The sequence below is a fragment of the Paraburkholderia sp. Ac-20340 genome (assembly GCF_017104965.1).
Lineage (GTDB): Bacteria > Pseudomonadota > Gammaproteobacteria > Burkholderiales > Burkholderiaceae > Paraburkholderia.
In genome coordinates this window covers 56,656-114,326 of the sequence record NZ_JAAGPR010000002.1, presented here as the reverse complement: position 1 = coordinate 114,326, position 57,671 = coordinate 56,656, and the positions used below count along the sequence as shown (strand labels likewise).

46 protein-coding genes (2 of these 46 only partly in view) are annotated in these 57,671 nt (G+C 65.6%); 20 read left to right on the top strand and 26 right to left on the bottom strand.

Features of this window, described 5'->3' with window-relative positions:
- Positions 1–229: the start of an adenosylcobinamide-phosphate synthase CbiB gene (gene cbiB / locus G3N59_RS03530; protein ID WP_205981167.1), read on the bottom strand. Its footprint begins 707 nt before the window's first position; 229 of the gene's 936 nt are visible here — the first part of the coding sequence; it begins with the start codon at positions 227–229; its stop codon lies off the left edge, out of view.
- Positions 223–798: a bifunctional adenosylcobinamide kinase/adenosylcobinamide-phosphate guanylyltransferase gene (gene cobU / locus G3N59_RS03525; protein ID WP_205981479.1), complete on the bottom strand. Its 576-nt coding sequence runs from the start codon at positions 796–798 to the stop codon at positions 223–225. The genes cbiB and cobU overlap by 7 nt, the downstream gene beginning before the upstream one ends.
- Before the next feature lie 139 nt (positions 799–937).
- Between cobU and G3N59_RS03520 the strand changes: the two genes are divergently transcribed.
- Positions 938–2,446 carry a cobyric acid synthase gene (locus tag G3N59_RS03520; RefSeq protein ID WP_205981166.1) on the top strand — a complete coding sequence of 503 codons (1,509 nt, stop codon included), beginning with the start codon at positions 938–940 and terminating at the stop codon, positions 2,444–2,446.
- 18 nt (positions 2,447–2,464) lie between these two features.
- On the opposite strand, the gene G3N59_RS03515 is transcribed toward G3N59_RS03520, so the two are convergent.
- Positions 2,465–2,884 (bottom strand): PaaI family thioesterase, encoded by a 420-nt coding sequence (locus tag G3N59_RS03515; protein WP_205981165.1) that lies wholly within the window; start codon positions 2,882–2,884, stop codon positions 2,465–2,467.
- A 319-nt stretch (positions 2,885–3,203) separates the two neighbouring features.
- Between G3N59_RS03515 and G3N59_RS03510 the strand changes: the two genes are divergently transcribed.
- Positions 3,204–3,830, top strand: coding sequence for a ParA family protein (locus tag G3N59_RS03510; RefSeq protein WP_205981164.1), 627 nt, complete (start codon positions 3,204–3,206; stop codon positions 3,828–3,830).
- A 61-nt stretch (positions 3,831–3,891) separates the two neighbouring features.
- On the opposite strand, the gene panD is transcribed toward G3N59_RS03510, so the two are convergent.
- From panD to G3N59_RS03490, 4 genes are all read right to left on the bottom strand, one after another.
- Positions 3,892–4,278 carry an aspartate 1-decarboxylase gene (gene panD, locus G3N59_RS03505; RefSeq protein WP_103701684.1) on the bottom strand — a complete coding sequence of 129 codons (387 nt, stop codon included), beginning with the start codon at positions 4,276–4,278 and terminating at the stop codon, positions 3,892–3,894.
- Between the two features lie 91 nt (positions 4,279–4,369).
- On the bottom strand, positions 4,370–5,212 hold the full coding sequence (gene panC / locus G3N59_RS03500; protein ID WP_205981163.1) for a pantoate--beta-alanine ligase: 843 nt from the start codon (positions 5,210–5,212) through the stop codon (positions 4,370–4,372).
- A 323-nt stretch (positions 5,213–5,535) separates the two neighbouring features.
- Positions 5,536–6,471 (bottom strand): ScpA family protein, encoded by a 936-nt coding sequence (locus tag G3N59_RS03495; RefSeq protein WP_241023167.1) that lies wholly within the window; start codon positions 6,469–6,471, stop codon positions 5,536–5,538.
- Positions 6,471–6,656 (bottom strand): DUF3460 family protein, encoded by a 186-nt coding sequence (locus G3N59_RS03490; RefSeq protein WP_167062554.1) that lies wholly within the window; start codon positions 6,654–6,656, stop codon positions 6,471–6,473. Before G3N59_RS03490 ends, G3N59_RS03495 begins: the two co-directional genes overlap by 1 nt.
- 574 nt (positions 6,657–7,230) lie before the next feature.
- Between G3N59_RS03490 and G3N59_RS03485 the strand changes: the two genes are divergently transcribed.
- Together G3N59_RS03485 and G3N59_RS03480 are read left to right on the top strand one after the other, a co-directional pair.
- Entirely contained in the window at positions 7,231–8,931 is a 1,701-nt protein-coding gene (locus G3N59_RS03485) for an autotransporter assembly complex family protein (RefSeq protein WP_241023186.1), read from the top strand.
- Positions 8,932–9,043: 112 nt separating this feature from the next.
- The gene (locus tag G3N59_RS03480; protein WP_205981476.1) at positions 9,044–13,507 is read left to right on the top strand and encodes a translocation/assembly module TamB domain-containing protein; all 4,464 of its coding nucleotides are present in this window, start codon (positions 9,044–9,046) and stop codon (positions 13,505–13,507) included.
- A 91-nt stretch (positions 13,508–13,598) separates the two neighbouring features.
- On the opposite strand, the gene metG is transcribed toward G3N59_RS03480, so the two are convergent.
- A complete protein-coding gene (gene metG, locus G3N59_RS03475; RefSeq protein WP_205981162.1) occupies positions 13,599–15,743 on the bottom strand; it encodes a methionine--tRNA ligase in 2,145 nt (714 codons plus the stop codon).
- Positions 15,744–16,263: 520 nt separating this feature from the next.
- Positions 16,264–16,914 (bottom strand): OmpA family protein, encoded by a 651-nt coding sequence (locus G3N59_RS03470; RefSeq protein WP_205981161.1) that lies wholly within the window; start codon positions 16,912–16,914, stop codon positions 16,264–16,266.
- Positions 16,915–17,240: 326 nt separating this feature from the next.
- On the opposite strand from G3N59_RS03470, the gene apbC reads away from it, so the two are divergent.
- The 5 genes from apbC (at position 17,241) to G3N59_RS03445 (ending at position 23,044) form a co-directional block, all read left to right on the top strand.
- Positions 17,241–18,329, top strand: coding sequence for an iron-sulfur cluster carrier protein ApbC (gene apbC / locus G3N59_RS03465; RefSeq protein WP_205981160.1), 1,089 nt, complete (start codon positions 17,241–17,243; stop codon positions 18,327–18,329).
- 228 nt (positions 18,330–18,557) lie between these two features.
- The gene (locus tag G3N59_RS03460) at positions 18,558–19,094 is read left to right on the top strand and encodes a superoxide dismutase family protein (RefSeq protein ID WP_205981159.1); all 537 of its coding nucleotides are present in this window, start codon (positions 18,558–18,560) and stop codon (positions 19,092–19,094) included.
- Between the two features lie 271 nt (positions 19,095–19,365).
- Positions 19,366–19,935 (top strand): dCTP deaminase, encoded by a 570-nt coding sequence (gene dcd, locus G3N59_RS03455; RefSeq protein ID WP_103701669.1) that lies wholly within the window; start codon positions 19,366–19,368, stop codon positions 19,933–19,935.
- 88 nt (positions 19,936–20,023) lie between these two features.
- Positions 20,024–22,303 carry an arginine/lysine/ornithine decarboxylase gene (locus G3N59_RS03450; RefSeq protein WP_205981158.1) on the top strand — a complete coding sequence of 760 codons (2,280 nt, stop codon included), beginning with the start codon at positions 20,024–20,026 and terminating at the stop codon, positions 22,301–22,303.
- A gap of 15 nt (positions 22,304–22,318) precedes the next feature.
- Complete coding sequence (locus G3N59_RS03445) at positions 22,319–23,044, top strand: lysozyme inhibitor LprI family protein (RefSeq protein ID WP_205981157.1); 726 nt, start codon at positions 22,319–22,321, stop codon at positions 23,042–23,044.
- A 91-nt stretch (positions 23,045–23,135) separates the two neighbouring features.
- On the opposite strand, the gene G3N59_RS03440 is transcribed toward G3N59_RS03445, so the two are convergent.
- The 3 genes from G3N59_RS03440 to G3N59_RS03430 form a co-directional block, all read right to left on the bottom strand.
- Positions 23,136–24,056 (bottom strand): bestrophin family ion channel, encoded by a 921-nt coding sequence (locus tag G3N59_RS03440; RefSeq protein WP_205981156.1) that lies wholly within the window; start codon positions 24,054–24,056, stop codon positions 23,136–23,138.
- A 218-nt stretch (positions 24,057–24,274) separates the two neighbouring features.
- Complete coding sequence (argH, locus tag G3N59_RS03435) at positions 24,275–25,681, bottom strand: argininosuccinate lyase (protein ID WP_205981155.1); 1,407 nt, start codon at positions 25,679–25,681, stop codon at positions 24,275–24,277.
- A 182-nt stretch (positions 25,682–25,863) separates the two neighbouring features.
- Entirely contained in the window at positions 25,864–26,694 is an 831-nt protein-coding gene (locus G3N59_RS03430) for a helix-turn-helix transcriptional regulator (protein WP_205981154.1), read from the bottom strand.
- Between the two features lie 116 nt (positions 26,695–26,810).
- Between G3N59_RS03430 and G3N59_RS03425 the strand changes: the two genes are divergently transcribed.
- The gene (locus G3N59_RS03425; protein WP_205981153.1) at positions 26,811–27,575 is read left to right on the top strand and encodes a class I SAM-dependent methyltransferase; all 765 of its coding nucleotides are present in this window, start codon (positions 26,811–26,813) and stop codon (positions 27,573–27,575) included.
- A 133-nt stretch (positions 27,576–27,708) separates the two neighbouring features.
- Here G3N59_RS03425 and ppc read toward each other — a convergent pair whose 3' ends face one another.
- Positions 27,709–30,870: a phosphoenolpyruvate carboxylase gene (gene ppc / locus G3N59_RS03420; RefSeq protein ID WP_205981152.1), complete on the bottom strand. Its 3,162-nt coding sequence runs from the start codon at positions 30,868–30,870 to the stop codon at positions 27,709–27,711.
- A gap of 462 nt (positions 30,871–31,332) precedes the next feature.
- On the opposite strand from ppc, the gene hemC reads away from it, so the two are divergent.
- Genes hemC through G3N59_RS03405 form a run of 3 tightly spaced genes read left to right on the top strand, consistent with a single transcriptional unit; the run spans position 31,333 to position 35,816 of the window.
- Complete coding sequence (gene hemC / locus G3N59_RS03415; protein ID WP_205981151.1) at positions 31,333–32,376, top strand: hydroxymethylbilane synthase; 1,044 nt, start codon at positions 31,333–31,335, stop codon at positions 32,374–32,376.
- On the top strand, positions 32,373–34,613 hold the full coding sequence (hemDX, locus tag G3N59_RS03410; RefSeq protein WP_205981150.1) for a fused uroporphyrinogen-III synthase HemD/membrane protein HemX: 2,241 nt from the start codon (positions 32,373–32,375) through the stop codon (positions 34,611–34,613). The genes hemC and hemDX overlap by 4 nt, the downstream gene beginning before the upstream one ends.
- Positions 34,614–34,616: 3 nt before the next feature.
- Positions 34,617–35,816: a heme biosynthesis protein HemY gene (locus tag G3N59_RS03405; protein ID WP_205981149.1), complete on the top strand. Its 1,200-nt coding sequence runs from the start codon at positions 34,617–34,619 to the stop codon at positions 35,814–35,816.
- 92 nt (positions 35,817–35,908) lie between these two features.
- Here G3N59_RS03405 and G3N59_RS03400 read toward each other — a convergent pair whose 3' ends face one another.
- The 3 genes from G3N59_RS03400 to G3N59_RS03390 all read right to left on the bottom strand — a co-directional run bounded on the left by G3N59_RS03400 (position 35,909) and on the right by G3N59_RS03390 (position 39,648).
- Complete coding sequence (locus G3N59_RS03400) at positions 35,909–37,228, bottom strand: MFS transporter (RefSeq protein WP_205981148.1); 1,320 nt, start codon at positions 37,226–37,228, stop codon at positions 35,909–35,911.
- 169 nt (positions 37,229–37,397) lie between these two features.
- Positions 37,398–38,156, bottom strand: a complete 759-nt coding sequence (locus G3N59_RS03395) for an SDR family oxidoreductase (protein WP_205981147.1) — start codon at positions 38,154–38,156, stop codon at positions 37,398–37,400.
- 37 nt (positions 38,157–38,193) lie between these two features.
- Positions 38,194–39,648, bottom strand: coding sequence for an aldehyde dehydrogenase family protein (locus tag G3N59_RS03390; protein ID WP_205981146.1), 1,455 nt, complete (start codon positions 39,646–39,648; stop codon positions 38,194–38,196).
- 296 nt (positions 39,649–39,944) lie between these two features.
- Between G3N59_RS03390 and ppa the strand changes: the two genes are divergently transcribed.
- A complete protein-coding gene (ppa, locus tag G3N59_RS03385; protein ID WP_205981145.1) occupies positions 39,945–40,475 on the top strand; it encodes an inorganic diphosphatase in 531 nt (176 codons plus the stop codon).
- A gap of 72 nt (positions 40,476–40,547) precedes the next feature.
- On the opposite strand, the gene G3N59_RS03380 is transcribed toward ppa, so the two are convergent.
- Together G3N59_RS03380 and G3N59_RS03375 are read right to left on the bottom strand one after the other, a co-directional pair.
- Complete coding sequence (locus tag G3N59_RS03380) at positions 40,548–40,892, bottom strand: GIY-YIG nuclease family protein (protein ID WP_205981144.1); 345 nt, start codon at positions 40,890–40,892, stop codon at positions 40,548–40,550.
- Between the two features lie 69 nt (positions 40,893–40,961).
- Entirely contained in the window at positions 40,962–42,134 is a 1,173-nt protein-coding gene (locus G3N59_RS03375) for a GNAT family N-acetyltransferase (protein ID WP_205981143.1), read from the bottom strand.
- Between the two features lie 227 nt (positions 42,135–42,361).
- Between G3N59_RS03375 and G3N59_RS03370 the strand changes: the two genes are divergently transcribed.
- Together G3N59_RS03370 and glnK are read left to right on the top strand one after the other, a co-directional pair.
- Positions 42,362–44,443 (top strand): NAD(+) synthase, encoded by a 2,082-nt coding sequence (locus G3N59_RS03370; RefSeq protein WP_205981475.1) that lies wholly within the window; start codon positions 42,362–42,364, stop codon positions 44,441–44,443.
- Positions 44,444–44,547: 104 nt separating this feature from the next.
- The gene (glnK, locus tag G3N59_RS03365) at positions 44,548–44,886 is read left to right on the top strand and encodes a P-II family nitrogen regulator (RefSeq protein WP_205981142.1); all 339 of its coding nucleotides are present in this window, start codon (positions 44,548–44,550) and stop codon (positions 44,884–44,886) included.
- Positions 44,887–45,100: 214 nt separating this feature from the next.
- Here glnK and G3N59_RS03360 read toward each other — a convergent pair whose 3' ends face one another.
- The 5 genes from G3N59_RS03360 to G3N59_RS03340 all read right to left on the bottom strand — a co-directional run bounded on the left by G3N59_RS03360 (position 45,101) and on the right by G3N59_RS03340 (position 50,165).
- A complete protein-coding gene (locus G3N59_RS03360; RefSeq protein ID WP_205981141.1) occupies positions 45,101–46,255 on the bottom strand; it encodes a porin in 1,155 nt (384 codons plus the stop codon).
- Between the two features lie 613 nt (positions 46,256–46,868).
- Positions 46,869–47,651, bottom strand: coding sequence for an ATP-binding cassette domain-containing protein (locus G3N59_RS03355; protein ID WP_205981140.1), 783 nt, complete (start codon positions 47,649–47,651; stop codon positions 46,869–46,871).
- Between the two features lie 16 nt (positions 47,652–47,667).
- Positions 47,668–48,381, bottom strand: coding sequence for an ABC transporter permease (locus tag G3N59_RS03350; protein WP_205981474.1), 714 nt, complete (start codon positions 48,379–48,381; stop codon positions 47,668–47,670).
- Between the two features lie 41 nt (positions 48,382–48,422).
- Positions 48,423–49,112 carry a histidine ABC transporter permease HisQ gene (gene hisQ, locus G3N59_RS03345; protein WP_205981139.1) on the bottom strand — a complete coding sequence of 230 codons (690 nt, stop codon included), beginning with the start codon at positions 49,110–49,112 and terminating at the stop codon, positions 48,423–48,425.
- A 276-nt stretch (positions 49,113–49,388) separates the two neighbouring features.
- Positions 49,389–50,165: an ABC transporter substrate-binding protein gene (locus tag G3N59_RS03340; RefSeq protein ID WP_205981138.1), complete on the bottom strand. Its 777-nt coding sequence runs from the start codon at positions 50,163–50,165 to the stop codon at positions 49,389–49,391.
- A gap of 527 nt (positions 50,166–50,692) precedes the next feature.
- On the opposite strand from G3N59_RS03340, the gene G3N59_RS03335 reads away from it, so the two are divergent.
- Positions 50,693–51,391: a pirin family protein gene (locus G3N59_RS03335; RefSeq protein WP_205981137.1), complete on the top strand. Its 699-nt coding sequence runs from the start codon at positions 50,693–50,695 to the stop codon at positions 51,389–51,391.
- A gap of 116 nt (positions 51,392–51,507) precedes the next feature.
- On the opposite strand, the gene G3N59_RS03330 is transcribed toward G3N59_RS03335, so the two are convergent.
- Positions 51,508–52,062, bottom strand: coding sequence for a periplasmic heavy metal sensor (locus tag G3N59_RS03330; RefSeq protein WP_205981136.1), 555 nt, complete (start codon positions 52,060–52,062; stop codon positions 51,508–51,510).
- Positions 52,063–52,298: 236 nt separating this feature from the next.
- Between G3N59_RS03330 and G3N59_RS03325 the strand changes: the two genes are divergently transcribed.
- Together G3N59_RS03325 and G3N59_RS03320 are read left to right on the top strand one after the other, a co-directional pair.
- Complete coding sequence (locus tag G3N59_RS03325) at positions 52,299–53,030, top strand: response regulator (RefSeq protein WP_027816580.1); 732 nt, start codon at positions 52,299–52,301, stop codon at positions 53,028–53,030.
- The gene (locus G3N59_RS03320) at positions 53,014–54,327 is read left to right on the top strand and encodes an ATP-binding protein (protein WP_205981135.1); all 1,314 of its coding nucleotides are present in this window, start codon (positions 53,014–53,016) and stop codon (positions 54,325–54,327) included. Before G3N59_RS03325 ends, G3N59_RS03320 begins: the two co-directional genes overlap by 17 nt.
- Before the next feature lie 150 nt (positions 54,328–54,477).
- Here G3N59_RS03320 and G3N59_RS03315 read toward each other — a convergent pair whose 3' ends face one another.
- Positions 54,478–54,744 carry a hypothetical protein gene (locus G3N59_RS03315; protein ID WP_027816578.1) on the bottom strand — a complete coding sequence of 89 codons (267 nt, stop codon included), beginning with the start codon at positions 54,742–54,744 and terminating at the stop codon, positions 54,478–54,480.
- A 209-nt stretch (positions 54,745–54,953) separates the two neighbouring features.
- Entirely contained in the window at positions 54,954–56,633 is a 1,680-nt protein-coding gene (locus G3N59_RS03310) for a sensor domain-containing diguanylate cyclase (protein WP_205981134.1), read from the bottom strand.
- A gap of 527 nt (positions 56,634–57,160) precedes the next feature.
- Here G3N59_RS03310 and G3N59_RS03305 point away from each other — a divergent pair.
- A protein-coding gene (locus G3N59_RS03305) for an ABC transporter permease subunit (RefSeq protein WP_205981133.1) crosses the window boundary here: on the top strand, positions 57,161–57,671 show its start. 1,274 nt of this gene lie beyond the right edge of the window; only the first 511 of its 1,785 coding nucleotides appear in the window; the start codon lies at positions 57,161–57,163; its stop codon lies off the right edge, out of view.

Sequence of the window (57,671 nt, the reverse complement as noted above, 5' to 3'; positions counted from 1 at the left end):
GCAGCGCGGCGCAGAACATGGCGGCGATGGCGACCGGCGGCGCGACCGCCAGCAGCCACGCCAGCAGGCCGAGCGGACGGCCGCGCCGTCCCGTGTTCAGACGTTTTTCGATGCGCGAGGCCAGCGTGCCGAAGGCGATCAGCGGATGGGCGCGGCGCGGCTCGCCGAGCCAGCGGTCGACGGCGACGCCCGCCACGGCGAGCGCGGCGGTAACGGGCAGGCTCAGCATGAGGCGCTCGCCGGGTTTGGCGCTTTCAGCACGAGCGGCAGGCCGGCGGCGACGAGCGTCGCACGATCGGCAATCGCGGCGATGCGCTGGTTCAAACGACCGAGTTCATCGACATAAAGACGCGTCGCCGCGCCCATCGGCACGACGCCCATGCCGATTTCGTTGCTCACCACCAGCACCGTGCCGCGTGCGCGCTCGCAGGCGGCGGCAAAGGCATCGATGCGCTCGCGCCAGTCCGGGCGCGGGCTTTCGGAGTCGGGCGGGCAGAGCAGGCTGGCGAGCCAGAGCGTCAGGCAGTCGATCAGCACGCAGCGGCCAGGCGCGGCAGTGGCGTCCAGCGCGCCAGCCAGATCGAGCGACTCTTCGACGAGCCCCCAGTGCGCGGGCCGCCGCGCCCGATGATGGCCGATGCGGCCGGCGAATTCGGCATCGGCATGCGCGCCCGCGGGCACGGCCGCGGTGGCGAGATAGGTGACGGGCAGGCCGCTGTCGGCGGCGAGGCGTTCGGCGTAGGCGCTCTTACCCGAGCGCGCGCCGCCGACGATAAAGGTGAGATCGCGCGAAATCATCGCGTGATTGTAGCGGCTGGACTGCACGAGTTCGTGGCCGCCACGTCAGAAGAAGCCCCGCGCGCTGCAGGGCGCAGCCGTAGTGCGCGTACGGGCGATGGGATAATGCGCGTTCGCCTGAACGACGCACTACGCCAACATGTCTGCTTCCGATTCCTCCGTGCCGCGCGGCACGCTCATGATCCAGGGCACCACGTCCGATGCCGGCAAAAGCACGCTGGTGGCCGGTCTGTGCCGCCTCGCGCGGCGCGCGGGCGTGCGCGTGGCGCCGTTCAAGCCGCAGAACATGGCGCTGAACAGCGCGGTGACGGCCGATGGCGGCGAGATCGGCCGCGCCCAGGCGCTGCAGGCCATCGCCGCGGGCATCGAGGCGCATACCGACCTCAACCCCGTGCTGCTCAAGCCCAATAGCGATCTGGGTTCGCAGGTCATCATCCACGGCAAGGCGCGCATGAATCTGAACGCGCGCGCCTACCAGAGCTACAAGCCGCTCGCGCGCGAAGCGGTGCTCGAATCGTACGGGCGGCTGCGCGCGGGCTACGACACCGTGTTCGTGGAAGGCGCGGGCAGTCCCGCCGAGATCAATCTGCGCGCCAACGACATCGCCAATATGGGCTTTGCCGAGACCGTCGATTGCCCGGTCGTGCTGGTCGCCGATATCGACCGCGGCGGCGTGTTCGCGCATCTGATCGGCACGCTCGCGTGTCTGTCGGAAAGCGAGCGCGCGCGCGTGAAGGGCTTCATCATCAACCGCTTTCGCGGTGATCCGACGCTGCTCAAGCCCGGCCTCGACTGGCTGGAGGCGCAGACCGGCAAGCCGGTGCTGGGCGTGGTGCCGTATCTGCACGGTCTGACGCTCGACGCCGAGGACATGCTGCCGGGCGCCGCGCACACCCACGCCCAGGCGGGCGGCGAAGCGCTGCGCGTGGTCGTGCCGGCGCTGCCGCACATCAGCAATCACACGGATTTCGACGCGCTGCGCGTGCATCCGCAGGTCGAATTCAGCTATGTGCGCGCGGGCAACGCGCCGCCGCCCGCCGATCTGGTGATCCTGCCGGGCTCGAAAAACGTGCGCGACGATCTCGCGTGGCTGCGCGCGCAGGGCTGGGACAAGGCGCTGGAGCGGCATCTGCGCTATGGCGGCCGCGTGATCGGTATTTGCGGCGGCATGCAGATGCTGGGCCGCGCGATCGCCGATCCGCATGGCGTGGAAGGCGAGCCGGGCGCGGTGGAAGGCTTCGGCTGGCTCGACTACGAAACGGAACTCACGCGCGAGAAGACGCTCAAGAACGTGTCGGCGACGCTTGCGCTGGACGGCGCGGCCCCGGTGCGCGGCTACGAAATCCATATGGGCGTGACGCGCGGCCCGGCGCTGGATGTGCCCGCGCTGCGCGCGATGGCGCGGGACGGCGAAGCGGACGCAATGCTCGCGGACGGCGCGCAATCGGCCGATGGACAGATTCTCGCGACCTACGTGCACGGGCTGTTCGACACGCCCGAGGCATGCGCCGCGCTGCTGCGCTGGGCGGGGCTCGCGACGGCGCAGCAGGTGGACTATCCGGCGCTGCGCGAAGCGTCGCTCGAACGGCTGGCCGATACGCTCGCGGCCAGCCTCGACTTGCCGCGCCTGTATGCGGCGATGGGCTGAGGCGTCGTTAAGGTCGCTTCAGTAGAGCACCATCTGCGTGCAGCGGAACAGGGCGGTGGTTTTGCCGTCCGGGCCGGTCACGGTGGCGTCCCAGATCTGCGTGCTGCGGCCCAGATGCACGCCCGTCGCGACGACGCTCAGACGCCCTTCGCGCGCGGTGCCGAGGAAGTTGCTCTTGAGCTCGATGGTCGTGAAATTCTTCGCCGTGGCTGGCAGATGGGCGAAGCAGCCGTAACCGCAGGCCGTATCGGCGAGACAGATCACCGTGGCCGCGTGCAGAAAGCCGTTGGGCGCGAGCAGTTCGCTGCGGATATCGAGTTCCGCGCGCAGGATGCCCTGTTCGATCGAAACGGCGCGAAAGCCGATCAGTTCGGGCAGGCGGCCGCGCTGGCGTTCGTGCAGGGAGTCGAGGGTGACGTCGGTGCGCAGCGTGCTCATGAGGCGAAAGTCTCCGTTGGATGGGGCTGAATAGGGTTTTTCGCGCTGCCTTGGCGCCTGGGGTGGCGCCGGGTTAGCCTTTTGGGGGCTTCGACCCCGCAGCATTTGCCGATATTATCGGACGGTTGCGTGATCGGCATCGGCCGGTTTCGCAGGCGGCATGGGTCGCTGGGGCGCGTCTTCAGGCTGCGTCCCCGGGCACACCACAATACGCAACAACAGCGCGCGGCCGCAGCGGCCACAGCGCGCGAGATGCATACGGAAAGACAGAATCGGCAAACCGGCTGGCCTCGCGCCAGCCATCCTGACGGGAGCATTCATGACGGTGATCGTGGTGGCGAACCCCAAGGGCGGCGTCGGCAAGAGCACGCTGTCCACCAATCTGGCCGGCTATTTCGCGGCGCAAGGCGAGTGGGTCGCGCTCGCCGACCTCGACCGGCAACAGTCGGCGCACGCCTGGCTCGACCTGCGCCCGGCCTCGCTGCCGGCCATCGAAAGCTGGCAGATCGACCTGGACCATCCGGCCAAGCCGCCCAAGGGGCTGGAGCATGCCGTGATCGACACGCCGGCGGGCCTGCACGGCAACCGCCTGAACACGATCGTCGAACTGGCGGACAAGGTGATCGTGCCGCTGCAGCCGTCGATGTTCGACATCCTCGCCACCAAGGACTTCCTCGACCGGCTGGCGAAGGAAAAAGCGGTGCGCAAGGGCGCGATCCAGGTGGGCGTGGTCGGCATGCGGGTGGACGCGCGCACGCGTTCGGCCGAGCAGTTGCAGCGTTTCGTGGAAGGGCTGGATCTGCCCGTGCTCGGTTATCTGCGCGATACGCAGAATTACGTGCAGATGGCGGCGCACGGGCTCACGATCTGGGATGTCGCGAAAAGCCGCGTGGAGAAGGACATCGACCAGTGGCAGTCGATTCTCACGTGGGTGAATGCGAAATAAGCCGCCACGCGAGCAATGAAAAACGGGAGCCATCGGGCTCCCGTTTTGACGACTGGAACGCTCAGGTCCAGTTCTGGGTCGGCACGTGGTCGCGGCTGCCCTTGATGCGGTTGTTTTCGTCGACGAACACGAGGTCGGGCTTCCAGCCGGCCTTGAGTTCGGCTTCATCGACGTTCGCGAAGGCGGCGATGATCACCAGATCGCCCAGTTGCGCGCGGCGCGCCGCCGAACCGTTCAGCGAAATCATGCCGCTGCCGCGCTCGCCCTTGATTGCGTAGGTCGAGAAACGCTCGCCGTTATTGATGTTCCAGATGTCGATGCGCTCGTTTTCGACGATATTCGCCGCTTCGAGCAGGTTTTCGTCGATCGCGCACGAGCCTTCGTAGTGCAGCTCGCAGTGCGTGACGGCCACGCGATGGATCTTCGACTTGAGCATGTTGCGTTGCATGGAATGTCTCCTCGGGCGGACGGGCGCGCGGCCCGTCGCAACAGATTCGGTAAAGGCGTGAGCTTGAGCGGGAGCGGTCCGGAAACCGCGCTCAGATCTCGAGATTGTCGATCAGGCGCGTGGCGCCGAGCTTGGCGGCGGCCACCACCACGAGCGGCGCTTCTGCATCGGCTGCGACGCCGGGCGTCGGCGGCAGCAGGTTCGAGCGCTTGCGGATGGCGATGTAATCGGGCTTCCAGCCGCGCGCGGCGAGCGCCGCCATGGCTTCGAGTTCGAGTTGCGGGAAGTCGCGGCGGCCGGCCAGCACCGCGGCGCGGATCGCCTGCAGCGCGACTGCCAGTTGCGGCGCTTCGGCGCGTTCGGCATCCGACAGATAACGGTTGCGCGAGCTCAGCGCGAGGCCGTCCTGGTCGCGCACGGTTTCGGCGGCGATCACTTCGGTCGGCAGCGCGAACTGCTGGCACATCGCGCGCACGATCATCAGCTGCTGGTAATCCTTTTTGCCGAACACGGCCACGCGCGGCTGCACGCACGACATCAGCTTCATGACGACCGTGCAGACGCCTTCGAAGAAGCCCGGACGGAACTCGCCTTCGAGGATATCGCCCAGATCGTGCGGCGGGCGCACGCGGTATTCCTGCGGCTGCGGGTAGAGGTCACGCTCGGTCGGCGCGAACAGCACGTAGACGTTTTCCTTCTGCAGCTTCTCGATATCGGCTTCGAGCGTGCGCGGATACTTGTCGAAATCCTCGTTCGGGCCGAACTGCAGACGGTTGACGAAGATGCTCGCGACGACCGGGTCGCCGTGCTGGCGCGCGAGGCGCATCAGCGAGAGGTGACCTTCGTGCAGATTGCCCATGGTCGGAACGAACGCGGTGCGGTTTTGGCCGCGCAACTGGTCGCGCAGTTCCTGAATCGAGCTGATGACTTTCATGATCGGATGCGTTATGCCTCGCGCGGGGCAAGACGGGGTTGCAGCACACGGCGGGCCCGCAGGGCGGCCGGCCGGATGGCGTGCCCGGGCCCGGTCAGGGGCAGGCGCGGGCGATTGTAGAGGATTTGAGCGTGCTGCGCAGCCGCTTCGGATACGGGATTATCCTGGCTCGGCGTGATGGGGCGGGATGCCGCGCGCGGCTTTCACATGACTTTCGCGTGACGTTCAGTGTGACGGCGGCGTGACGGCGGGATGACGGCAGGATGGCGCTCGGGCGCCGGAAATGGTGCTGGGGCGCCTGTCTTAAGCCGCCGCGCCAGGCGTCAGACCGGCAGGTAGGCGAGGCGCACGTAGATCGGCGCGAACGGCTCGGCCTGGGTGATTTCGAGCAGCGATTCGCGCGCGAGTTCGAGCATGGCGATGAAGTTGACCACGACCACGGGCACGCCGCGCGTCGTATCGAACAGCTCGGAAAACTCCATGAAGCGCGCGCCCTGCAGCTTGCGCAGGATCACGCTCATATGCTCGCGCACCGACAGTTCCTCGCGCGAAATCTTGTGGTGCTGCACCAGCTTCGCGCGCTTGATGACGTCGGCCCACGCGGCGCGCAGGTCGTTGCTGTCCACATCGGGAAAGCGCGGCGTGATGCTCTGCTCGATATAGACCTCGGCGCGCAGGAAGTCGCGGCCCAGTTGCGGCAGCTTGTCCAGACGCTGCGCGGCCAGCTTCATCTGCTCGTATTCGAGCAGGCGGCGTACGAGTTCGGCGCGCGGGTCTTCGGCCTCTTCGCCGGTGTCGGCCTTCTTGACCGGCAGCAGCATGCGCGACTTGATCTCGATCAGCATGGCCGCCATCAGCAGATATTCGGCGGCGAGTTCGAGATTGGTCTTGCGCAGTTGTTCGACGTAGCCGAGGTACTGCGTGGTCACATCCGCCATCGGAATGTCGAGCACGTTGAAGTTCTGCTTGCGGATCAGGTACAGCAACAGATCGAGCGGACCTTCGAACGTTTCGAGAAACACCTCGAGCGCGTCGGGCGGAATGTAGAGATCTTGCGGAAGCTTGAAGAGCGGCTCGCCGTACAGGCGCGCGAACGCAACGCCGTCGACCGTGTCGGGCGTCGAATCCGTGGCGGGGGCGGCCAGCGCTTCGCTGGCGCTGGCATCCGCATGCACGGGCGCGGGAGGCGAGGCTCCCGTGGACCCGTCTACGGGCAGGCTGGCCATGTCAGGCCGTTCGGCGCCGTCGGCTTCGGCCATCAGAAGTTCTGGTAGTAGACGTAGGACGTCTGCTTGACGCGCGAAGCCTGCTGGCGCTCGCGCTCGTCGAGGTCGATCGGCTGCTTGTCCCACAGGAGCGAGCGGCCCTTGCGCTGCTGCTCTTCGAGTTGCGGCTTTTGCTCTTTGAGCTGGTTCAGAAACTGGGTGATGTCCGACTGATACATGGCTGACGTCCGTCGAGTGAGGCGGCCTTCCTGTCAGTGTCTGGCGGCCGCCGATGATTCCGGTGTTCCGGATTGGCCGCAATTTTACAGCAAGCGATGCGAGCGGAACATCCGCCCGGGCGATGCGTCGAACCGGCGCGACGGCCTTGCGCGGGGCCACATCCGCGACTTGCCGCGCATAGGGCGGTTGTGCGCTGTTGCAATGAGTTGCACACGTTTGCGCCGCATCCTGGGGTTTTCACGCGCTGTTGTGGTGAAATAACGCGTTTGCGCCCGTGCGGCCCGCAAGCGGAGCGCGGCCAGGGCGGCGCGCGCATCGGAAAACAACAGCCGGAGGTCCTGTTTGGCGGGAAGGGTGATTGAAGCATCACGCGCACGGCCGTGCCCCGAGCGTTGCCGGCGCGATGTCCTCGCGACGCCGCCGGGCCACGCCGCGCGCCTGCTCGCCGGTATTTCCGCCTTCGTTTCGGTGCACGCCGGCGCCAGGCTGGCGGCCAGGCTGTCTGTGTGGCTTGTCGCCGGACTGGGCGCGAGCCTGATCGGCGCGACGCCTGCCTGCGCCGCGCTCACCGACCTGCTGCCCTGGTCGCACGCCAAAACCTACTACGACGTCGATATTCAGGCCACGCCGCGCGATCTGCGCAAACTGCTCGAGGCGCATCTGGATATCGCGCGCTTCGCCAAACGCGAAGACGTCAGCGACGACCAGTTCGAATTCCTCGTCACGGCCACGCCGCAGCAGGTGCGCGATCTGGCCTCGACCGACGGCTATTTCACGCCGGTCGTGCGCACCGACGTCCATACCGACGAAAACGGCCGCCGCATCGTGCGCGTGATGGTCGATCCGGGCCCGCGCACGAAGATTTCCTCGGTCAGTCTGAACTTCACCGGCCCCGTGCTCACCGAAGATCACGCGCAGGAAAACGCCACGCGCTTCGCGTTCTCGCTGCACGAGGGCGACGCCTTCACGCAATCCGACTGGGACGGCGCCAAGAACGCCGCGCTGCGTGCGCTGCAATCGCGCCGCTATCTGGCCGCGAAGATCTCGCATTCGGAGGCGCGCGTCGATCCGCAGCGGCACGACGCGAAACTCTCCGTGACCTTCGACAGCGGCCCGACTTTCACGATGGGGCAGGTCGACATTTCCGGGCCGCGACGCTACCCGGAAAATATCGTCTCCAATGTGAACCCGCTTTCGCCGGACGAGATCTACGACGTCAACCGCGTCACCGAACTGCAGCGCCAGGTCCAGAACACGCCGTACTACGCGAGCGTGGCGATCGACGTCGACGATAACCCGCAGAAGCCGCTGCAAACGCCGGTGCACGTGAAGGTCAGCGAGTATCCGTACAACAACTTCCGCGGCGGCGTGGGCTATTCGACCGATACCGGCGCGCACGTGCAGGGCTCGTACACGTATCTCGATACCTTCGGCGCGGCGTGGCCGTTCCAGGTCTCCGGGCGTCTCGATCAGATCCAGCAGTACGGGCAGATCCAGCTTTCGATGCCGCCGGGGCCGCGCGCATGGACCAATAGCGCGCTCGTGTCCTACACGACCACGGACGTCTCCGACACCAACATCTACAGCCTGCGCATGGGCGTGCAGCGCACGCGCACCTCGCAGAACATCGACTACGCGTACTCGCTGCTCTACTACCAGGACCGGCTCACGCAGAACGCCGCCGGGCCGACCACGAGCCGCGCGCTGGTGCCGTCGTGGTCGTGGACGCGCCGTAACGTGGACGATCAACTGTTCCCGCGCTCGGGCAACCTGATTCGCGTGGAAGCGGGCTTCGCCGTGAAGGGCGCGGCGTCCGACGCCACCTTCGTGCGCGGCTATATGCGCGGCCAGCAATATCTGCCGATCGGCCATAGCGACATCGTGCTGTTCCGCGCGGAACTGGGCGGCGTGTTCACGTCGAGCAGTTCGTCCGACGTGCCCGCTTCGCTGCTGTTCCGCGCAGGCGGTTCGAACTCGGTGCGCGGCTACGGTTTCCAGAGCATCGGTAACGATGTCGATGGCTCGATCCTGCCGGCCAAGTACCTGGTGACGGGATCGGCGGAATATCAGCACTGGTTCAGCCACGATTGGGGCGGCGCGGCCTTCTTCGATGTGGGCACCGCCACCGATACCTGGGGCGAAAAAGTCTTCTATCCGGGCGCGGGCCTGGGCGCGCGCTGGCGCAGCCCTGTCGGCCCGGTCAACCTCGATCTGGCCTATGGCTTTCGCGAACGCAGAGTGCGGCCCTATCTGACGCTGGGAATCGCTTTCTGATGACGACCTACGCCACTTTCCCACGCTGCATGCGGGCGCTCACTGTCAGGGAGGCGGCATGAGCGCGCGTGAAGGGCTGCGCCGGTGCGTGTGGGCGGCGACGCTGTTCGCAATGCCGCCGGGCGAAGGCGCGGCGTCCGACGCGCCTGCCGAAAACGGCGCCGCGCCCGACGCGCAACCGCCCGCGCCGAAGCGGCGCGGCCGCAAGCTGCTGAAGGGTTTCGCGTGGCTGTTCGTGGTGCTGCTGCTGATCGTCGCGCTGCTGGCGGGCGCGCTTTACGGCGCGCTCACGACCGAGCGCGGCACCGCATGGGCCTGGCGCGCAGCGGTCAAGGTGCTGGGCGGGCAACTGGCGGGCACGCTCGACGGCGGCACGCTCGCCACGGGCGTGCGGCTGCGCAACGTCAGTTGGCATGGCGCCGACGGCACGACCGCCACCGTCGATCGCGCCAGCGGCGAATGGAAGCTGGAGATCAACAAGAATCGCCCGTGGCGCTTCGTGCTGAGCTATCTGCACATCGGCGATATCGATCTGCGTATCGTGCCGTCGGGCGAAACGTCGACTACGCCGATGTCGCTGCCCAAGGATTTGCGCCTGCCGATGGCGCTCGATATCCGCGATGTGCAGGTGGCGAAGCTCACGCTGCATCAGGGCGCGAGCGCCACCGAGTTCTCGCATTTCGCCTTCCATGGCAGCAGCGATGGCCGCCATCACGAAGCCGCCGTCGAGCAGCTCGATACGCCGTTTGGCGCGGTCAGCGCCGAAGCGAAGCTCGACGGCGTGCAGCCGTTCGCGCTCGCCGGCACGCTCGGTTACGCGGGCAAGGTCAATAACGAGGACGTGCAGGTGAACGCGAACCTCGGCGGTTCGCTCGAAGCGCTGGGCGCGGATGTGACGGCGAGCGGCATGAAGCTCACCGGCCGCGCACATCTGGAGGCCGCGCCGTTCGCGGCCGTGCCGCTCAAGCGCGCGACGCTGGCGTTCGATCACGTCAATCCGCAGGCGTTTTCGCCGGGCGCGCCATTCGCCGATCTCGCGGTGCGGGCGGATCTGCAGCCTGCGCAACAAGGCGTCAAGCCGTTCGTGGCGGAGCCGCGTGTTTCGGCGGCGTCGGCGGCATCGGTGGTTTCGGCAGCATCGGCGGCGAAGGCGCGTGGCGCTTCCGCCGGCGCTCGCGCGGATCAACTCGCGCCGGGTGCATCCGCCGCGCGCGCGGCCAGCGCACCGTCGTCATCAACGGCGCACGACAATCCCAATGCCGCAGGCTTCACGGTCGCGGGCAGCGTGTCGATCGTCAACGCGAAGCCCGGCGCGATCGACGCGCAACTGCTGCCGCTGATCGACGCGCGCACCGATGTCGTGCTCGACGCCCACACGCAACGGCTCTCGAACCTCAACGTGCGGCTCGTGAAGAACGCGACGGTAACGGGCGGCGGCGCGATCAGCGGGCGCAATGGCCGCTTCGATCTCAAGGTGGCGAATCTCGATCTCAACGCGATCCAGGCGAGCGTGCGCCCCACGCAACTGGCTGGCCCGATCACCGTGCGTCTGGCCGACGATGTGCAGAGCCTCACGCTCGATCTCGCCGATCCGAAGGCCGCGCTGCGCGCGCAGGGCAAGGTGACGCTGGACCCGGCGCGCATCTCGTTCAACGACGTGCGCGTGAGTTCGGGCACGGGTCGCATCGACCTGTCGGGCGCGCTCAAGCACGACGCGCATTCCAGCTACACGCTCAAGGCTTCGCTGACCGATTTCGATCCGCTCTCGCTGCTGTCGCAGGCGCCGGGCAAAGGCCCGGAACATACGCCGCCGAGCCCCGCGCAGCAGCCTGGCGCGCGCACCGAAGCGCAGCGCAACGCCGAAAAGAACGCGCTCGATCCCAAGCGCAGCCTGGCGCTGAATCCTGCCGCGAATCCCGCGCTGAATCCGGCGCAATCGAGCGAGCAGGCCGCCGCGCAGAACGTCGCGCGCAACACGGTGCAGACGCAGCCGTCCGCATCGCAACCTGCAACACAGGCGGCAGCAAAGCCCGCGCGCAAACCCGCCGCAAAAGCACCCGCAAAGACGCCCGCAACAACGCCCGCGCGCCGTATCGAAGCGCGCATCACCGGCACGCTCACCGCCAGCGGCACGCTCGCGCCCGAACTCACCACCAAGGCCGAATTCAAGCTCGGCCCGAGCGTCTACGACAATCTGCCGCTCACCGGGCAAGGGCTGATCCAGCTGGCCGGCACGCGCATCCTGCCCAGCCGCGCGAATCTATCGGTGGCCGGCAATACCGTCGACCTGCAAGGCAGTTTCGGTGCGCGCGGCGATCGTCTGCGCTTCAAGATCGATGCGCCGCAACTCGACCATCTGGGTTTCGGCGTGGCGGGGCAGGTGGCGGCGAACGGCGATCTGACCGGCACCTTCGCGCATCCCGACGTGTCGCTCGACTACAAGGCCGATCACGTCGCGTTCGGCGATAACCGCCTCGGTCACGCCGAAGGCCACGCCGATCTGCACGACGGCGCGAACGGCGCACTCGCCTTCAGCGCGGACGCGAGCGGCATCGCCGCCGGCGGCGCGGAAATCTCGACGCTCACCGCGCGTCTCACCGGCACGCGCGCGAAACACCAACTGACTGCGAGCGCGAAGGGCAAGGTGCAAGGCCAGCCGATCGACGTGCAGGTCGCGGCCAACGGCAAGCTCTCCGATACGCGCGAAGGCACGCGCTGGGACGGCACCGTCACGCAGTTGCAGAACCGCGGCGCGCCCGATATCGATCTGAAGGCGCCGCTCACGATCAGCGCCGGGCCGGGCAAGGTGACGCTCGGCGCCACACGTCTGACCGCCTTGGGCGCGACGCTCGACCTCAAGGCCTTCGATCTCGATCACGGCCGCATCCGCTCGGCGGGTTCGCTCACGACCGTGTCGCTCGCGCGCATCATGCAGTTCCAGCAGCAGCTCACGGGCCAGCCATCGAGCCTGAAAACCGATCTCGTGTTCGACGGCGACTGGGACTTTTCGGTCGGCCCGAGCGCAAGCGGTTATATCCAGATCAAGCGCCGCTCGGGCGATATCACCGCCGAAATCGGCCGGGGGCTCGCCTCGGTCGGTATCGGCGACTTGAGTGCGCGCGCGGCGTTCAGCGGCGGCAATCATCTGAATCTCACGGCGCACGCGCAGGCGAGCCGCGTGGGCGTGCTCGACATCGACGCGAATACGGCGCTCACGCCGCGCGACGGCATGCTCGCGCTCGGCGACGAAGCGCCGCTCGGCGGCACGATCAAGGCCAATATTCCTTCGCTCAAGACCACGGGCGGGCTGCTCGGGCCGAGTTATCTGCTCGACGGTCATATCGCGTTGCAGCTTGCGCTGGGTGGCACAGTGGCGAAGCCGAACGTGTCGGGTTCGCTGATCGGCGACGGGCTTTCGGCCACGCTCGTCGATCAGGGCATCCAGTTGAAGGACGGCGTGGTGCGCGTGATGCTGTCGAAGAATCTGGTCGATTTCCAGCAGGTCGAGTTCCACGGCGGCGACGGCACGCTGCGCGCGACCGGGCGCGTGCGTCTCGATAACGCCGAACCCGATCTCACCGCGAGCATCGTCGCCGACAAGCTCGAACTGTTCGCCGCGCCCGATCGCCATTTGTCGCTCTCGGGCAGCGCGAGCATCGCGAATGGCGGGCATCTGGGCGGCATGCAGATCGACGGCAAGTTCACCGTCGATCGCGCGCTGTTCGACATGCCCGAGTCGGCCGCGCCGGAACTGGGCGACGACGTCGTGATCGTGCGCCCGGACGGCACCACGCGCGGCGGCACGCCGCCGCCCGCCGTGCAGGCGCAGGAAGCGTCGGACAAGCCCGCGCCGCGTTTCGCGCCGCGCGCCAATATCGACATCAATCTGGGCCGCAGTTTCCGCTTCCACGGCATGGGCGCCGATCTCGGTCTGGCCGGCACCATCACGGCGATGAGCGCGCCCGATGTGCCGCTGCGCGCGGTGGGCAATGTGCGCGTAACCGAGGGCTCAACGTACACGGCGTTCGGCCGCAAGCTCAACATCGAAAACGGCTTCTTCACCTTCAACGGGCCGGTGGCGAACCCGGGCATCAATATCCTCGCGATGCGCCGCAACCAGCAGGTGGAAGCGGGCGTGCAGGTGACCGGCACGGTGCAGGCGCCGGTGGCCAAGCTGATCTCCGAACCGAACGTGCCCGATAACGAAAAGCTCTCGTGGCTGCTGTTCGGTCACGGCACGGATCAGGGCAATAACGTCGGCCAGCAGAGCGCGATGACGACGGCGCTGGCGCTGCTCGGCAGTGCGAGCGGCAAGCGCATTGCGCAGGAGGTGGGGCTCGACGAATTCTCGATCGGCCGCAGCGAAGTGGGCCTGACCGATCCGCAGGTGGTGATGCTCGCCAAGGCGATCAACGAATGGCTCGTGCTCGGCTACGAGCAGGGGCTGCAATCGGCGTCGAACGCGATCAAGGCCACGTTGAACCTGACGCGCTACTGGTCGGTGACTGCTTACGGCGGCACCTTCTACGGCGCGGACATTCAATATACGCGGCGCTTCGACCGGATTCGCTGGTAGCGCGGCGCGCGGCGGAACGCAGGCAAAACGCAGGCGAAAAAAAAGCACACCCGAGGGTGTGCTTTTTTACGTCAGGCCAGCGAGCGGGCGCTTAACGCACGCGCATGCCCGGCTTGGCGCCGCTATGCGGCTCGAGGATGTAGAGGCCCGGTTCGGCCTTCTCGTCGGCGGCGGAAGCGGCGAGCACCATGCCTTCGGACATGCCGAACTTCATCTTGCGCGGCGCGAGGTTCGCGACCATCACCGTGAGCTTGCCCTTGAGGTCTTCCGGCTTGTAGGCCGAACGGATGCCCGAGAACACGTTGCGCGTCTTCTCTTCGCCCACGTCGAGCGTGAGTTGCAGCAGTTTGTCCGAACCCTCGACGATATTGCAGTCGACGATCAGCGCCACGCGCAGATCGATCTTCGCGAAATCGTCGATGGAGATGACTTCCGGCGTTTCATCGGCAGCGGGCTTTTTCGCTTCCTTCGATGCCTTCGACTTCTTGTTCGCGTCGGCGGCAGCGGCGGGTGCGTCGGTCGCCTGCAGCGAATCGCGGTTGGCGGCCAGCAGCGCTTCCAGTTGCTTCGGATCGACGCGCGTCATCAGATGCTTGTACGCGTTGATCGGCTGCTGCGACGACAGCGCGCGGCCGGCATCGGCCCACGTGAGCGGCTCGATCGCGAGGAACTGCTCGACGCCTTGCGCGAGTTGCGGCAGCACCGGCTTGAGCGCGAGCGACAGCAGGCGGAACGCTTCGAGGCTCACGCTGCACGACTCGTGCAGCGCCACGGCGTTGGCCGGGTCCTTCGCCTGTTCCCACGGCTTGGCCGTATCGACGTAACCGTTGACTGCGTCGGCCAGTTCCATCGTCTGACGCAGCGCGCGGCTGTACTCGCGTGCTTCGTAGTGCGCAGCAATCTGCGGGATCGCGGCGCGCAACTGTTCGAGCAGCGGATGCTTCATCGCGCTGTCCTGCACGCGGCCTTCGAAGCGCTTGATCAGGAAGCCCGCGGCGCGGCTGGCGATATTGATGTACTTGCCCACCAGATCGCTGTTCACGCGCGCCTGGAAGTCTTCGAGGTTCAGGTCGAGGTCTTCCATCGTGCTGTTGAGCTTCGCGGCGAAGTAGTAGCGCAGCCACTCGGGGTTCAGGCCCGTGGTGATGTAGCTTTCGGCCGTGATGAAGGTGCCGCGCGACTTCGACATCTTCGCGCCGTCCACCGTCAGGAAGCCGTGCGCGAACACGTTGGTGGGCGTGCGGTGACCCGAGAATTCGAGCATCGCCGGCCAGAACAGCGTGTGGAAATACAGGATGTCCTTGCCGATGAAGTGGTACTGCTCGGTCTTCGTGCCCGGCTTGACCCAGTCCTGGAAGTTCAGGCCGCGCTGCTCGCACAGATTCTTGAAGCTCGCGTAGTAGCCGACCGGCGCGTCCAGCCACACGTAGAAGTACTTGCCCGGCGCGCCCGGAATTTCAAAGCCGAAGTAGGGCGCATCGCGCGAGATGTCCCAGTCGGCGAGCTTCGATTCGCCTGCGTCGCCCAGCCACTCGCGCATCTTGTTGGTCGCTTCCGGCTGCGCCAGACCAGCCACCCAGCCGCGCAGGAACTGCTCGCAGCGCGGGTCGGAAAGACGGAAGAAGTAGTGGGTCGAGGTCCTGCGGATGGGCGTGGCGCCCGAGACCACCGAGTACGGATTCTTCAGATCGGTCGGTGCGTAGGTCGAGCCGCACACTTCGCAGCTATCGCCGTATTGATCCTTCGCGCCGCACTTCGGGCACTCGCCCTTGATGAAGCGGTCCGGCAGGAACATGTTCTTGACCGGATCGTAGGCCTGCTCGATATCACGCGTCTCGATCAGACCCGCTTCCTTGAGCGCCAGATACACCGATTCCGACAGGACGCGGTTTTCGTCCGAATCGGTCGAGTAGTAGTTGTCGAAGGAAATGCCGAAGCTGTCGAAGTCGCGCTTGTGCTCCTGCCAGACGCGCGCGATCAGCTGCTGCGGCGTGAGGCCTTCTTTTTCGGCGCGCAGCATGACGGGCGTGCCGTGGGTGTCGTCGGCACCGACGTAATAGACCTCGTGGCCATGCATTCGCAGCGCACGGACCCAGATGTCCGTCTGGATGTACTCGACCAGATGGCCGATGTGGATCTGGCCGTTCGCATACGGCAGAGCAGACGTGACGAGAATCTGGCGGCCGCTCTGGACGCTGGATGCGCCGGCGGCGAGGTCGGTGGCGGATGCTGACATAAGTGGTTGGACGTCCGATGTTGCGGGGGAAACCGCGATTTTAGCAGGGCGGGCGCACGGCGCGTTCGGGCTCCGGCGGGGCGCTCGCGGGCGCCGCGCGTTGTGCTGTGTGCGGTGCAGTGTGTTCTGCAGCGATGCTGGCTGGATCGGCGAGGGCGGCCTGCGCGCAGGTAGGGCGCAGACAGGGCGCGCGACGCATCGAAAATGCGGGCAAAAAAAACCGGGGCAGATTGGCCCCGGAGCAACAACGACAAGAGGAGAATGGTGACGCGGCGGCATGACCGCACACGTACCGTAAAGACAGACCGCGCTATTTCGCGAGAGTTCGAAATTTTTTTCGATTGTCTGAAATTGTCTGCGAAGGCCGTGCGGCGAGCCTTTGCGGCAGCAGCGCCTGCGCGCCACATGGGCATCGCCAATGAAAACGGGACGGCTGTGCGGCCGTCCCGTTTGTCCTGTCGCTGTTTTACCGGCGTCGCCCGATCGAGCGTTGCGGCGCCGGCATCACGACATCAAGCCATTACTGCTGATGCTGCGCCGTCGCACGCAGATAGATTTCCACGCGACGATTGGCCGTGCGGCCGGCTTCCGTGCTGTTGTCGGCGATCGGCTGGGTGTCGCCGCGGCCTTCGGCTGCCATGCGCTGCATCGGGATGCCGCGACCTGCCAGGTAGTTGACCACGCTCTGCGCGCGGTTGACCGACAGCGTCTGGTTGTACGCCGGCTGGCCGGTGTTATCCGTATGGCCCACCACCTGCGCGACGACTTCCGGGTTCTGCTGCAGCGTCTGCGCGACCTGGTCGAGCACCGGCGCGAACGACGGCTTGATCGCGTAGCTGTTGGTGTCGAAGGTCACGTTGCTCGGAATGTTGAGCTTGAGCGAGCCGTCCGGCTGCTCGGTGATCTGCGTGCCGGTGCCCTTGGTGGCGCCCGACAGCTTGTTGTGGATGGCCTGCCAGTTGTAGCCGGTGATGCCGCCGACCAGCGCGCCTGCACCCGCGCCGATCGCCGCGCCCTTGCCGCCGCCGAAGATCGCGCCGATCGCGGCGCCCGTACCCGCGCCGACGCCCGTGCCGACGGCCGTGTTGGTGCCCTGCTGGGTTGCGCAGCCGGCGACGAGCGCGCCGACGACAGCGAAGACGGACAGACGGGTCAAGGTTTTTGTGTTCATTTTTCAATCCTCTCTTGAGTGAACGGAAAGGCTGCAATGTGACAACGACCGTCCCCGACAGGCTTCAGGGTCATCGGACGGCGTGCGGCAGCAGCTACTACAATGGCGGCTTGAGCGCTGTGGCGAGACGTCGCGCATCTAGTTGATAGTTGCTCGACGACCGCTTGACAAGCACTGGCCTGGCGCGAAAACGCTGCTGCCGCGAAGCGTGCCTTGCCGCGGGTATTTGCGCAATCCAGCTTAACAATTTCTTTCGATTTACGGCGTCAGAGCGGCACCCCACGGGGCGTGCGGCGCGCCGGATCGTTTATCCCCACGGAGTTTCAATGAGCATTGATCGGGCATTGGTCGACGCGGCCCTGGCGGCCCTCACGGACCCGGACACGGGCCGTCCTTACACGGTGGCCAAGGGCGTGCGCAACGTCGCGATCGACGGCGAAACGGTTGACGTCGAGATCGTGCTCGGCTATCCGGCGAAGAGCCGCTACGAAGCGATCCGCACGCAGGTGGCGAGCGCGCTCGCGGCGGTGCCGGGCGTGAAGGCGAGCCGCGTGACGGTGGGCTTCGAGGTGACCGCGCATACGGTGCAGCGCGGCGTGAAGCTGCTGCCCAATGTGAAGAATATTGTCGCCGTGGCGTCGGGCAAGGGCGGGGTCGGCAAGAGCACGACCGCCGTGAATCTGGCGCTGGCGCTGGCGGCCGAAGGCGCATCGGTGGGCGTGCTCGATGCGGACATCTACGGCCCGTCGCTGCCGATGATGCTGGGTATCAGCGGCCGCCCCGAATCGCCGGACGGCCAGTCGATGAACCCGCTCGAAGGCCACGGCGTGCAGGCCAATTCGATCGGCTTTCTCGTCGATCAGGACAACCCGATGGTCTGGCGCGGCCCGATGGCCACCTCGGCGCTCGAACAGCTGCTGCGGCAGACGAACTGGCGCGAACTCGACTATCTCGTGGTCGACATGCCGCCGGGCACGGGTGACATCCAGTTGACGCTGTCGCAGCGCGTGCCGGTCACGGGCGCCGTGATCGTGACGACGCCGCAGGACATCGCGCTGCTGGACGCCAAGAAGGGCCTCAAGATGTTCGAGAAGGTGGGCATTCCGATTCTCGGCATCGTCGAAAACATGGCCGTGCACGTGTGCACGAACTGCGGTCACGCCGAGCATATCTTCGGCGCGGGCGGCGGCGAGCGCATGGGCAAGGAGTATGGCGTCGAGGTGCTGGGCAGCCTGCCGCTCGATATTTCGATCCGCGAACAGGCCGATTCGGGCGCGCCCACCGTTGCGGCCGCGCCGGACAGCGCCGTCGCCGCGACGTACAAGGCGATTGCGCGCCGCGTGGCGATCCAGATCGCCGAGCGTTCGCGCGACATGAGCTCGAAATTCCCGACCATCGTCGTGCAGAACACCTGATCGCTTGCGCCGTTTTTACGGCGCTTTTGCGACACTTTTGCGTCACTTTTGAAGGCACGCCGCGTGCGCCTTGCATCACCGGGCCCGCGGCGTGTGTTTTTGCGCGCATTTAGGGGCGTTCGACGGGCACACAGGGCTCGCGGCGGGGCGCCTGCGCGGTATCATGTGGGATTCATGGGTCCGGATCGACGGCCGCAAGGGGCGGCCGTGCGCCGGCAAGAGGATCGCATGGGTAAAGGAAACGACAGGCAGGCGGGGAACGCAGTCGTGCTGGCCGTGGTTGCATGTGCGCTGCTAGGCGGCTGCACGAGCTTCATGGGCCAGCAGGACAAGCGTGCGGGCGCGCAGCTTCAGCCCACCGTCGGCAATCAGGTGCGCGGCACCGTGTCGTTCGTCGAGCATTCGGACGGCGTGCAGGTGAGCTACAACCTGGCCGGCCTGCCGCCCGATTCCGACCATGCGCTGCAGGTGCACGAGCGCGGCGACTGCAATGCCGCCGATGCCACCAGCGCGGGCGCGGTGTTCGCCCCAGCCGCCGAACGCCTGAAGTCCGGCGCGCGCGTGGCGGGCGACCTCGGCAATATTCACGCGGATTCCAACGGCGTCGCGAGCGGCTTTATCGTCGCGACGGACGTGTCGCTCGACGGCGTGCGCTCGGTGCTGCAACGCGCCGTGATCGTGCATCACGAAGCCATCGACCCGTACGCCTACCCGCAGCGCGGCACCGGCGCGGCCATGGCCTGTGGCGTGATCAAGGCGCAATAAGCGGCGAATACGTCGCGAGCAGGCGGCCGTCATCGGCCGCCGCGGCGCGCGCCGGGGCGGCCGCGAGCCGTCCTGTGGAAACCGCTGGTGCGCCACTGAAGCGCACTTCCAGGCACACCGACTCACATCGCGTAAAATAGGCGCCTTTCGCAAGTTCGCAAGGCACCGCCACGGCCCGACGGCCCTGAGCGGGCGCAGGCCGGCCCTGCACGCGTTTTTCTTGCATTTACCTTTTCGTTCCCCGTTTTTTTACTGGACCGCAGCGAGCAACATGGCAATCAAATCCGACAAGTGGATCCGGCGCATGGCCGAAGAGCAGAACATGATCGAGCCGTTCGCGCGCGACCAGATCCGTACGTCGGAAGACGGCCGCAAGATCGTCAGCTACGGCACCTCCAGCTACGGCTACGACATTCGCTGCGCCGACGAATTCAAGATCTTCACGAACATCAACTCGACCATCGTCGATCCGAAGAACTTCGACGAAAAGTCGTTCGTGGACTTCAAGGGCGACGTCTGCATCATCCCGCCGAATTCGTTCGCGCTGGCCCGCACGGTCGAGTATTTCCGCATTCCGCGCAGCGTCCTGACGGTGTGTCTGGGCAAGTCCACCTACGCGCGCTGCGGCATCATCGTGAACGTCACGCCGTTCGAACCCGAGTGGGAAGGCTACGTCACGCTCGAATTCTCGAATACGACACCTTTGCCTGCCAAAATCTACGCGAACGAAGGCGTGGCCCAGGTGCTCTTCTTCGAGAGCGACGAGGTCTGCGAAGTGTCTTACGCCGATCGCGGCGGCAAGTATCAAGGCCAGCACGGCGTCACGCTGCCCAAGACCTGAGTTCGAGCGCACTTAACCCACTGGATTTACGACATACGGGGACCGCTGCGCGTTACATGCAGCGGTCGTTTCTTTTGGAGATTCGCCCATGAAGTTTCGCTTTCCCGTCGTCATCATCGACGAAGACTTTCGCTCCGAGAACATCTCGGGTTCCGGCATCCGGGCACTCGCCGAAGCCATCGAGAAAGAGGGCGCGGAAGTCCTCGGGCTGACGAGCTACGGCGACCTCACCTCGTTCGCGCAGCAGTCGAGCCGCGCCGCGTGTTTCATCCTGTCGATCGACGACGATGAACTGCTGCCCTACGTCGAAGGTGCGGATGGCGAAGCGCCCGAACACGCGCCCGCGATCGTCGCGCTGCGCGCGTTCATGGAAGCGGTGCGCAAGCGCAACGCCGACATCCCCATCTTCCTGTACGGCGAAACGCGCACCTCGCGCCATCTGCCCAACGACATCCTGCGCGAGCTGCACGGCTTCATTCACATGTTCGAGGACACGCCGGAATTCGTCGCGCGTCACGTGATTCGCGAAGCGAAGGTGTATCTGGACGCGCTCGCGCCGCCGTTCTTCAAGGAACTGGTGCAGTACGCCGACGAAGGTTCCTACTCGTGGCACTGCCCGGGTCACTCGGGCGGCGTGGCGTTCCTGAAGAACCCGCTCGGCCAGATGTTCCACCAGTTCTTCGGCGAAAACATGCTGCGCGCCGACGTCTGCAACGCCGTGGAAGAGCTCGGCCAGCTGCTCGACCACACCGGCCCGGTGGCGGCTTCGGAGCGCAACGCCGCGCGCATTTTCAGCGCCGACCACGTGTTCTTCGTGACCAACGGCACGTCCACGTCGAACAAGATCGTCTGGCACGCCACGGTGGCGCCGGGCGACATCGTGCTGGTGGACCGTAACTGCCACAAGTCGATCCTGCACGCGATCACGATGACGGGCGCGATTCCCGTGTTCCTCACGCCGACGCGCAACAACTTCGGCATCATCGGCCCGATTCCGCGCGACGAGTTCAAGCCGGAAAACATCCGCAAGAAGATCGAGGCGAATCCGTTCGCACGCGAAGCGCTCGAGAAGAACCCGAACCTCAAGCCGCGCATTCTGACGATCACGCAGAGCACGTATGACGGCGTGATCTACAACGTCGAAATGATCAAGGATCTGCTCGGCGACATGCTCGACACGCTGCACTTCGACGAAGCCTGGCTGCCGCACGCCGAATTCCACGCGTTCTACCAGGACATGCACGCGATCGGCGCGGGCCGTCCGCGTACCAAGGCGCTGGTGTTCGCGACGCACTCGACGCACAAGCTGCTGGCCGGCATCTCGCAGGCTTCGCAGATCGTCGTGCAGGATTCGGAAGACAGCGCGTTCGACCGTCACCGCTTCAATGAAGCGTATCTGATGCACACGTCCACCTCGCCGCAATACGCGATCATCGCCTCGTGCGACGTGGCCGCGGCGATGATGGAAGCGCCGGGCGGCCCGGCGCTGGTCGAAGAATCGATCGCCGAAGCGCTCGACTTCCGCCGCGCGATGCGCAAGGTCGACGCCGAATACGGCGACGACTGGTTCTTCCAGGTCTGGGGCCCGGACGAGCTGGCCGAAGAAGGCATCGGCTCGCGCGACGACTGGGTCCTGCGCCCGAACGACCACTGGCACGGCTTCGGCGCGCTGGCGGAAGGCTTCAACATGCTCGACCCGATCAAGGCGACCATCGTCACGCCGGGTCTGGACGTGGACGGCGAGTTCGGCGAAACCGGCATTCCGGCCGCCATCGTTACGAAGTATCTGGCCGAGCACGGCATCATCGTCGAGAAGACCGGTCTGTACTCGTTCTTCATCATGTTCACGATCGGCATCACCAAGGGCCGCTGGAACTCGATGGTCACCGAACTCCAGCAGTTCAAGGACGACTACGACGCCAACCAGCCGCTGTGGCGCGTGCTGCCGGAATTCGTCGCGCAGCATCCGATGTACGAGCGCGTGGGCCTGCGCGATCTGTGCCAGCAGATCCACAGCGTCTACCGCGCCAACGACATCGCGCGTCTGACGACCGAGATGTATCTGTCGACGATGGAGCCGGCGATGAAGCCGTCCGACGCGTTCGCCAAGCTCGCGCACCGCGAGATCGATCGCGTGCCGGTCGACGAACTCGAAGGCCGCGTCACGTCGATCCTGCTCACGCCGTATCCGCCGGGCATTCCGCTGCTGATTCCGGGCGAGCGCTTCAACAAGACGATCGTGAACTACCTGAAGTTCGCGCGCGAATTCAACGAGCGCTTCCCGGGCTTCCACACCGATATCCACGGACTCGTGGGCGAGACCATCAACGGCCGCATCGAGTACTTCGTGGATTGCGTGCGGGTGTAAGCGAGGACACGCGGCATGACGGTGCGGCTTTTGCGCAGGTCGGTGCGTTCTCTGGTGTCGGCGTGGTCGCTGGCTGCGGTGCTGGTAACGGGGCTGGCATCCGCGCTGGCGCCGGGGCTGGCACACGCCGAAGTTTCGGCGGCCGATCCGATCGACGCGGGTATGCGTGCGTGTCTCGCGCGCGCGGACCGTTCCTCGACGGCGGGCCAGGTCCAGTGCATGGACGACGCCCGCACGGCCTGGCGCGCCGCCGCCGACGCGGCGCTCGCGCAACTCGTGGCGAAGACGCCGCCCGCGCAGCAGCGGCGCTGGCGCGCGAGCCAGCAGAAGTGGGTGGCGTGGCGCGATGCCGAGGACACCATGCTCGGCGCCGCGTTCGCGACGTCGAGCGGTTCGTCGTATCAGCTTTACGAAGCGGATATGCGTCTGCAGCCCGTGCGCGACCGTGCGCAGGCGCTGCGCGGCTCGCTCGCGACGGCGGCCGACAAGCCCGTGCGTGCGCGCGCCTGTAGCGCCGATGCGCGCTGCGAGCACGTGAGCTACGACCTGAACCGCTACTACCGTCAGCTGTACGCGCGTATGCCGAAGCATGCGCGAGCGGCCGTGGCGCGCGCGCAGTCGGCGTGGCGGGCGTATCGCGACGCGACGACGCCGCTCATCGACGAACGTGCGCGGCTCGATCTGCTGGGCGCGCGACTGGCGACGCTCAAGCGTTTGTCGGAGACCGTCAACAACCGTTGATGCGTTGCCTGCATCGATAGAACAACAGGCGTGAATCCTTGCGGATCACGCCTGTTTCATTTGGGGTGGCAGTCGGCAGGCCAGGCTTCGATCAATCGAGCACGCACTGGCCCGGCACGGCTTCCGGCAGCGTGGTGGGATCGCCGAGCAGATCGTGCAGCGCCGCTTCGATGCCGATCGACATGTTGTTGAGCGCGAGATCGTTGTCCTCGGTGCCGAACGGATCTTCGATCTGCGAAGCGATCGCCTCGTGCGCCATGAACGCATAGGCGACGAACACCGCGAAAACCGGCGTGAGCGCGCCGATGCTGTCCACCAGACCGAACGGCAGCAGTGCGCAGAAGAAGTACACGGTGCGGTGAATCATCACCGTATAGGCGAACGGCAGCGGCGTGGAGACGATCCGCTCGCAGCCGCCGATCACATCGGACAGCCCGTTGAGATTGCGCTCGAAAGCGAGCACGGCGTAGCTGTCCACGCGGCCTGCACGCACTTCGGCGCGCAGCCATTCCGAGGCGCAAAGCACGAGCGTCATCGGCCGGTAGCGCGAGGCCATGACGCGCTCGAACACGTCGCGCGGCAGACGCGATTCGAGATCGGCGCGCGGGTCGGTGTGGCGCAACTGATGGCGCAGCGCATGCGGCAATGCGCAGAGCAGGGCGACGAATGGGCGCGCGCGCTCGACGGCATCGTCGCCTTGCACCAGCGCCAGCGATTGGCGCGCGAGCGAGCGCGTTTCGTTGAGCATTTGCCCCCAGAGCTTGCGGCCTTCCCAGTAGCGGTCGTAGCTCGCGTTATTGCGAAAGCCGAGAAACACGGCCAGCGCAATGCCGATCAGCGAAAACGGCACGGTGCTCAGATTGACCGTCACGCGCAGGATGTGATCGTGCGCGGCGACCGCGACGAACGACAGACACAGGACGATAAAGAGGCGCGGCAGCAGTTGCGGCAGGACGGAACCGCGCCACGCGAGCAGCATGCGGAACCAGTTGAGATGAGGTCGGACGATCATGTGTGCGTGCTGGTCTGGGCCGGACGGGCAACCCTGCAACGATACGATGCCGCGGGTTGCTTCTGCAAAAAATCATAGCCGCGCGTCGGTTTGCTGCAGGCGCACACTTCCCACATTTTGGGGCGGGTACAGCGCACCGTTTTGCGTCCGCACAAAAAAACGGGGCGCGCGACGGTGATCGTCGCGCGCCCCGTTGCAGAGCGTTGGGCGGGTAATGCTTACTTCAGCGCTGCGCGTGCCGCCACGATTGCTGCGCGAACCTGCTCCGGCGCGGTGCCGCCCGGATGGTTACGCGCCGACACCGAACCTTCCAGCGTCAGCACTTCGAATACGTCTTCGGCCAGCAGATGCGCCACGGCCGGCAGTTCGCTGCGCATTTCGTCGAGCGTGAGGTCGGCCAGATCGCAGTTGCGGTCTACGCAGATACGCACGGCATGCGCGACGGCTTCGTGCGCGTCGCGGAACGGCAGACCCTTCTTCACGAGGTAATCGGCCAGATCGGTGGCCGTCGAGAAGCCTTGCAGGGCGGCGGCGCGCATCGCATCGGCCTTGACCGTGATGCCCGCGACCATTTCCGCGAAGATGCGCAGCGTGTCCGCGACCGTATCGACGGTATCGAACAGCGGCTCCTTGTCTTCCTGGTTGTCCTTGTTGTACGCGAGCGGCTGGCCTTTCATCAGCGTGAGCAGGCCGATCAGATGGCCATTCACGCGGCCGGTCTTGCCGCGCGCGAGTTCGGGCACGTCCGGGTTCTTCTTCTGCGGCATGATCGACGAGCCGGTGCAGAAGCGATCGGCGATATCGATGAAACCGACGCGCGGGCTCACCCACAGCACCAGCTCTTCCGAGAAGCGCGACACGTGCGTCATGACGAGCGCCGCCGCAGCCGTGAATTCGATCGCGAAGTCGCGGTCGGAGACGGCGTCGAGCGAGTTCGCGCAGATGCCGTCGAAGCCCAGCGTCTTCGCCACGGCGAAGCGGTCGATCGGGTAGCTCGTGCCGGCGAGTGCGGCCGCGCCCAGCGGCAGACGGTTCACGCGCTTGCGGCAGTCGACCATGCGTTCGGCGTCGCGCGAGAACATTTCGACGTAGGCGAGCAGGTGATGGCCGAAGGTGACCGGCTGCGCCACCTGCAGGTGGGTGAAGCCCGGCATGATGGTGCCGGCGTGCTGCTCGGCGAGGTCCAGCAGCGCGCCGCGCAGATCGCCCAGCAGGCCGCCGATGCGGTCGATTTCGCCGCGCAGCCACAGGCGGATGTCGGTCGCGACCTGGTCGTTACGCGAGCGGCCCGTGTGCAGGCGCTTGCCGGCGTCGCCGATCAGCGCGGTCAGGCGCGCTTCGATGTTCAGGTGCACGTCTTCGAGGTCGAGCTTCCACTCGAATTCGCCGCGCTCGATCTCGCCCTTGATCTGTGCCATGCCGCCCTGGATTGCGGCGAGGTCGTCGGCGGAGATGATCTTCTGCGCGGCCAGCATCGACGCGTGCGCGAGCGAGCCCTCGATGTCGACGAGCGCCAGACGCTTGTCGAAGAAGACCGACGACGTGTAGCGCTTGACCAGCTCCGACATGGGTTCGGAGAAGCGAGCCGACCAGGCTTCGCCTTTTTTGTGCAGTTGGGACGTCATGGTGATGGGGCTTGAGCGAGCAGGTGAAAAAGCGTGCCGCGCAGCAGGGCGCTTCAAACGCAGCCGGAAAGGCCGCCAGAGCGCCGCGCGCAGCGGGAAAGTTGACGATTTTACCATCGGCGCGCGCCGTACCCTGGGGCGCCTGGCGCGCGCGTTATTGCCGGAACGTGCCTGGAGGGCGCTTAAAGCCGCACCAGCACGACCAGCTTGAGGTCTTCGCGGTGCGCGGGCTTGAACGTGATCTGGTCGTAGGCGATGCGGCCGTGGCGCGGATGATTGAATTCGCGCCGTCCGCCTTCGCGCTCGAACACGTCCTGCGAGCCCCAGTAGCGGGCGAATTCGTCGCTCGTGGCCAGCAGCGAATCGACCAGCGCGCGCGTGGGCGCATCGCTCGAATGGCGGATCGAATCGGCGCGGAATTCGGCGGCCAGACGGCGCGCACGCGTTTCCCAATCGACGATCAACTCGCGCCCGAGCGGCTCGGTAAAGGTGAAACGCAGCAGATTGCGGTCGTGATCGCCGTCGAGCCAGCCGGTGAAGAGATCGGCGGCGTGGGCATTCCAGGCGAGCGCGGTCCACTGGCGATCGAGCACGTAGGCGGGCGCATCCACGAGTTGCACGGTTTGCAGCAGCGTTTCGGGCGCGGCGCCGGCGCCGGGCGCATCGGGCTCGGCCGGGTCGCGCTGGGCGGCCAGCTCGAACAGATAGGCGCGTTCGGCGCGCGACAGGCGCAGCGCGACGGCAATGCGCGCGAGCGCGTCCGCCGATGCCGAAACCGGACGCCCTTGCTCGATCCACGTGTACCAGGTGGGGCTGACGCCGCACAACTGCGCGACTTCCTCGCGGCGCAGGCCAGGCGTGCGGCGGCGCGGGCCCGGCGGCAGGCCGACTTCCTCGGGCGAAAGCCGCTCGCGGTGGGCGCGGATAAATTCGCCGAGCGCGCGTGCGGGCGTGGCGTCGAGGGTCTTTGCGGAACCGGCGTCGTGGGCCGGTGCGGGGGTATCGGTGCTCATGTAACGGGGGCGGGTGCTGTTGATACCAGAATAACTGCTTAACTTGTACTGGTACAGATGGGGCTCTATTGTAGCGGCGTCCCCTTCGAAATCGTCCCCACAAACAGGAGCATGCGATGAAACATCACGATCAGGTTGCCGACGCCTTCGGTTCGACCGCCGCCGCCTACCTCACGAGCCAGGTCCACGCGAGCGGCGCCGATCTGGACAACCTCGCCGCGACCTTCGCGGCGACCTGCGGCAATGCGACGGTGCTGGACATGGGCTGCGGCGCCGGGCACGCGAGTTTCGCCGTCGCGCCGCACGTGAAGGACGTGGTGGCCTACGACATCGCCCCGCAGATGCTCGCGACCGTCGAAGCCGCCGCGAAAGAGCGCGGCCTTGCCAGCATCCGCACGCAGCAGGGCGCGGCCGAAGCCTTGCCGTTCGCCGATGCTTCGTTCAACTGGGCGATCAGCCGCATGAGCGCGCATCACTGGCGCGACGTGCCGCGCGCGCTGGCCGAAGTGCATCGCGTGCTCAAACCGGGCGGCCGGCTCAAGTTCATCGATATCGCGGGCATCGACGATCCGCTTTTCGACACGCATATCCAGGCCGTGGAAGTGCTGCGCGATGCCTCGCATATCCGCGACTATCGCGCCGATGAGTGGGTCGCGATGCTCGATCGCGCGGGTTTCGATGCGAAGGTGAGCGAGCGCTGGCGCATCGATATCGACTTCGATACGTGGGTGGCGCGCATGCGCACGCCGGCGGAGCGTGTGACGGCGATCCGCTCGATGTGGACGAGCGCGCCCGATGAGGTGAAGCAGTATTTCGATGTGAAGGCCGACGGGTCTTTCAAGCTCGATGCGTTGATGATCGAGGCGACGCGGCGGGGGTGAGGGTACGCCGTGATGACTGATCTGATGCGGTTGTGCATCAGATTTCGGCATCTCGTGAATCTCGGCATTGCCCTGAAAACAAAAAAGCCCCGCAGATCGTTGATCTGCGAGGCTTTCCGGGCAAGACGCCAACTTAACCGGTATTCCGCAACCCAGCCGCGATGCCGTTGATCGTGAGGTGAATGCCGCGGCGCACGCGCGGGCTCGGGTCGCCGGCGCGGTAGCGCTTGATCAGCTCGACCTGCAAGTGATTGAGCGGATCGAGATACGGGAAGCGGTTCTTGATCGAGCGCGCGAGCAGCGGGTTATCGGCGAGACGGCCGTTCGAACCGGTGATCTCGTCGAGCACCTTCGTCGTGCGTTCCCACTCGGCCACGATGCGCTCGAACACGTGCTTGCGCAGCTTCTTGTCGGTCACGAGTTGCGCGTAGCGCGACGCCACGGCAAGGTCGGTTTTCGCCAGCGTCATGTCCATGTTCGAGAGCAGGTTCGCGAAGAACGGCCAGCTCTTGTACATCTTCTTGAACATCGCCAGACGGCGCGTGCGCTCGGCCTCGCTGCCCGCTTCGTCGAGATACGCCGACACCGCGCTGCCAAAGCCATACCAGCCCGTGAGCAGCAGGCGGCACTGGCCCCACGAGAAGCCCCAGGGAATCGCGCGCAGATCGTCGATCTTGCGATTCTTCGGGTCCTGCAGCTTGCGCGAAGCCGGACGGCTGCCGATGTTGAGTTCGGCGATTTCCGTGATCGGCGTCGAGGCGAAGAAGTAGTCGGTGAAGCCCGGCGTCTCGTAGACCAGCGAACGGTACGCGGCCATCGCATCGTCGGAGAGCTTTTGCATCGTCTCTTCGAACGCGGGCAATTGATCCGGCTCGTTGCTGCCGCCGTCCTTGCCCATCGGCAGCAGCGTCGCTTCGAGCGTCGCGGCGATCACTGTTTCCAGATTGCGGCGGCCGATCTCGGGATTGCCGAACTTCGAGGCGATCACTTCGCCTTGCTCGGTCAGGCGGATCTGGCCGTCGACCGTGCCCGGCGGCTGCGAAAGAATCGCGTTATAGGTCGGGCCGCCTCCGCGACCGACCGTGCCTCCGCGTCCATGGAACAGCCGCAGCGTGATGCCGCGTTCCTTGTAGAGCGCGACCAGCGCGAGTTCGGAGCGATACAGTTCCCAGTTCGAGGTGAGGAAGCCGCCGTCCTTGTTGCTGTCCGAATAGCCGAGCATGATTTCCTGCTCGTTGCCCCAATGCTCGACGATGCCGTCGATGCCCGGCAGCGCCAGCAGATCGCGCATGATGCCCGACGCGTGGCGCAAGTCGGGAATCGTTTCGAACAGCGGAATCACCATCAGCGCGGCCTTGGCGGGATCTTCCGCGTGCCCGAGGCGGCCGTGCAGCAGGCCGGTTTCCTTCTGCAGCAGCATCACTTCCAGCAGGTCGGAAACCGTTTCGGTGTGCGAGATGATGTAGTTGCGCACCGCACGCGCGCCGAACTTCTCGCGCGTCACGCGCGCCATTTCCAGCACGCCCAGCTCGCTCTTCACGAGATCGGAATAGTCGAGATACGGCGAGCGCAGCGTGCGCGGATCGGCCAGTTGCGCGAGCAGGACGATCTGCTTGTCTTCTTCGGAGAGCGCGGCGTAATCGGCCTGAACGCCTGCGCGCGCAAGCAGTTCGGTGATCACGGCTTCGTGGATGTCCGAGCTCTGGCGCAGGTCGATCGACGCCAGATGGAAGCCGAACACTTCGACCGCGCGCAACAGCGGCGCGAGACGCGGCGTGGCAAGCGACGCGCCGTGATGTTCGGCGAGCGAGTCCATCAGCACGCGCAGATCGCGCGAGAATTCGGCGGCATCGGCGTAAGGCGTCGCACGCACGGGCGTCACGCCGCGGCCTGCGCTGCGCACGGCCACCACGCCTTCGCCCAGACGCACGCGGGCGCTGGCGGCCAGACGCGTGTACACGCCGATCAGCGCACGGCGATACGGCTCGTCGACACGATGCGGCGACTGGTCGGGCGAGGCTTCGGCCAGTGCCTTGAGTTCGTCGCTCGCGCCGGCCAGCAGATTCGACACGGACAGCTCCGCGCCCAGCTTGTGGACTTCGTCGAGGTAGTGCTGCAGGATCACCTGCGCCTGACGCTCGCTGGCTTCTTCGAGCGTGGCCGAGGTGACGTTCGGATTGCCGTCGCGGTCGCCGCCGATCCAGCTACCCATCTGGAAGAACGCGGGCAGGCGCGCCGAAAGACCGTGTTCCTTCAGTTGCGTTTCGATCTCGCCGTACAGCGCGGGGATCTCGGTGAGGAAGGTCGTGTGGTAGTACGAGAGCGCGTTCTCGATTTCGTCGCCGACAGTCAGGCGCGCGTCGCGCAGCATGCGCGTCTGCCACAGCGAGGTCACGCGTGCGCGCAGCAATGCTTCGTTCTGCTCAAGTTCGCGATGCGTGAGCGGCTGGTCGCGTTCGGCCAGCAGGCGCGCGACATCGTGCTGCGAATCGAGCGTGCTCTTGCGCTGCACTTCGGTCGGGTGCGCAGTGAGCACGGGCACGATCAGCGCGTCGTTGAAGAACTGCTGGAGCACCGGCGTGGCGGCCGCGCCGGCTTGCGCCAGGCGTTCGAGCGAATGCGCGATGGTGCCGGCCTGCGGCGCCGAACCCGCCAGATCGTGAATCCGGCGGCGGCGATTGCGATGGCGGTCTTCGGCGATATTCGCGAGATGCGAGAAGTAGCTGAAGGCGCGCACGACGCTCACGGTCTGCTCGGGCGAGAGCGCGCGTAGCTGCTTTTCCAGGGCGAGCGCGTCGGCGCTGTCGTCTTCGCGGCGAAAACGCACGGCGGTCTGGCGGATCGTTTCCACCACGTCGAACACTTCGTCGCCTTCCTGTTCGCGCACCACTTCGCCGAGCAAGCGGCCCAGATAGCGGATGTCTTCGAACAGCGGCTGGTCCTTGTCGTCGCGTGCGCGGCCATTGCGCACCGCGCCGGCGGCCTTCGGTGCCTTGGCGGGCTTGAGCGCCTTCGCGGGCTTGTCGGCCTTGGCGGCTTTTTCGGCCTTCGGCGCTTTCACGGCCTTATCGGTCTTATCGGCTTTAGCGGCCTTCAGCGCCTTGGCTGCCTTCGCGGCCTTCGGCGCAGCGGATTCGCTCACGCTGCGCGTTGCGGTTTTCGAGGCGGTCGAGGCTTGTGTGATGGTCGTGGTCTTCGTGCCAGTGGATTGTTCCGCCTGCGCCTGTGCTGCGGAAGATGCGTTCTGCGATGCGTTGTTGCGGCGCTGTGCGCGCGCCGATCCGGAAGACTTCACGATGTTTTCCTCAAGACTAGCCAGCAATTGCCCTGCATGGGCCAAAATCGGGCACGAACGTCCCAACTCGAACCAACATCAGGGGATGGACAGGTGGTGCGGGGACTGCCAACTGCATGGACGCGGCCGGGACCGCGACTCAGGTACTTCGACGCTACTTCGGTGCAACCTGGAGCGGATGGGCAAGCCATCCTGAATGCGCGACATCGAACGAGGCGCCGGGCGCAGGCTTTGCTGGACGGCGTCGCCGCACGCAGTGCGAGGACGTGAATGGGGCACACGGCTTCTGCTCGAAGCCCGGTCTCTTCCTTGCCGCCGCACACGCCGGTTCTACGACCGCGGTTTTACCACCGCTTCTGCCGCCTCATATCGCCCATCGGGCAGGCGGAAAAAGGGGCGCGTGCTAACATTGCCTGTTATCCGATTCTGTTTTTTTCGAACCCGTCATTCGATGTGCTTGCCATGAATTCCGAGACGTTATCTACGCCCATGTCGGCCACACCGCGTACGCTGGTCATCGCTTCGCGGGAGAGCCGCCTCGCAATGTGGCAGGCCGAACATGTGCAAGCTGCGCTGCACAAATTATATCCATCCTGCGACGTGAAAATCCTGGGAATGACGACCCGAGGCGATCAAATTCTCGATCGTACGCTGTCGAAAGTCGGCGGTAAGGGTCTTTTCGTCAAGGAACTGGAGCAGGCGCTGGCCGATGGTCACGCCGATCTGGCGGTGCATTCGCTCAAGGATGTGCCGATGGAATTGCCCGAAGGCTTCGCGCTCACGGCCATCATGGAGCGCGAAGATCCGCGCGACGCCTTCGTGTCGAACGACTACGACTCGCTCGCGGCGCTGCCGCCGGGCGCGGTGGTCGGCACCTCCAGCCTGCGCCGCGAGTCGATGATCCGCGCGCGTTATCCGCATCTGGATGTGAAGCCGCTGCGTGGCAATCTGGATACCCGTCTGTCGAAGCTCGATCGCGGCGACTACGCGGCGATCATTCTGGCGGCCGCGGGCCTCAAGCGTCTGGGTCTGGGCGCGCGCATCCGTGCGCTGCTTTCGCCTGAAGATAGTCTGCCGGCCGCGGGGCAGGGCGCGCTCGGTATCGAAATTCGCGCCGATCGCGCCGATGTCGCCGCCTGGCTCGCGCCGCTGCACGACGACGCCACCGCCAAGGCCGTCGAGGCCGAACGCATGGTCTCGCGCGCCCTGGGCGGCAGCTGTTCGGTGCCGCTCGCGGCCTACGCGCAGTGGCAGGACGGCAAGCTCGCGCTGCGCGGCACGATCGCCACGCCCAACGCCAGCCAGGTGCTGGCCGCCGAGGAAGCCGCCGCACCCGCCACGGTGGCGGAAGCGGTCGCGCTCGGCCGCAAGGTCGCCGACGATCTGATCGCACAAGGCGCGCTCGATATCGTGCGCGCACTGGCCGAAGCCGGTGCGCACGAGCAGCGCGTGCCGAATGCGCCTCCGTCGTCGCGCGGTACAGACAGCGGCACGGGCGGACAATGACGAGTCCCTGGCAGCCGCGCCGCGACGGCACGCCCGGTTCGGCCCAGCCCGATGAATGGCGCGGGCCCGCCGATGGTGCGCAGTCCGAACCACGCCAGGCTCACACCGGCGCACCGTTTTCGGTCGTCATAACCCGGCCGGCCGGTCAGTCGGATACGCTCGCGACCCAGCTCGCCGCACGCGGCCTGAAGCCGCTCGATTTTCCCCTCATCGCCATCGCGCCCGTGCGCGACGACGCGCCGCTGCGCGAAGCGCTCGGCGCGCTCGACCGTTACGCGCTGGTGGTGTTCGTTTCGCCGAATGCCGTCGATCGCGCGTTCGATTGCTATCGCGAGATCTCGTCGATCTGGCCGCACGCGCTGCCTGTCGCGGTCGTCGGTCCGGCCAGCGTCGCGGCGCTCGCGCGTCACGGCGTCGCCGCTCCCGCGCATCGCGTCATCAGCCCGGCCGGTGCCGCCGACGAAGAACCCGCGCGCTTCGACTCCGAATCGCTTTACGCCGCGCTAGAAAAGACGCTCGGCGAGAACGCCTTCGCGGGCCAGCGCGTGCTGATCGTGCGCGGCGACGGCGGGCGCGAATGGCTCGCCGACCGCCTGCGCGAAGCGGGCGCCGAAGTCGAAGCCGTGGCCGCCTACCGGCGCATCGTGCCGGAGCCGCCGATCGGCGCGTGGGCGTCGATCCACACGCTGCTCGAAGGCGCGCCGCACGCGTGGCTCGTGACCAGCTCCGAAGGCGTGCGCAATCTCGACGAACTCGCGCGCGAGCACCTCACGGCGGGCGAAATCGTCGAACTGCGCCACGCCCATCTGGTCGCGCCCCATCCGCGGATCGCCGAGACGGCGCGCTCATTGGGTTTTGATAGGATTACGGTGTCCGGCGCGGGCGACGAACGCATTGTCGATACGCTGCTCGGGCTCGCATCGTCCCAGTCGGCATCCTCGGTTTCTTCCGATGGTTCTTCAGCCGCGCAGTCCGCGGCTCAACCAGTTCAGAACATCCCGGCCTCGCCGCCGGCACAACCACGCATGACTGATCAGAACGATTCCAGCCACGTTCCCAACTCAGGCGCCACGCCCGCTTCGTCGTCCGCTGTGACGGCGGCGGCCGCTTCTTCGTCGGCATCTTCGTCGGCATCTTCCGGTGCTTCGTCAGCGTCGTCTTCGAATGCGCGCCCGGCATCGTCGTATGCATCGGCGCCGCCTGCGAGCGCGAACGCGCGCCGCGGCGGTGCAGGCTCCGCGATCCTCTGGCTCGTGATCGTGCTGGTCGCGGGCGGTGCGGGTGCGGGCGGTTACGCGCTCAACCGCAAGCTCGACCGCATGGACGCGGCGCTCGCGCAGCGCCAGCAGGCTGCCGATCAGCAGACTTCCGCGCTGCGCGCGCGTGCCGATCAGGCCGTCACCAGCGCCCAGCAGATCGACAAGCAGATGGCGCAGCTCGAAGGCAAGATCGCCGATGCGCAAAATTCGCAGCAGGCGCTCGCCCAGCAATACGCCGATCTCGCGAAGAACCGCGACGACTGGACCCTCGCCGAAGTCGGCCAGATGCTCTCCAGCGCCAGCGAACAACTGCAACTGACCGGCAACACGCAACTCGCGCTGTTCGCGCTGCAAAGCGCCGACACGCGCCTCGCCGCTTCGGACAGCCCGCAGGCGCTCGCCGTGCGCAAGGCCATCGCGCAGGACACCGACAAGCTCAAGGCCGCGCCGTCCACCGACCTCGCGGGTCTGGCGATCAAGCTCGACACGGCGCTCGCCGCCATCGACAAGCTGCCGCTCGCGGGCGAAGCGATCGTCGCGCATACCAAACCGGAAGCCGCCACGCCGACCGACGTCGCGAAAACCGCGGCCGCTACCGGCGAGCCGCGCTGGAAGGCCTGGCTCGACACCTTCGTTTCCGGCATCGGCCAGCAGATCGCCAGCCTCGTGCAGGTGCGCCGCATCGATAACGCCGACGCCATGCTCGCCTCGCCCGACCAAGGCTATTTCGTGCGTGAGAACGTGAAGCTGCGGCTGCTGTCAGCGCGCCTGTCGCTGCTCTCGCGCAACGAAGCCACGCTCAAGTCCGACCTCGCCGCCGCCGACGCCGCGCTCGCGCATTACTTCGACAGCGCGTCGAAGGAAACGCAGAACGTGCGCGACCTGCTCAAGCAGGTGGACGCGGGTTCGGCTGCGGTCGCGCTGCCCACGCTCGACGAGAGCCTGAAGGCGATCCAGCAATACAAGAGCCGGGGGTAAGACATGGCGATCCGTGGACTTCTCTGGCTCGCGCTCCTCTTCGCGGTCGCCGTGGCGCTCGCAACCGTGGGGCGCTTCGACGCGGGGCAGGTGCTGCTCGTCTATCCGCCGTATCGCGTCGATGTTTCGCTGAACCTGTTCGTGGTCGGCATCGTCGTGGCGTTTTTGCTGCTCTACGCGATCCTGCGTTTCGTGCGCAATATCGTCACGATGCCGCGCCGCGTGGCCGCCTATCGTGCGCGTGCGCGCAAGGAAAAGGCGCATTCGGCGCTGCGTGACGCCGTGGGCAATCTCTACGCGGGCCGTTTCTCGCGCGCCGAAAAAGCCGCCCGCGATTCGCTCGCCGATGAAAACAACAAGGGCGCGGCCGGGCTGATCGCCGCGAACGCCGCGCATCGTCTGCACGAATATGCGCGCCGCGACGAATGGCTCACCCAGGTCGAAGACCCCGAGCTGCAGGAAGCGCGTCTGATGGCCACCGCCGATATGCGCGCCGATGGCCGCGACGCGGACGGCGCACTCGCCGCGCTCACCGAAATGCGCACCCAGGGCGGCCGCCGCATTCACGCGCAGCAGATCGCGCTGCGCGCGCAGCAGCAGCTCAAGAACTGGAGCGAAGTGCTCAAGCTGGTGAAGACGCTGGAAAAACGCGAGGCGCTGCATCCGGCCGTGGCCGTGCGTCTGCGTCAGCTGGCGGCGGAAAACCTGCTGCGCGAGCGTCGTCATAACGCCGATGCGCTGCTCGAACTCTGGCATGCGCTCACGCCGGTCGAGCGTCATTCGCCGCGTCTGGCCGATTGCGCCGCCGAACTGCTGATCGCGCTCGATCGCCAGAACGACGCGCGCAAGATCGTCGAGGAAGCGCTGGCGCAGAACTGGGATGCGCGTCTGCTGCGCCGTTACCCGGACACCGCAGGCAACGATGCGCTGCCGCTGATTCAAAAAGCGGAAGCGTGGCGCAAGGAGCGCCCGGAAGACGGCGATCTGCTGTTCGCGCTCGGCCGTCTGTGTCTGAAGCAGCAGCTTTGGGGCAAGGCGCAGTCCTTCCTCGAAGCGGCGCTCAAGTCGGCCAACGCCAGCGGCAACGAACCGCTCAAGATCCGCTCGCACCGCGCGCTCGCGCGTCTGCACGAGGAACTGGGCGACGCGGGCAAAGCCGCCACGCACTACCGCGAAAGCGCGCTGGCGATGAACATCGTCTGATGCCTGGTTCGCTGTTGCTGCAATGAACTGCCGCAATAAAAAATGGCCGCTGAAAAGCGGCCATTTTCTTTGGCTGCGCAAACCGGTATGCGCTAGCGATTCACCAGTTTCGCGGGCGCGCACAGCGCCAGCAGACCGCCAACGATCATGCACGCCGCGAGCAGATACATGCCCGAGTCGTTGGCCGACGTGGCCTGCTTGAGCCAGCCCACCGCATACGGGCTCAAAAAGCCCGCAAGATTGCCGATCGAATTGATCAGCGCGATGCCTGCAGCTGCGCCGGTGCCCGCGAGCCAGGCCGTCGGCAGGCTCCAGAACAGCGGCAGCGTGGTGAGAATGCCGATGGTCGCGAGCGTGAGCGCGGCCATCGCCAGCACCGTATCGTGCGCCCACGTCACCGACAGCACGAGACCGAGCGCGCCAAACGCGGCCGGAATCGCGATATGCCAGCGCCGCTCGCGCCGACGGTCGGCGCTGCGTGCAACCAGCACCATGCCGATCACCGCCGCCGCGAACGGAATCGCCGAAAGCAACCCGATCGACAAGGCGTCCTTCACGCCCGTCGCCTTGATGATGGTCGGCAGCCAGAAACTCACGCCGTAAAGCCCCATCACGAAGGCAAAGTACGTGAGGCTCATCAGCAGTACGCGCGGGCTAGTGAGCACGGTGCGCAGGGGCGGGTCTTCCTTAGTGGCGTCCTCTGCGGCGATATTGCGTTCGAGCAGCGCGCGCTCTTCGGGCGTCAGCCATTTGGCGTTGCCGATGCGGTCGTCCAGCACGAAAAACACCAGCACGCCAACGATCACCGAAGGCAGACCTTCGAGCAGAAACAGCCACTGCCAGCCTTGCCAGCCGTTCGCGCCATCGAAGGACTTGAGAATCCAGCCCGACACCGGCCCGCCGATCACCCCGGACAAGGCGATGGCCGTCATGAACCACGTGGTCATGCGCCCGCGCCGGTGCGCCGGATACCAGTAGGTCAGATAGAGAATGATGCCGGGGAAAAAGCCCGCTTCGCACAGGCCGAGCAGGAAGCGCATCACGTAGAACATCGTCGGCGTGGTGACGAACATCGTCAGGATCGAGACGAGCCCCCAGGTGACCATGATGCGCGCGATCCAGACGCGTGCGCCCACGCGATGCAGGATCACATTGCTTGGCACTTCGAACAAAAAGTAGCCGATGAAGAAAATGCCTGCGCCGAAGCCATAAACGGCGTCGGAGAGCTTGAGCGCGGTGCTCATCTGCAGTTTGGCGAAGCCGACATTGACGCGGTCGAGATAGGCGACCACGTAACAGAGCATGAGGAGCGGGATCAGGCGCCACGCGACCTTGCGGTAAGTGGCTTCTTCGAAGGCGGGAAGGGGCGCGCCTGCGCTCGCGTGCGGCAAGTGATTCGCTGGACTGGCCATGGTGTCTCCGTGCGGGCCGCGGGTTCGGCCTGCGTGTATTGCCGTCTTGTTATCGCGGCTGTGCGTGGACAAATCACGTGGACAAGCACGACCATTCTATACGCGCCGCCAGGCCGGGCGGCGCGGGAAAACACCAATACGTCAAGGACTTACGCGCGCTGGCGAGCGGCTACACGCAGCGCCCGCCATCGACTTCGACACAGGTGCCGGTGATGAAGGCGGCGTCGTCGGAAGCCAGATAAAGACAGGCGTTGGCCACGTCCTGCGGCGTGGAAAAGCGCCCGAGCGGGATCGTCGCGATAAAGCGCTGGCGGTTTTCTGGCGTGTCGGGCACGCCCATGAATTCCGCCGTCAAACCCGTATCGCCGATCACCGGATTCACGCAGTTCACGCGGATGTTGTCCGGCCCGAGTTCGGCGGCGAGCGCCTTGCTGGCGACGATCATCGCGCCTTTGCTGCCGTTGTACCAGACCAGTCCGGGCCGCGGCCGGATGCCCGCCGTCGAGGCGATGTTGACGAACGCGCCGCCGCCGCGCTCGCGAAAATGCGGCACGAAGGCGCGCACGCTCCAGTAGAGGCCTTTCACGTTGACGGCGTAGACGCGGTCGAATTCGGCTTCGCTCACCTCCATCACCGGTTTGTTGCGATGCGTCGTGCCCGCGTTGTTGACGACGATGTCGACGCTGCCGAAGTCGTCGATGGCGGCTTCGCGCAGCGCATGCCAGTCGGCCTCGCGCGTGATGTCGCCCTGCACGGCGATGGCCTTGCCGCCCGCGAGCGCGATTTCACTGGCCACGCGCTGCGCGGATTCGACGTTCAGATCGTTGATGACGACGTTCGCGCCCTCGCGCGCGAAGGTTTTGGCGATACCTTCGCCGAAGCCCGAACCGGCGCCCGTGACCACGGCGGTTTTGCCTTTGAGTCGCATGGTGTCTCCGTTTTTGTCATGGCGGATAAACGTGCTTTCAGCCGTGGCGGATCGCAATTGTCTTGAGCACGGTGAAACCGTAGAGCGCTTCGAAGCCTTTTTCGCGGCCGTGGCCTGACTGTCGCGCACCGCCCGAGGGCGCACCACCAAACGGCAACTCGACGCCGCCGCCCGCGCCATAGTTGTTCACAAAGACCTGGCCCGCGCGCACGCGCCGCGCCATGCGCATCTGGCGCGCGCCGTCGCGCGTCCAGACGCCCGCGACCAGGCCGTAGGGCGTGCCGTTGGCGAGCGCGAGCGCTTGCGCTTCATCGTCGAAAGGCATGGCGGCGAGCACCGGCCCGAACACTTCTTCCTGCGCGAGACGGCTTTGCGGCGGCACGTCGCGCAACAGCGTGGGGACTTCGTAGAAGCCGCCATCGGGCGCGCTCGCGTCCAGACGGCCGCGCGCGGCCACGGCAATGCCGTCGCGCTGCGCTTCGTCGAGAAAATCGCGCACGCGCCGCCGCTGCTTCTCGCTGATGAGCGGGCCGCAGTCGAGATCGGCGCCCGACGGCCCGACGCGCAGTTGCTCGAACGCGCCCGCGAGCCGGTCGAGCAGCGGCGCGTACGCACTGCGCTCGATCAGCACGCGGCTGCCCGCCGAGCAGGTTTGCCCGGCGTTCTGCACGATCGCGGCGACCAGCACGGGCAGGGCGGCGTCGAAATCGGCATCGGCGAACACGATTTGCGGCGACTTGCCGCCCAGTTCGAGCGTGACGGGCACGTGATGTTCGGCGGCCAGTTGCGCGACCAGCTTGCCGGTCTGCGGCGAGCCGGTGAACGAGATATGGTCGATGCCCGCATGCGCCGCGAGCGCCGCGCCGGCTTCGTGGCCAAAGCCCGTGACGATGTTCAGCGCGCCCGGCGGCAAGCCCGCCTCGCGCGCAAGCGCGGCGACGTGCAGCAGCGACACGCAGGCGTCTTCGGCCGGCTTGACCACGCAGGCGTTGCCCGCCGCGAGCGCCGCGCCGACGCTGCGGCCGAAAATCTGCATCGGGTAGTTCCACGGCACGATATGGCCGGTCACGCCATGCGGCTCGCGGATCGTCAACACCGTGTAGCCGTTCTGGTAGGGCAGGGTTTCGCCGTGCAGCTTGTCGGCGGCGCCCGCGTAGAACTCGAAGTAGCGCGCGAGCGCGGCGGCATCGGCGCGGGCCTGTTTGAGCGGTTTGCCGGTGTCCTGGGCTTCGCGCTGCGCGAGTGTGTGCGCGTCGCGGGTGACCAGCGCCGCCAGCGCGAACAGCAGGCGGCCGCGTTCCGCCGCAGACAGCGTGCCCCACGCGCCTTCATAGGCGGCGCGCGCGCAGCGAACGGCGGCGTCGATGTCGGCGGCATTGCCGCGTGCGAGCCGGGCGAAGGGTTGGCCGGTGGAGGGATCGAGCGCGGCGAGGGTTTCGCCGCTGGCGGGCGCGCACCATGCGCCGCCGATGAAATGCCTTGCTTCTTCCATGCATGCGCCTCGTTGAGGTTGAGGACAACGCCTGAAGGGAAAGCCAGAGAGCGATGAGCGCCGGGCGAACGCCGACCGGCCCATTATCGCGCCAATTGCGGCCGGGCCGCGCGCGAATTCAGGAGACGCTTCATCGTAACTGCAGACCGCACCAGGAATCACCCTGGCCGATTGGCTATAATGGCCGACAACCTCGAACGTCCGGTTGCGTGCCGGCGCGCAGTGCGTGGCTTGCCTCGCGTGTGCCGCCGCGCCGTGCAACTGTCGCTTATTTCCCTTTTCAACAGAGAGCGCTCATGAGCTTCGCAAACGTGCCCGCCGGCAAGGATCTGCCGCAAGATTTCAACGTCATCATCGAGATTCCGGCGCAAAGCGATCCGGTCAAGTACGAAGCCGACAAGGAAATGGGCGTGCTCGTCGTCGACCGTTTCGTCGGCACCGGCATGCGCTACCCGGTCAACTACGGTTTCATTCCGCAGACGCTGTCGGGCGACGGCGACCCCGTCGACGTGCTCGTGATCACGCCGTTCCCGCTGCTGGCTGGCTCGGTCGTGCGTTCGCGCGCGCTCGGCATGCTGCAGATGACGGACGAATCGGGCGTCGACGCCAAGCTGATCGCCGTGCCGCACGACAAGGTTTGCCCGATGACGGCCAACATCAAGTCGCTGGACGACGTGCCCGAGTACCTGAAGGACCAGATCAAGCACTTCTTCGAGCAATACAAGGCGCTCGAAAAGGGCAAGTGGGTCAAGGTCGACGGCTGGGCAGGCATCGAAGCCGCTCACAAGGAAATCACGGAAGGCTTCGCAAACGCGCAGAAGCAGTAAGCTGCCGCGAGTTTCACCGCGAGTCTTGCCGATAAAAAAACCGCACGTGCCGTCAAGGCCGTGCGGTTTTTTTTATGCGCTGGGTTCCGCGCTTTTTTCGGGAGTTTCGGGCGCTTCTGCCGTTTCAGGCGCTTCAGGTTCAGGCGGCGGTGGCAGCACCGATTCGAGCGTTCGACCGCCCGCAGCAAGCTCGCGCTTTTCGTGCGGACGCAGACGTTTGACCCAGTACTCGGCGCTCGATGCGCTCGAGCGGTTGGCGAATTCGAACTGCGCGAGCACCTGCACCGGTTTGCGCGCACGCGTGTAGCGCGCGCCGGTGCCGCTCGCGTGTTGCGCGAAGCGCGCCTGAACGTCGATGGCGATGCCCGTGTACACGCTGCCGTCGGCGCATTCGAGCAGATAGAGGAACCACGGCATGTTTCGGGTGGCGATGATCGGGTTGGCTTGAGTCGCAGTGCGCGGGGCGTGAATTATCGGCCGCGCGCGTCAGCTTCGGAAGGGATTGTGCTCGTTGAGTTCGTGCATGTAGGCGTGGATCTGGTTGGTTTCGCTTTGCAGGAAACTCGCCACCGCATCGGCGAAAGCAGGGTGCGCGAGCCAGTGCGCCGAGCGCGTCACGGTCGGCATGAAGCCGCGCGCCATCTTGTGCTCGCCCTGCGCGCCGCCTTCGAACACCGCGAGTTTTTCCTCGATGCAGAACTCCAGCGGCTGGTAGTAGGCCGTCTCGAAGTGCAGGCAAGGCACGTGTTCGAGCGCGCCCCAGTAGCGGCCGTAGAGCGTGCCGCCGGTGCCATCGGCGTCACGCTGATACACCACGAGCGAACTGGCGATGGGCTTGCCTTCGTATTCGGCGATCACCAGCAGCAGGTTCTCCGGCATGCTCGCGCCGATCATGCGGAAGAAGTCCAGATTCAGATACGGCGACGAAAAATGCTCGCGATACGTCTGCCGGTAGCAGCGGCTGAAAAAGCGCCAGTCTTCGTCGCGGATGTCTTCGCCGCGAATGCGCCGCAGCTTCACGCCCGCGTCGTGCACCTTGCGGCGCTCGGCGCGGATGTTCTTGCGCTTCTTCTGTTCGAGCGTGGAGAGAAAATCGTCGAAGTCGCGATAGCCGTCGTTGAGCCAGTGAAACTGCACGCCTTCGCGCTGCATCATGCCCAGATCGGTGAGGGCGGCGGCGTCTTCGCCGGTGGGAAACAGCACATGCAGCGAGGAAACATCGGCCTGTTCGGCAAAGGCGAGCAGCGTGGCGGCCAGATGGCGGCGCGCGGTGTCGTCCTCGGCCATCAGGCGCGTGCCCTGCACCGGCGTGAACGGCACGGCGCACAGCAGCTTCGGGTAATAGTCGAGGCCGTTGCGCTTGTAGGCGTCCGCCCAGGCCCAGTCGAACACGTATTCGCCGTAAGAGTGGCCCTTGGCGTAGACCGGCGCGGCGGCCGCGAGGCGGCCCGTGTGGGCGTCCGTGAGCGTGACGAACTGCGGCGCCCAGCCCGCGTCGGGCGCGGCGCAACCGGTGGCGTCGAGCGCCGCGAGGAATTCGTGGCGCAGAAACGGCGTCGGCTGCGCCTGGCGCGCGAGCAGGGCGTTCCATTCGGCGGCGTCGAGCTCGGACGGTGAGCCGATAATGCCCGTGCGATAATCGAAATGTTTCTTGTCCAACTGGCGTGCCCGTGCTTGCCTGGATGTCTGGTTCGCGTGCCGTGTCTGTCCTGATCGCCGTCATTCGTAGCGATTTGCAGCGATTCGCGGCACTGCGGCAAGCGGTCATGGTAAAGCAAACGACCCGAACGGGTGAGGGCCGCAACAACGTGCACGCCGCCGGTTGCCCGTCGCCCAGCCAGTCACCTCCCGCCACGCCTTCGAGCTATCGCTTATCGGTTATCGAAATGAAAGAGCGCTTCTTCAATCTCTACTCGCACGGTTTCGCACGCGTGGCCGTGGGCGTGCCGCGCTGCCGCGTGGCCGATCCGGCCTTCAACGCCGCGCAGACGCTGACGCTCGCCCGCGAAGCCGCCGCCAAAGGCGCGGCGCTGGTCGCGTTCCCGGAACTCGGTCTGTCCGCCTATAGCTGCGACGATCTCTTCCATCAGCAGGCGCTGCTCGATGCCTGCGAACGTGCGCTCGCGCAGATCGTGGAAGCCTCGGCCGAACTGCCGCTGGCGATGATCGTCGGCTTGCCGGTGCGCGTGGGCCATGCGCTCTTCAACTGCGCGGCGGTGGTCTCGGGCGGGCGCATCGCGGGCATCGTGCCGAAGAGTTTCCTGCCGAATTACGGCGAGTTCTACGAGCCGCGCCAGTTCAGCGCGGCCGATACGGTGAGCACGGACACCGTGCGCATCGCGGGTGCGGACGTGCCGTTCGGCGCCGGGCTGCTGTTCGAAGCGGCGCAGATTCCGGGGCTGCGTTTTCACGTCGAGATCTGCGAAGACGTCTGGGTGCCGATTCCGCCGTCGTCGTTCGCGGCGCTCGCGGGCGCATCGGTGCTGGTGAATCTGTCGGCGTCGAACGTGGTGGTGGGCAAGGCCGGTTATCGTCAGCAACTGGTGTCGCAGCAATCGGCGCGGTGCCTGGCGGCCTATCTCTATACCTCGGCGGGTCAGGGCGAATCGACCACCGACATGGCCTGGGACGGCCAGGCGCTGGTTTGCGAAAACGGCGAAGTGCTCGCGCAGTCCGAACGTTTTCTCGCCGATTCGCATCTGATCTTCGCCGATGTCGATCTTGAGCGATTGCAGCAGGAACGCATCCGCCAGACCACCTTCGGCGATTCGATCCGCCGTTACGCCGACGAAGTCGCGAAATTCCGCGTGATTTGCTGCGAGCTGGCGGGTCAGGGCGCATGGACGCGCGCGACGCTCGCGCTCGAGCGCCGCGTCGAGCGTTTCCCGTATGTGCCGGCCGACCCGAAGCGCCGCGACGAGCGCTGCAACGAGGTCTACAGCATTCAGGTGCAGGCGCTCGTGCAGCGTCTGCAACAGGCGGGCATCAAGAAGGTGGTGATCGGCGTGTCGGGCGGGCTGGATTCGACGCACGCGCTGCTGGTCTGCGCGAAGGCGATGGACCGTCTCGGCCTGCCGCGCGCGAATATTCTCGCGTACACCATGCCGGGCTTCGCGACCAGCGAACGCACGCTGCGCCAGGCGCGCGAGCTGATGAATCTGGTCGGCTGCACGGCGCGCGAAATCGACATCCGCCAGAGCTGCATGCAGATGCTCGAAGACCTCGGCCATCCGTATTCGGAAGGCAAGGAAGCCTACGACATCACCTTCGAGAACGTGCAGGCCGGCGAGCGCACGAATCACCTGTTCCGCCTCGCCAACTTCAATCACGCGATCGTGATCGGCACCGGCGATCTTTCCGAGCTGGCGCTGGGCTGGTGTACTTACGGCGTGGGCGATCACATGTCGCACTACAACGTGAACGCCAGCGTGCCCAAAACGCTCATCACGCATCTGGTGCGCTGGGTCGCGGAAACCGGGCAGATCGGCCAGAACGGCGAAAGCGGCGCGGACGTGCTCGAAGCAATTCTCGCCACCGATATCAGCCCGGAACTGATCCCCGGCAAGACCGACGGCGCGCCCGAGCAGAAGACCGAAAGCACCATCGGCCCGTACGAGCTGCAGGACTTCAACCTCTACTACACGCTGCGCTTCGGCTTTGCGCCCACCAAGGTGGCGTTCCTCGCGCGGCATGCCTGGGGCGATCGCGAAGCGGGCGCGTGGCCCGACAACGCCAAGGTCGTGCGCAATGCGTACGACCTGGCGGCGATCAAGCGCAATCTGCGCATCTTCCTCGACCGCTTTTTCCGCACCAGCCAGTTCAAGCGCACCTGTATTCCGAATGCGCCGAAGGTGGGCTCGGGCGGCTCGCTGTCGCCGCGCGGCGACTGGCGCGCGCCGAGCGATTCGGAAAGCGCAGTCTGGCTCGCCGATCTCGATCGCGTGCCGAACCAGGAGCCGACGGCTTGAGCCTGGGCGCAGAGCGTAGAATTGCCAGATCGACGCAAAGCACAAGCAGATTCACCGATTCATTCGCATAACCCGCAGATAACCGATACCAGACGAGGCTCGCCATGAAACGCATTACCGCCGTCATCAAACCGTTCAAGCTCGACGAAGTGCGCGAGGCGCTCGCCGAAGTGGGCCTCACCGGCCTGACCGTCACGGAAGTCAAAGGCTTCGGCCGCCAGAAGGGCCACACGGAGCTGTACCGCGGCGCCGAATACGTGGTCGACTTCCTGCCCAAGGTGAAGATCGAAGTCGTGGTCGCGAACGACCAGTGCGATCAGGTGATCGACGCGATCATCGGCGCGGCGCGCACGGGCAAGATCGGCGACGGCAAGATTTTCGTCACCGAAGTCGAGCGCGTGATCCGTATCCGCACCGGCGAAGAGAACGAAGCCGCGGTCTAAGCCGCGCCGGATTCTCCAGCCAGAAAAAGAAAAGGGACGGCGCCGCGAGTCATCAAGACCCGGCCCGTCCCGCAATAAAAAACGGTGCGATACCCTTTCGGACACCGCACCGATACGCGCCTCTCGCAGCAGCGTGAAAACGTCGATGTAGCTATTCTGTCTGCACTCGTCTTGAAGGGTTTGGGCTAGCCCGCGAAGGCGCTAGCCCAGACGCTTAGAACGAGTGCTGGATGCCTGCGTACACGCCGCTCTGGCTGTGGCCGATGAGCGGGTTGCCCGTGGCTGCCGACGTGCCGTAGTTGTTGGCGTTCAGGCCGAAGTTAGCCGACTTGCTGTTCTGCACCGTGGCTGCCTGGATGTCGAGCAGCGTGCGCTTGGACAGGTTGTACGAGCCACCGATCGAGTACAACGTGGCGTTGCCGCCGCCGTTGTTCGCGTTGACGTGGTAGACCGCGCCGATCAGGGCAGCAGCCGGCGTAATTTGCCACGTCACACCGCCCCATTCGTGATCGAGCGTGCTCGGCTGGCCGATTGCCAGACCCGTCATGCCCGACGAACGGATTGCTTCGTAGCCGCCCTGGACCTTGAACGGTCCGAGGAACACGTTGACCATCGCCATGTAGTCACGCGAGTAGGCGAACACGCCTTGTCCCGTGTTGTCCGAGTTCACGCCGGTCGGATCGTAAGCGCCGCCGAGCGTACCGGTGTTCGGGTTGCGGATTTCGTCGTACAGGCCGCGGATCTGGAACAGCGAGTTCGTGTAAGTCAGTTGGATACCGTCTTCACGACCTTGCGCCGTCGTACCGTTGCCGTTCCAGCTCGTCGAGTTCGAGAACGAGTACTGGCCGTACACGTCGAAGCCGTAGAACTTCGGCGACTGGTACGAAATGTTGTTGCTCGATTGCGGCCAGTTGCGGCCACGCACCAGCGACGCCGACGACCAGTTCGATTGACCGAACGGGTCGAAGTCCCAAATGCCGTTGGAGATGAACAGTTCGCGGCCCAGCAGCAGGGTACCGAACTGGTCGTTCGACATACCGACGGTTGCCCAGCGATTGAAGAGACCGCCGTTGCCCGGGCCTTGACCCGTCGTCGTGCTGAAGCTGCCTTCCAACTGGAAGAGTGCCTTGTTGCCGCCGCCGAGGTCTTCAACACCCTTCATGCCCCAGAGGCTGGTGCCCCAGTAGCCGCTTTCGAGCTGGACCTGGCTTTTGCTGCCGGTAGCTTGACCGTTCGCACCCGAACCTACGCCGACGCCGCTCATGTACGCGACACCTGCGTCAAGACGGCCATAGAGCGTCACGCTGCTTTGCGCATGCGCGAGGACGCCAGCGGACATCAGTGCCGCGGCGAGCAATGCTTTCTTCATCTTCTCCTCCATACCCTGTCAAAGAGTCAACCTTAGTACTGCGAAAGACGTCCGCGCGCCTTCGGGGTGCTGCGGACAGAAATAGTCGCGTAAAGGGAGTGTGACCCGAGGGATCGGCGTTACGGAACGATGCGAGCAGGACAACCTGTTCGAGTCGTCATGCAGATCCCCTGGTTGACTGGCATCTCCCGTTCTTATTTGAAGTGAAACTACTTTTAATGTTCTTTGTTTTGCTACTCTGGTTACTAATTTAGCAAAAAAGGTTGGCGCTGGCGAACGAAATCGCGCCTCGGGGGCGGGGTGTCGTCAAATTGCCATATGCACTTCCTGGATGGTGGTCAGGGCAATCTGAAAAGTATGCCTAAATCCTTGTAGGACAAGGCACACACGGATCAGCATGGGGTAGCTTCAGGATTGCCACTATTGACGGGCGAAACAGGCAGGAGTAATGCGAAAAAGGCGATTTTTCCGCGAAAAGACGGCTTCCGACGCATGGCGGGAAAGCAAAAAGAAAAGGCGCTGAAAGCGCCTTGAAATACTACTTTTACTACATCGCAAGTTGCCGGATGGCGTGGACTACATGGCGTAGCCGCTCAGCGGGCCATCCGGGCTATCACTTGAGGCTGCCCGAAAGGAACTGGCGCAGACGGTCGCTTTTGGGGTTGGCGAACACCTCGGACGGCACGCCTTCCTCTTCCACGCGGCCCTGATGCAGGAACATCACGTGATTCGAGACGTTGCGCGCGAAACCCATTTCGTGCGTCACGACGATCATGGTGCGGCCTTCTTCGGCGAGCTTTTGCATCACCTTGAGCACTTCGCCCACCAGTTCCGGGTCGAGCGCCGAAGTCGGCTCGTCGAACAGCATCACGTCGGGGTTCATGGTCAGCGCGCGGGCGATCGCCACGCGCTGCTGCTGGCCGCCCGAAAGATGCGACGGATACTGCTTCTCCACGCGCGGCGCGAGGCCGACTTTCTCCAGATAGACGCGCGCGCGATCCTCGGCTTCCTTGCGCGAGAGACCGAGCACGTGCACCGGCGCTTCGATCACGTTCTCCAGCACCGACATGTGCGACCACAGGTTGAAGTGCTGGAACACCATCGCCAGCTTGGTGCGCACGCGCTGGAGCTGCTTGACGTCGGCGGACTGGAGCGCGCCCGTGCGCTTGTCGGCCTTGGTGCGCACTTCTTCGCCATCGACGAAGATGCGGCCCGAATTCGGCTGCTCGAGGAAGTTGATACACCGCAGCATCGTGCTCTTGCCCGAACCGGACGAGCCGATCACGCTGATCACGTCGCCGGCGTTCGCCTTGAGCGAGACGCCCTTGAGGACTTCGTTGTCGCCGTATTGCTTGTGGATGGAATCGACGAAAAGTTTCTGCTTCTGGGAATTCATCTATGACCTCGATGGCTCACTTGCCTTGCGGTCGCAGGTATGCGAGCCAGCGGCGCTCGGCCTGGCGGAACAGCCACACGAGCGTGAAAGAAATGATCAGGTACAGCATGGCGGCGATGCCGAAGGCGCCAAACGACTGATAGGTGGCCGAATTGACGTCGCGGGCGATCTTCAGGATGTCCGGCACGGTGGCCGTGAACGCCACGGTCGTTGCGTGCAGCATCAGGATGACTTCGTTGCTGTAGTAGGGCAGCGCGCGGCGCAGCGCCGACGGCAGGATCACGCGCCGATACAGCGTGAACGGCGACATGCCATAGGCGCGCGCGGCCTCGATCTCGCCGTAGGGCGTGGCCTTGATGGCGCCCGCGAAGATCTCGGTGGTGTACGCGCAGGTGTTGAGCGTGAAGGCGAGCAGCGTGCAGTTCATGCCGCTGCGGAAGAACGCGCTCGTCAGCTCGTGATTGCGGATGATGTCGAGGCTATAGAGGCCCGTGTAGCACAGCAGCAGCTGCACATAGAGCGGCGTGCCGCGGAAGATATACGTGTAGAGCCACACGAGGCCCGACAGCCACTTCTTCTTCGAGACGCGCGCCACGGCGAGCGGCACCGACAGACAGAAGCCGAGGCCGATCGACACCACCAGCAGCCACGCCGTAATGGCGACGCCGGTGAAGTGATAGCCGTCGGTATAGAGGTAATTGCGCCAGTATTGCTGGATCAGCTCGATCAGGTCTTGCATTGTCGTTGGCCTTGTCCTGTGCCTGAGTCGCTTCAGAGATCCGCTTTGCGCACGCCGGTGGAGTAGCGCTTGTCGAGATACATGAGCACGAAGTTCGAGACGGTCGTGATGACGAGATAGATCGCGCCCGCCAGCAGCGTGAAGAAGAAGAAGCGCAGCGTGCCCTTGCCGGCGTCCTGGCTCGCCTTCACGACATCGGCGAGACCGATGATCGACACCAGCGCGGTGGACTTCACCAGCACCTGCCAGTTATTGCCGATGCCGGGCAGGGCGAAGCGCATCATCTGCGGGAACATCACGCGCGTGAACACCTGCCAGTTGGTCATGCCGTAGGCGTGGCCCGCTTCGAGCTGGCCGCGCGGCACCGAAAGAAACGCGCCACGGAACGTTTCGGTGAAATACGCGCCGTAGATGAAGCCCAGCACGATCACGCCAGCGAGGAACGGGTCGATGTCGATCTGATCCATGCCGAAGTGGTCGGTGACCATGTTCAGCCAGATCTGGATGCTATAGAACAGCAGCAGCATCAGCACGAGATCGGGCACGCCGCGAATGATCGTGGTGTAGGCCGTGCCCGCGCCGTTGACGACGCGGTTTTTCGACAGCTTCGCCGCCGCGCCCAGCAGGCCGAGCACGAACGACAGCACGAGCGAGAGCACGGCGAGCTTGACGGTCTGCCAGGTGCCGGCGAGGATCAGCGGGCCGTAGCCTTGAAGAAACATAGGTGAGTCCCTGACGGGGCGACCCCGAAAACGTGGAGTGCGTCCCGCGAAAGACGCGGCAGTCGCTGCCGCGGTTCAATTGCCGTTCATGCGCGGCCGGCGTGGCTGGCCGCGTTCCCGTTGGTGCGATGGTTCGTTGTTCTGCGCCGGTTCCGGGCTGCTACCCTCGAAACCTGCGCGGCTGCCACTGCGCGGTTGCAACTGCGTGGTGGCCACTGTATACGAAGGCCTCGCGCGGTCTATCGGGGCGGGCCCCCGGCCGCGCGGCCCTGCAGCTTACTTGCCTTTGTAGATATCGAAGTCGAAATACTGCTTCGCGATCTTGTCGAACGTGCCGTCCTTGTGCATCGAAGCCAGCGCGGCGTTGAACTTCGCCTTCAGGTCCGCATCGTCCTTGCGCAGGCCGATGGCCGTGCCGTCACCGATCGTCGCCAGATCTTCCACTTCCGGGCCGGCCCAGCCGAAACCCTTGCCGCGCGGCGTCTTCAGGAAGCCGTAGTCGGCTTGCACTTCGTCCTGCAGCGTGGCGTCCAGGCGACCCGACATCAGATCCTGATAAACCTGGTCCTGGTTCGCGTACGAGATCACGTTCACGCCCTTGGGCGACCAGTGAACCTTGGCGTACGCTTCCTGGGTCGAGCCCTGCTCGACGCCGACGTTCTTGCCCTTGAGCGACTCCGGCGTCGGCAGCAGCGGCGAGCCGGTGCGCGCGATCATGCGCGCGGGCGCGTCGAACATCTTGTCGGAGTAATCGATCTGCTGGGCGCGCTGCGGCGTGATCGTCAGCGACGAAATGATCGCGTCGAACTTGCGGGCCTTGAGCGCGGGGATGATGCCGTCGAGGTCGTTTTCGACCCAGACACACTTCACGTTCATGCGCGCGCACAGCGCTTTGGTCAGATCGACGTCGAAACCGGTGATCTGGCCGTTGGCCGCCTTCGACTCGAACGGCGGATAACTCGCATCGACGCCGATGCGCACGGTTTTCCAATCCTTGGCTGCAACGCCGCTGGCAACGAGGGCGAGTGCGACGCACACTGCGAACTTCTTCATCATTCTCCTGTCGAGCCGGAGCACGTGCGGTGTGCACGCATCCCAGTTCTTTGCATTGCTGATACTGGCGCGGTTGTTCGCGAGGGTGCCGCGAACGGACCGGTTTGCCGGCGTTCTGGAAACGTCCGGCCGGCGCGCGCTGGTTTCGGGCCGGCTCTTGACCGGGCGCCGCCATTTTAGGCGATCAAAAATACGGGTCGGACGCGATGCTTCAGTGCATCGAATTCGCGCATCGAGTGCATTTCCCGCTGTCGCCTGCTGGAACCGGCCGCAAAGCGGGCGCGCAAGGGCGCCCACGACCGCCGCCGGTCGCAAAAGGGCGGTATTTTACCCGAAGCGCACGCCCGCGCGGTTTGTTGGCTCATGCCTGTCGCATTGGTCTGACAGGCGAAGCAAATACAAGCCCGCCATCGACGCATTGATGTTGCTGGCGAAACGATCCGGTGCGCCGCTGCGGATTGTCCTGGCGGGCTTTCGCCCTTACCTTGGGACATCGACATGATCGTCACGACCAACAGGAGATTCCGATGCTCGCCATCCGACGCGCCGACGAACGCGGCCACGCCAACCACGGCTGGCTCGACTCGTATCACAGCTTCTCGTTCGCGGACTATTTCGACGAAGCACACGTTCACTACGGCGCGCTGCGCGTGCTCAACGACGACCGCATCGCTGGCGGCAAGGGCTTCGGCGCGCATGGCCACCGCGATATGGAGATCGTCACCTATGTGCTGTCGGGCGCGCTCGCGCACCGTGACAGCATGGGCAACGGCTCGACCATCCGCCCCGGCGACGTGCAGCGCATGAGCGCGGGCACGGGCGTGATGCACAGCGAGTTCAACGGCTCGCCGGACGAGGAAGCGCATCTGCTGCAGATCTGGCTGCTGCCGAGCCTGCGCGGCGGGGCGCCCGGCTACGAAGAAAAGCGTTTCGACGACGCCGACAAACGTGGCCGTCTGCGCGTGATCGCCTCGCCCGACGGGCGCGACGGATCGGTGAGCGTGCAAAGCGACGCCTCGATCCACGCGGCGCTGATCGACGGCGACGAACGCGCGGATTACACGCTGGCGGCCGGCCGGCGCGCCTACGTGCACGTGGCGCGCGGCGCGGTGGAGGTCAACGGCCAGCGGCTGGACGCGGGCGACGCCGCGATGATCGACGCCGAAGCGGCGGTCACGCTCGCGCATGGCGAGCAGGCGGAAGTGCTGTTGTTCGACGTGGCGTAACTCCGTCCAGACGCCTGAACGAAAAAACGCCGCGGGATGCGAATCCCGCGGCGTTTTGTATTCCGGCGGGCAGATCGGTACCAGTCAGGTACCGACGCCGCCCGCCGACCAGACGCTTATTGCCCAGCCGGAGCCGAAGCCGCGCCCTTGCGATGCTCCCAGTGCTCGCGCATCTTCTCGTGGCGCTGTTCCATCTTCGCGAAGCGTTCCTTGAGCGCCGAGCTCACGGTGGTCTTCTGCTGATCGTTCAGGCCGTTGTAGAACGCCAGCCAGGCTTGCGCGGTCTGCTCGCGCAGTTGCGAGTCCTGCTGGTCGATCTGCTGATGCGTGCTGTGCATCGCGTTCAGATCGAGGATCGGCTGGTTCTTCTGCGCGTCGAACTGCTGCTTGAGCTGCTCGTGGTTCTTGTGCATCGCTTCGCCGTTCTGCTTCATCGTGTCGACGGCGGTTTGCCACTGCTTTTCCTGCGCGGCGTTCAGGTTCAGCTTGTCGTGCAGCTTTTTGGCGGCCATCATGAAATCGCCGTGCATGCCCGGGCCGCCGTGGTGGCCGTGCATCATGGCGGGGCCGCCCGGGGGCGGCGGCGTTTGTGCGTGAGCGGCGGTAGCGCCGATCGTGAGAGCGAGCGAGGCAGCGGCGATCGCGAGAAGGCGCGAAGGGGTCTTGTACATGGTGAAGCTCCTGACAAATCCTTGAAGGTTTGGTCCGGTATGGCACGTCGCTTCGCAAAAAGGTGCGGGCGTTCGCAACCGGTGTCCCTAGCGTATAGAGCGGTTGCGCCCCCCGTGTTACGGTCCCGGCTGCGGAAATTACGCGACATTACGGCGGCCTTTCGCGGTAACTTCTCGTAACCCAAACCCGGTCCGTGTAAGCAAACGGGCCACTTACGCGCGTTAAACTTCGTCCCATGGCTACTCAAATTCTGGTCGTCGATGACGACGTCGAACTGCGCGATCTGCTGCGCGACTATCTGGCTCGGCAAGGCATGGAAGTGTCGGTGCTGCACGACGCGGGCTCGCTCGAGCGCCGCCTCGAGCGCGAGCGTCCCGATCTGATCGTGCTCGATCTGATGATGCCGGGCGTCGACGGCCTGACGGCGCTGCGCAAGCTGCGCGCGTCTGGCGACGACATCCCCGTGATCATGCTGACCGCGCGCGCGGACGACGTGGACCGCATCGTCGGTCTCGAACTCGGCGCGGACGACTACCTCGGCAAGCCCTTCAACCCGCGCGAGCTGCTGGCGCGCGTGCAGGCGGTGCTGCGCCGCCGTCGCACGGTGCCGTCGGCGGCCGCGCCCGAACAGCGCGAGCCGTTCTCGTTCGGCCGCTTCACGCTCGATTTCCAGTCGCGCACGCTGCAGCAGGAAGGCAAGCCCATCATGCTGTCGGGCAGTGAATTCGCGCTCCTGAAGATTTTCGTCAACCACCCCATGCGCACGCTCACGCGCGAGCGCCTGCTCGAACTGCTGCACGGTCCCGAATATGACGGCACCGACCGCGGTATCGACGTGCAGGTGTGGCGTCTGCGCCGCATTCTCGAATCCGATCCGTCCACGCCGCGTTTCATTCAGACCGTGCGCGGCCGCGGCTATGTGTTCGTGCCGGACGGTGAACAGGGCAGTCATGCGCCAGCCGGTTGATTCGCTGTTCGGGCGGCTAGCGCTGCTCTTTATCGGCGTTCTGCTTCTTTCGCACGTCGCGTGGTTTGCGCTCATGCGTCTCGAGCGCGACCAGATGCAGACGCGCTACGCAGTCGAAGAGGCCATGTTCCTCGTCGATGCCGTGCGTCAGCACGTCGAGCGCGAGCCCGACCAGCCGCTCCCGTCGCGCGTGCAGGTCGTCGCGCCCGACAGCCCGGACGTGCCGTCCGTGCGCAACGACTATCCCGAGCCGCTGCGCCGCTTTATCGACGATATGCGCGAGCGCATGCCGCCGGGCACCGAGGTGCGCGCGGGCACGCCGGGCCGTCCGCCCACGCTATGGGTGAAGGCGCCCACGGACAGCAAATGGATTGTCGTGCCGGGTCAGCCGCTGCGCGTGATGCGGCCGATCGACCGCGCGCCGTGGTTCATCATCATTTTCTCGGCGGCGCTGGTGGCCGCGCTGGTGGCGGCGTGGATGGTGCAAAAACCGTTGCGCGCGCTCGCGCATGCCGTGGCGCGTTTTGGCCGCGGCCAGCCGGTGCCGCCGCTGCCCGAGCGCGGGCCGCGCGAGTTGCGCCAGCTCACGCGCGGCTTCAACCAGATGGTCAAGGAAGTCGAGCAAACGGATAAAGACCGTGCCGTGATGCTCGCGGGCGTCGCGCACGATCTGAAGACGCCGCTGGCGCGTCTGCGTCTGCGCGCCGAAATGATGGATGAGCAGAAGGTGCGCGACGGCGTGGTGCGCGACGTGGATTCGATGGCGCACATCATCGATCAGTTTCTGGTGTTCGCGCACGACGGCGCGGATCGCAGCGAACCGCTCGTGGTGGACGACCAGTGCGAGCGCATCGCGCGCAATTACCGCACGGTGGGCGGCGAATCGATCCTGATCGAGCGCCGCTTCAAGGCCGGGCCGGATTTCCGTCTGCCTGCGGCGACGCTCGAGCGTCTGGTGTCGAATCTGCTCGATAACGCGCACGCTTATGGCGCGCCGCCCGTGGTGATCGAAACGTCGCGCGACGCCGAAGGCTTTACGCTGTGCGTGCGCGATCACGGCAAGGGCATCGCCGATCAGGATCTCACGCAGGCCAGCCGGCCGTTCGTGCGGCTCGATCCGGCGCGCGGCGGCAACGGCCATAGCGGCCTGGGACTCGCGATCGTCGAGCGTCTGGTGCGGCGTGCGGGTGGCGAGATCGCCATCGGCAATGGGGAAAGTGGCGGCCTCGCGGTGCGTATGACGTTCCCGTACGAGGTGGTCGAGCGCACCGTCGCCGAGGCAGCGCAGATCTGGTGAGCGCCTTGCGGCGCTGTGCTGGAAGGTGTGCTTCGGCGTGGAAGCAGGGTGGTGGTGAGCGGATGTGGGCGCGTAGCGGTTCTAACGTCGCCCACTCTGCGCCTGCAAGGCGCGTATGACGCTCTGGATCGAGCGTCGGTCAAACTTCAATCAAACCGAAAACAGCGTGTCGAGTGCGGCGGCAGCCTCATTGTCGACCGTGTTGTAAGTCACGCTGCCCGCTTCGAAGATGTAGTGCGTCGTGTACTTGCCCAGGCGGGCAAGAATCTCTTCCTGTACCAGCTCGGGCGCGGCTTCGAGCTTCAGGTACCACGCGGTCGATGACAGGCGCGTCTGAAACGCTCCGTATTCGACCATCAACTGGTCGAACGCGAGAGCATCCTGATCGCGACAGACGATGACCAGATTTCCCTTCATGCATGCCTCCTCAATGTGCGGTGACTACGGTGCGTAGCGACCTGCGCCATGTCGGGCGCAGCGCGCATTCACGCACCCCGAAAGACTGAATTAACCGATGATACCGCGTTGAGCCGCCAGGCCCCGGTCGAGTCTTGCAGTGCACCATGGTTGCGGCTTTCCGTCTGTTACGGAAAACGACGGAAAACGCCTGGATTGGCGGCCGTTTTTTACCAGGTTTCGGCGGCCGTGCGCGGCGGCACGGCGCCGTCGGCGGTCATGGCTTCGCAGCGATCGCGCCCGCCCGCCTTGGCCATGTAGAGCGCCAGATCGGCGCGGCTCATCAGGCGTTCGGGCTGATCCTGGGACGGCGCGAGTTCCGTGATGCCGATACTCACGCTCAGGTTGGCTTCGTCCGGCAGTCCTGCGCAATGGCTCGATTTCACTTCGCGGCGCAGGCGCTCGATCACGTCATGACCGGTTTGCAAGGCGGTGGCGGGCAGCAGGATGCCGAACTCTTCGCCGCCAAGCCGCCCGACCGCATCGTCCGAACGTAGCTCGGCGCGGCAGGTTTCGACAAAATGCTGCAAGGCGCGGTCGCCGGCCGGATGGCCGAAGCGGTCGTTGATCTGCTTGAAGTGGTCGAGATCGGCGATCGCCATGCACAGCGGCTGGCCGTTCGCGTAAGCGGCGTCGATTTCGCGACGCAGCAGGTCGAGGAAATAGCGCCGCGAGAGCGCGCCCGTGAGCGCGTCGTGGCGCGCCTCGGCGGCCAGCAGCGCATTGGCGGCCTGCAATTGCCCGGCGAGATCGCGGCTCGCGCGGTGCAGGCGCCGCTCGCGCACCCACGAAATCGAAATCACCGCCGCCAGCGCCGCCGAACCTGCCAGCGTCAGAAAAATCAGCAGCCGGTCGCGCCGATGATTGGCGAGCAGTTCGCTCCACGCGTTGAGCGGATCGACCAGATGCGCCGACAGCCCCGAATTGAGCCCGCCGCGCACTTCATAGAGCGCAGGCGCGTGCTGGCCGGGCAGATCGACGAGCGCGTGCGCGTCGGCCTCGGGCATCCACGGCGCCTGGGAACTGGCGGCCCGCGCCGCGCTTTGCAGCGAAATCTCGCTGAAGCGCTCGCGCAGATAGGTGTTCACGCGATCGACGGCGTTCATTTCCTCGACGTGCGAGCCCGGCATCGCCAGGCCTTCGAGCGAGCTGTCGTGCGCCATCACGATCACGCCGTTGCTGTCGGAGACGAAGGTGCCGGGATGCGTGACCCAGTGCCGCAGCCGCGCGATGCTGACCTTGGCGACCACGGCGCCCACCAGCAGGCCGTCGCTATAGGCGGGCGCGGCCACGAAAATGCCCGGTTCGCCGCTTGAGGTGCCCACGCCGTAGGTTTCGGAGAACGCGCCCAGCAGCGTGTCGCTCAGGTACGCGCGCGGGCGCATGTCCACGCCCACGTAGGAGATTTTTTCCATCGCGTTGCTCGACGCGATGCAGATGCCGTTGGCGTTGACGAGCCAGATGGCGTCGAGACCCGAGAAGCCCTGGGCGTCGTGCAGGAAGCGGTTGATGCCGGTGAGATCGGGCACGTGCTGGAGTTCTTCGCGCCGCGCCAGTTCCGTCGAAGCGTGCGAGGCGGCATAATGCGCGGCCGTAGTCAGCGCCTGCTGAACAATGTGGGTTTCGGCCATGGTCGCGGGAATGGCGCGCGACATCGACAGATCGCTGGCGATCACCTCGGCCATGTTGTCGACGATCGAGCGCGTCATCTGGCGCTGCGCGCCCAGCGAGGCGTCGAGTTCCTGGCGCACCATGCGGTCGGCGAGCCAGCCGGCGCCCAGCCAGCAGACGAGCGCGACCACCACGACCCCGACGGGTCCGGCAGCCTGACGCAAGAGTCTCCTGTTCATCGGCCTTCTGGTTCGTAAGTGCGATCGCGGGTGAGCGTAGGCGGGCGGGTAGCCCGGCGTCGTGGCGCGGCGGCCGGTGAGACAGTCGGTACGACAGTCGGCGAGCCTTGCTGTGTCGGTATTTTAACTCCCGAACGACCGTGGAGAAGGCGCAAACGGTGCAGAAGCGCCGCTTTGATGCAGTTTGTATGCCCGATGCGAGCGCGGCGGCGCGCTCGCTGCGCCCATGCCTGGAAGCTTGCCGGAATGCCCTCGAAAGCAGCCCGAAAGCCCCGCCAGGCGTGACTTTGCGGCGAATCGCGCGGACCGCGGGCAAGGTTGAATGTGTCACGAATGTTGTAGTAGTGTCGTGCCGTTCGTGAGCCGGGCTCGCCCGCGCCGCTTGCGCAAACCCACGCTAACGAAATATCGAGTCCATGCGTTCTGTCCGTCCCGATTGCTGTTCCTCGTTGCACTTTGCCCGCCGTGCTGCGGTGCGCCGCGCGACGTTTCGTATCCATCAACCGCAACGCGGGGAGGGCGCCTGAATGGACTTCAGCTTCAATCTCAATCGCACCGCCAACGTTTCGGCGTGGCGCGTGCTGCCCAATCGCTGGGACTTCGTCGCGTTTCCGCTCATCATCTGCCTGATTGCGATGGCGGCTGTGGGTTTCCACGAAACCATGGCGCCGATCGCCGTGCTCAAGACGCAGCCGATTTCGCTCGATCCGGCCAATCTGCCTGAATACGCCATGCGCACGACGCTGCGCATGCTGGCGGCGATGGTCGCCTCGCTGATCTTCACGCTGGTGTACGGCACGCTGGCGGCCAAGAGCCGCCGCGCGGGCCAGGTGCTGGTGCCGATCCTCGACATTCTTCAGTCGGTGCCGGTGCTGGGCTATATCTCGTTCACGGTCACGTTCTTCCTCGCGCTGTTTCCGTCGCGCGTGCTGGGCGCCGAACTCGCGGCGATCTTCGCGATCTTCACCAGCCAGGCGTGGAACATGACGTTCAGCTTCTACCAGTCGCTGCGCACCGTGCCGCGCGATCTGGACGAAG

Coding starts and splice junctions, on each gene's coding strand:
- cobU (WP_205981479.1), bottom strand. CDS start 798: ATGATTTCGCGCGATCTCACCTTTATCGTCGGCGGCGCGCGCTCGGGT.
- G3N59_RS03520 (WP_205981166.1), top strand. CDS start 938: ATGTCTGCTTCCGATTCCTCCGTGCCGCGCGGCACGCTCATGATCCAG.
- G3N59_RS03515 (WP_205981165.1), bottom strand. CDS start 2,884: ATGAGCACGCTGCGCACCGACGTCACCCTCGACTCCCTGCACGAACGC.
- G3N59_RS03510 (WP_205981164.1), top strand. CDS start 3,204: ATGACGGTGATCGTGGTGGCGAACCCCAAGGGCGGCGTCGGCAAGAGC.
- panD (WP_103701684.1), bottom strand. CDS start 4,278: ATGCAACGCAACATGCTCAAGTCGAAGATCCATCGCGTGGCCGTCACG.
- panC (WP_205981163.1), bottom strand. CDS start 5,212: ATGAAAGTCATCAGCTCGATTCAGGAACTGCGCGACCAGTTGCGCGGC.
- G3N59_RS03495 (WP_241023167.1), bottom strand. CDS start 6,471: ATGGCCGAAGCCGACGGCGCCGAACGGCCTGACATGGCCAGCCTGCCC.
- G3N59_RS03490 (WP_167062554.1), bottom strand. CDS start 6,656: ATGTATCAGTCGGACATCACCCAGTTTCTGAACCAGCTCAAAGAGCAA.
- G3N59_RS03480 (WP_205981476.1), top strand. CDS start 9,044: ATGCCGCCGGGCGAAGGCGCGGCGTCCGACGCGCCTGCCGAAAACGGC.
- metG (WP_205981162.1), bottom strand. CDS start 15,743: ATGTCAGCATCCGCCACCGACCTCGCCGCCGGCGCATCCAGCGTCCAG.
- G3N59_RS03470 (WP_205981161.1), bottom strand. CDS start 16,914: ATGAACACAAAAACCTTGACCCGTCTGTCCGTCTTCGCTGTCGTCGGC.
- apbC (WP_205981160.1), top strand. CDS start 17,241: ATGAGCATTGATCGGGCATTGGTCGACGCGGCCCTGGCGGCCCTCACG.
- G3N59_RS03460 (WP_205981159.1), top strand. CDS start 18,558: ATGGGTAAAGGAAACGACAGGCAGGCGGGGAACGCAGTCGTGCTGGCC.
- dcd (WP_103701669.1), top strand. CDS start 19,366: ATGGCAATCAAATCCGACAAGTGGATCCGGCGCATGGCCGAAGAGCAG.
- G3N59_RS03450 (WP_205981158.1), top strand. CDS start 20,024: ATGAAGTTTCGCTTTCCCGTCGTCATCATCGACGAAGACTTTCGCTCC.
- G3N59_RS03445 (WP_205981157.1), top strand. CDS start 22,319: ATGACGGTGCGGCTTTTGCGCAGGTCGGTGCGTTCTCTGGTGTCGGCG.
- G3N59_RS03440 (WP_205981156.1), bottom strand. CDS start 24,056: ATGATCGTCCGACCTCATCTCAACTGGTTCCGCATGCTGCTCGCGTGG.
- argH (WP_205981155.1), bottom strand. CDS start 25,681: ATGACGTCCCAACTGCACAAAAAAGGCGAAGCCTGGTCGGCTCGCTTC.
- G3N59_RS03430 (WP_205981154.1), bottom strand. CDS start 26,694: ATGAGCACCGATACCCCCGCACCGGCCCACGACGCCGGTTCCGCAAAG.
- G3N59_RS03425 (WP_205981153.1), top strand. CDS start 26,811: ATGAAACATCACGATCAGGTTGCCGACGCCTTCGGTTCGACCGCCGCC.
- hemC (WP_205981151.1), top strand. CDS start 31,333: ATGAATTCCGAGACGTTATCTACGCCCATGTCGGCCACACCGCGTACG.
- hemDX (WP_205981150.1), top strand. CDS start 32,373: ATGACGAGTCCCTGGCAGCCGCGCCGCGACGGCACGCCCGGTTCGGCC.
- G3N59_RS03405 (WP_205981149.1), top strand. CDS start 34,617: ATGGCGATCCGTGGACTTCTCTGGCTCGCGCTCCTCTTCGCGGTCGCC.
- G3N59_RS03400 (WP_205981148.1), bottom strand. CDS start 37,228: ATGGCCAGTCCAGCGAATCACTTGCCGCACGCGAGCGCAGGCGCGCCC.
- G3N59_RS03395 (WP_205981147.1), bottom strand. CDS start 38,156: ATGCGACTCAAAGGCAAAACCGCCGTGGTCACGGGCGCCGGTTCGGGC.
- G3N59_RS03390 (WP_205981146.1), bottom strand. CDS start 39,648: ATGGAAGAAGCAAGGCATTTCATCGGCGGCGCATGGTGCGCGCCCGCC.
- ppa (WP_205981145.1), top strand. CDS start 39,945: ATGAGCTTCGCAAACGTGCCCGCCGGCAAGGATCTGCCGCAAGATTTC.
- G3N59_RS03380 (WP_205981144.1), bottom strand. CDS start 40,892: ATGCCGTGGTTCCTCTATCTGCTCGAATGCGCCGACGGCAGCGTGTAC.
- G3N59_RS03370 (WP_205981475.1), top strand. CDS start 42,362: ATGAAAGAGCGCTTCTTCAATCTCTACTCGCACGGTTTCGCACGCGTG.
- glnK (WP_205981142.1), top strand. CDS start 44,548: ATGAAACGCATTACCGCCGTCATCAAACCGTTCAAGCTCGACGAAGTG.
- G3N59_RS03360 (WP_205981141.1), bottom strand. CDS start 46,255: ATGAAGAAAGCATTGCTCGCCGCGGCACTGATGTCCGCTGGCGTCCTC.
- G3N59_RS03355 (WP_205981140.1), bottom strand. CDS start 47,651: ATGAATTCCCAGAAGCAGAAACTTTTCGTCGATTCCATCCACAAGCAA.
- hisQ (WP_205981139.1), bottom strand. CDS start 49,112: ATGTTTCTTCAAGGCTACGGCCCGCTGATCCTCGCCGGCACCTGGCAG.
- G3N59_RS03340 (WP_205981138.1), bottom strand. CDS start 50,165: ATGAAGAAGTTCGCAGTGTGCGTCGCACTCGCCCTCGTTGCCAGCGGC.
- G3N59_RS03335 (WP_205981137.1), top strand. CDS start 50,693: ATGCTCGCCATCCGACGCGCCGACGAACGCGGCCACGCCAACCACGGC.
- G3N59_RS03330 (WP_205981136.1), bottom strand. CDS start 52,062: ATGTACAAGACCCCTTCGCGCCTTCTCGCGATCGCCGCTGCCTCGCTC.
- G3N59_RS03325 (WP_027816580.1), top strand. CDS start 52,299: ATGGCTACTCAAATTCTGGTCGTCGATGACGACGTCGAACTGCGCGAT.
- G3N59_RS03320 (WP_205981135.1), top strand. CDS start 53,014: ATGCGCCAGCCGGTTGATTCGCTGTTCGGGCGGCTAGCGCTGCTCTTT.
- G3N59_RS03315 (WP_027816578.1), bottom strand. CDS start 54,744: ATGAAGGGAAATCTGGTCATCGTCTGTCGCGATCAGGATGCTCTCGCG.
- G3N59_RS03310 (WP_205981134.1), bottom strand. CDS start 56,633: ATGAACAGGAGACTCTTGCGTCAGGCTGCCGGACCCGTCGGGGTCGTG.